This window comes from Agaribacillus sp. DX54, assembly GCF_056858335.1.
This window is the reverse complement of record NZ_JBXEQE010000019.1, coordinates 1-57,671: the sequence shown is the minus strand read 5'-3', so window position 1 is coordinate 57,671 and position 57,671 is coordinate 1. Positions and strand designations below refer to the sequence as shown.

Genomic DNA, 57,671 nt, shown 5'->3' with positions numbered 1-57,671 from the left:
GTGACTATTGAGGAGGAAGAAAAATATCGGGATTGGCTAAAATCAAATGTATTTGAGCAAAAACACAAAGGCTTTCATGGTATCCGGATCAAGTTAACAAACGGCAACATCGATGCGGAAAGAGCCAGAAAATTATCAGATATCGTCAGAAAACATGCCGCCGATGACCTGAGGATCACAGTTAATCAGGGCCTGTTATTGAAATATATACCAACCAGCGCATTACCTCAGGTATTTAATGAATTAAACGCCCTGGGCCTGGCGGAATTCGGTTTTGGCACCATTGCTGACATCACAGCCTGCCCCGGAACAGATACCTGTAACCTTGGTGTAAGTAACAGCACCGGCGTTGCAGAAGCCCTGGAAAAAATCATCAGGGAAGAATACAAGGATTTAATCTTTGATGCAGACATTCATATTAAAATCAGCGGATGCATGAATTCATGCGGACAACACATGGCAGCGAACATCGGTTTTCATGGAAGTTCAATTAAAAACGGACAACTGGTTGTACCGGCTTTGGTGGTATTACTTGGGGGTGGGGTCGACCCTGAAGGAAATGGGTTTGTCGCCGACAAAGTGGCCAAGCTACCATCAAAAAAGGCACCACAGGCGTTGAGAATTATTCTGGATGATTATAAGGAAAATGCGCTTCCGGGAGAGTACTTCAACAGTTACTATAAAAGATATGGTAAAATATATTTTTATGATCTGATAAAACACCTCATTGATCCGACTCAGCTAACGGAATCGGATTATATCGACTGGGGGGGAACTGATAATTTTGTGCCAGCAGTTGGTGTGGGTGAATGTGCCGGTGTCAGCTATGACGTTGTCGGAACGATCATCGAGGATGCCACTGAAAAACTGGCGAATGGTGAAAAAGATCTGGCTGCCGATGAGTATGACAGGACGATTTATAATGCTTACAATACGTTTGTAATCGGTGCAAAAGCATTACTGTTAAGTGAAGATATCAGATGTAATACACATATTGGTATTATCAGGGATTTTGACAAACATTTTGTTGAAGCCGGCAAATTAACGCTTAACGAAAACTTCGAAACCCTGGTCTTGCAAATCAATCAAAATACACCAAATGCAGATTTTGCAAAGCGATATCTGAAGCTGGCCCATGAATTTTTGCAGCAGGTTAAAACATACCGTGCCAATCAAATTGCCGGTGATGTTACACAGAAAGAAAAGCTGGTAGTAGATAATTTTTATAAAGCATAATCATGAACGGCAAATTAACATTGGTAGGTGCCGGTCCGGGAGACCCGGACCTGATTAGCATAAAAGGCATGAAGGCCATCAAAAAGGCTGATGTCATTTTATATGATGCACTGGCACATCCGGACTTACTGGAGTATGCCCGGCCCGGCACCGAAAAAATTTATGTAGGAAAAAGGGCCGGATACCACTCCTACAAGCAGGAAGAAATAAATCAACTGATTGTGGATCGTGCCCTGAGAGGAAATCATGTGGTAAGGCTAAAAGGTGGAGACCCTTTTGTATTTGCCCACGGAAAAGAAGAACTGGAATATGCAGAGACATTTTCTATTGAAACAGAGGCTATTCTTGGCATATCCAGTGTTAACCTTCCCGGCTTATATGGCATACCATTAACCAGAAGAGGAATCAACGAGAGTTTCTGGGTAATAACGGCCACAACCAAAGACGGAACACTTTCCAAAGATGTTTTTCAGGCTGCCCGGTCAACCGCCACGGTAGTACTGCTCATGGGCCTGAAGAAGCTGGACCAAATTACCGCCATCTATAAAAAGTCAGGAAGGGGTAATCTTCCGGCGGCATTGATCTCAAAAGGATCACTGGAGGACGGGAACATTATTTTTGGCACCGCAGCCACGCTTTTGTCAAAACAACAGGAACACCGGCTGCCAGGTCCTGCGATGATTGTAATCGGGGAAGCGGTAGGCACTCATGAATATTTCTATGAAAAAATAAAAAACGTGGAGCGATTCAATAACCATCCAAAATTTTAACGCTATGGAAAGGCTGTTTGACAACAACCATTATACATCGCTAACACCCCGGGAAAGGCTGGAAAAACTATTCTGTGAACATGATGAAGCCAAAATTCTTGTGACCTCTTCATTCGGAAGCACATCGGTTGTGTTATTGCACATGTTAAGCCAGGTGAAGCCGGGGCATCCTATTCACTTCGTTAACACTGGTTTTCTTTTTCAGGAAACCCTTGATTACAAAAAACAATTGATTGAAAAACTAGGGCTTAAGGTCATCAATGTCAAAGCCAGGGAAAACCGTCACAGATTCACCAGGGAAAACCAAAGCTGGCGGTTCAATCACGATTTATGTTGTTTTATCAACAAAGTGGAGCCGGTTAACGAACTGAGGGCCTCCTATGATGTTTGGATTTCAGGGCTACTCGCGTTCCAAAATGCGAACCGGAGCAAAACCCGCATCTTTGAACCTAAAAAGGATATCGTTAAATTCCATCCTATCATAGACATGACCGCCGCAGAGGTGAGTTTATATATGACGATTTACGAACTCCCCAGCCACCCTCTTGTGGCCGAGGGATACGAATCCATCGGATGTACCCATTGCACCAGGAAAGGAAAAGGAAGAGAAGGCCGGTGGTTTGACAAAACAAAAACCGAATGCGGCCTCCACGCATAAATGGAGTGTGGGTGTGAGTGTCAGTGTGGGTGTGAGTGTCAGTGTGGGTGTGAGTGATCGCCCCATAGGGGCAAAACATTGGTAGCGCAAGGTTTTAATCAACGGCAATCGCTTTTGAAGCCTTTAAACGAATTGCGTTTTCACAAAAAAATCCCAGACCACAATCCCGATGCTGACAGAAATGTTTAAAGAATGTTTGGTGCCAAACTGGGGAATTTCAAGACATATATCAGAAAGAGCTACGGCAGCATCATCCACACCAAAGGCTTCATTGCCAAATATAAAGGCATATTTTTTATTCTTTTCAGGTTGAAAATCCTGGAGCATCAGCCCATCTTGCACCTGCTCTATTGACACAATAATGTAATCCAGGGATTTAAGACGATTTATCAGGGTCATTGTGCTCTCCACGTGCTCCCAGTCAACAGATTCCGTGGCGCCAAGGGCGGTTTTGTGGATTTCACGATGAGGGGGACTGGCCGTAATACCACATAGAAAAATCTTTTCAACACAAAAAGCGTCCGAAGTACGAAATGCAGCACCTACGTTGTTCATACTTCTCACATTGTCAAGCACGACAACTAACGGAATTTTTTTCTTATTTTTGAATTCCTCGACAGAAATTCTGTTGAGTTCTTCGTTACTGAGTTTTCTCATGTCAATGATATGGGCAAGGGGCAAAGATAATTTATAAAAGCTGAACCAATAAATTTATAAATAAACCTGAATTAAATCTTTAATACAGTCAATGGCAAACACCAAAACCAAAGCGGAAAAGGAAACCCCTCTGATGAAACAATACAATGCGATTAAAGCACGGCATCCCGGTGCCTTATTGCTTTTCAGGGTAGGGGATTTTTATGAGACATTTGGCGAAGACGCGGTTAAGGCCAGTAAAGTATTGGAAATAGTCCTGACTAAAAGGGCGAATGGCGCCGCCTCTCACGTGGAGTTGGCAGGTTTTCCACACCACGCCCTGGATACATACCTGCCCAGGTTGGTAAGGGCTGGTAACCGGGTGGCAATCTGCGATCAGTTAGAGGACCCAAAAGCAGCTAAAGGTATTGTAAAAAGAGGGGTAACGGAACTGGTTACACCTGGTCTTTCATTGAACGACAATGTGCTGGAAAAAAACCAAAATAACTACCTCGCATCGATTTTTTTCAACAAGGAGGTATATGGCATTGCTTTTCTTGACCTTTCTACGGGCGAATTTCTGACCAGCAGGGGTACCGATAAATATATCGATAACCTATTACAAAGTTTCAAACCCATGGAGGTTATCTTCAGCAAAACGGACCGCCAGGCGTTTAACACACACTTTCAGGACAAATTTAATACTTACTGTCTCGATGAGTGGGTGTATAGTTATGATTACGCTTATGAAAAACTTACCAGCCATTTCTCTACCTCCTCGTTAAAAGGATTTGGGGTAGAAGGTGTAACGGAGGGAATAATTGCAGCCGGGGCCATACTGCACTACCTCAATGAAACCGAGCACAAAGAAGTTAAACACATCTCTTCCATTTCCAGGATCGAAGAAGAAAACTACGTGTGGCTCGATAAGTTTACCATCAGAAATCTGGAGCTGGTCTATCCTCAGCAGGAAGGTGGCATCCCCCTAATCGACATCCTGGACCAAACCCAGACACCCATGGGCTCCAGGTTGCTTAAAAAGTGGATGGTATTGCCTTTAAAAGAAAAAGTAGCCATTGAAGAAAGACATCAGGTGGTGGCAGCACTGGTAAAAGACCAGGATTTACAGCACGAGATCTCACAACTTTTCAAAAATATTGGCGACCTGGAAAGACTGGTGTCCAAAGTGGCGACGAGAAGAATCAACCCACGGGAAATGACCCAGTTAAAAAAGGCACTGGCGCATATTACCCCTGTAAAAAACCTGTTGACCAAATCCGGGGTTGCACCGCTGCTAAAGCTGGCCGACCAATTAAATCCTTGCGAATTTTTATTGCAAAAGATCGATACCGAACTAAAGGAAGACCCACCGATCCAGGCCAATCAGGGCAACCTTATCAAAGATGGTATCAACCGGGAACTGGATGAGCTTCGAAAAATTGCTTTTTCGGGCAAAGACTATCTGGTACAAATTCAGCAGAGGGAGAGTGAGGCTACCGGGATACCATCCTTAAAAATCGCATACAATAAGGTCTTTGGTTACTATCTCGAGGTCACCAATGCACATAAAGACAAAGTACCTGAAAACTGGATCAGAAAACAGACCCTCGTTAACGCCGAAAGGTATATCACCGAAGAATTAAAAGAATATGAAGAAAAGATTTTAAACGCCGAAGAAAAACTGGGGGTCATAGAGCAAAGGATTTATCATGAACTGGTCATACATGCCACCGATTTTATCAGCCAGATTCAGCAGAATGCTAAGATTATTGGAAAAACAGACTGTTTGGCTTCTTTCGCCCATATCGCTATAAAATATAAGTACTGTCAGCCCGAAATCAACGAGTCCGGAATATTGGATATTAAGGAGGGCAGGCACCCGGTTATTGAAAGGCAGTTGCCCGTGGGGGAGTCTTATGTTCCCAACGATATATTACTGGATCATGACACCCAACAAATCATGATTATCACAGGGCCTAATATGGCGGGCAAATCTGCGCTTCTGCGGCAAACAGCACTGATTGTACTGATGGCTCAGATGGGTTCCTTTGTGCCAGCTAAAAAAGCAGTCCTTGGTATCGTAGACAAGGTATTCACACGCGTCGGGGCGTCTGACAATCTTTCGAAAGGTGAGTCAACTTTTATGGTGGAAATGACTGAGACGGCCAGCATTCTCAATAATTTAAGCGAAAACAGTTTGGTATTGATGGATGAAATCGGCCGGGGTACCAGCACCTATGATGGCGTCTCTATTGCCTGGTCGATTGTCGAATATCTCCATAATCATCAAAAATTTAAAGTGAAGACTTTGTTCGCCACCCATTATCATGAATTGAATCAACTGACCAACGATCTGGACAGGGTCAAAAATTTTAATGTTTCTGTAAAAGAGGTAGGTGACAAAGTTATTTTTATGAGAAAGTTAAAAAAAGGTGGCAGCGAGCACAGTTTCGGCATTCATGTCGCCCAAATGGCCGGGATGCCCAACCCTGTGGTCATCAGGGCCAGCGAAATAATGCACCACCTGGAAAAAGATAAAATTCACACGCGGCATAAAAAGCAGTTTGAAGAATTACCAAAGAACAATTTTCAGCTAAGTTTATTTGAGGCCGATCCCAAATTTAAGGAGGTTCAAAAACTGGTTAACCTGCTGGATATCAATACAATCTCACCAGTAGAAGCACTACTGAAATTAAATGAAATAAAAAACATCCTCGGCAATTCCTGACCAGGCGTTAAAGCAATTCTTTAATGACATAAAACCAGAGACTCGGGCCTGAAATAGTATTTTTTCGTCTGTCCGTTTCTCGTGGCTATACACTCAACCAGGCCTCTTCCATAGACTGAGCTTATCTTCATTTTCTTGCTGCCAATAATCAGTTTTACTAAATCACCTTTTTTTAAATTTTCCATCTTCATGATTTTTTTACACAAGATTAAAAAACGTGCCAAAAGTTTAGCCTGAGAGAATTATTTTCGCTTTTTCTTAATGGCGACTCAGGTAAAAAGTAACCCCTGGTAGAATTTATGCAAAAACAAATTATGATTTGATGATTGTTACAACCGGCAGGCAATAAACCCTACCTCCCCCCATTTGAAGCTTGGTTTCTGGTACACACATAGGGTCTCTTATTCCTCCAACAGGTTTTCTATCTCATCCAGCTTGTCATCATTGTATGATCCGGAAGTCACAAAAACTATTTTACCTTGCTTATCGAGCACAAAAAAATAGGGTACATCTTTCTTCTCAAAGTCGAGGGCTTCTTTGTATTTTTTCAGCTCACCCTTATAAAACATGATGTGCGGGACCAATTTAGGGTCGGTTTTATCTTTCATTTTTTTCATTACCTTTCCGTAGGCTGCTTTTTTTACACCAGTGAACATAGGGACAAAATACACATTGACGTCATACTCTGTGTAAAACAGCCCCGGATTTTTAGGTTTATAAATAAATTTTTGATAGATGGGATTGAACCAGGTTTTAAGATCCTCTTCCGATTTTTTGGAATACGCCATCCCCAGCAATGTGAATTTTTCCTTGGTGTCTGACGGAATAACCACTTGCTTGTTCAACAACGTCTCCCCCTCCAAATTCGGAAATTGACCGCCGAGCTGCGCATGCACATTAGCAGACAAAAAGAATAGAAAAAACAGGTAATAATATATGTTTTTCATAGTCACAATTTTGAATATACTCAATAACGACCCTTTCAAACAAATGTTATTAAAAGGACAATACAAATAATCCTGACATACCTTTAACCCTTAAACGCCATGCCCTTCAAACTCTGGGCCATTTTCAGGTTCCTGTTGCTCAATTCCTGATCATTGATCTGGAATCTTAATTTACTGTCTTCACCCACATAAAAACTAATGCAGGCCCCTTTTTCATATAATCCCTTTTTCTCTCCAACCACCATAATAGGTCTTCCATTAGTCGTGGTCATGATCTCACCGATAGCACCACTTTTTCCCAGCGAGACGAAAAGCAAATCGGTTTCACCAATCTCACTCACATTCATAGCTTTTTTCACGGCAATACTGCGACCGTTGATTTTCTTTGAGGTACTGATCTTTTGCAACTCCTGATATACTCTTGAATTTCCAAAGACTGTTATCTTAAATTCACCGGTATTGCTATTTGGCCACTGTGAGTATTTGGCAAAGTTGTAAAGAAACAACGAATAAGCACTGTTAATGTCGGTTTGGGCTTGTACGGTCGGATTTCTTAAAACCAACAGGCACAAAAAAAGGAAAAGAATTTTAAAAAATTTAATGGCTTTCATGGTAAACATTACTATATACAAAATTCAAATACATATTTAACCTTATGTATCACCTTTTTAAATTGCTTTTATGCAATCCAGGCAAATGATAAACAAAGGATACACTGTCAAAGAATGGTAGTCCCAGGACCATCTTTAAGGTTTGGTTCACCCAAGATACCACCAGGTATTTCTGTTAATATTTTAACAGGCTTACCCCTGGTCTGATCCAGTATCTGTGGCATCAGCCCACTTTTACAAGCAGGCACAAACAGGATCTCCGGTGTACCGATCTGGTCCAAAGACTTGCATGTCTTTACCTGGACAGGTTTTCCTTTAATTTTTTTGTTCTTGCTAATTTGTTTTAGGTTAATAGCCAAACCGGCGTTTCCCAATATGGCGAAGGTAAATTGATCTCCTCCATGATCAAAGCCGGCGAATTTGCCGAAATTGTAGAGAAGTAATGCTTGAGGATCCGCTTTCTGCGCCTGTACCATAGCCAGATTTCCAAGGGCTGTCAAGATTAAAAAACCCATAAATATCCGTTTTAAAAAAATAGCATACGACGTCCTCATCGCTTCCCAATTCAAATTTCATACGTTAAAAACTGATTTCAAAAATACCAGCTTTACCACTAATTGTATTAGTCAAATAGCCTACAACCTTACCCTTGCAAAAAGATGGGGAAATAATTATTTAATTGACCTTTTTATTCGTATTATGCAATTTTATTCTGATAAAGTTAAATTAAAGGTCCTATTATTCAATGCTTGAGTGTATGTAAAAGCCGGTCGTATATTAATTATTTAGTTTTAAACTTTACATTACATTGCTTCCGAATAAAAAAGAAAGTTATGCGGATTGATTTAACAGGCAGGACAATTTTGATAACCGGGGCTTCCGGAGGTATCGGTAAAGCCGTTGCAGAACAACTGGCGAACGCAGGAGCCACCATTGCCCTCCACTACAATCAACAAAAACAGGCCGCAGAAAAGCTTGCAGCCGAAATAGGTAACAACTCCAGTGCTTTTAAAGCCGATCTGGCCGATGAAAAAGAGGTGATTAACTTGTTTGAAGCGGTGATAGATCATTATCAAAATGTTGATGGACTCATTAATAACGCCGGCATTGCCATTCCCTCATCACCTGGCAAGGATGACCGGCTTTGGTTAAAGGACTGGCATGCAACTTTGGCGGTAAACTTAAATGCCACTGCCTTGCTCTGTAAAAAGGCCATCGCGCATTTTTTACCCAAACAGGAAGGACGAATAGTGAATATTACCTCCAGGGCTGCTTTCAGGGGCGATACACCGGAATTCCTTGCCTACGCGGCCTCAAAGGGGGGATTGGTCTCACTTACGAGGTCCATCGCGCGCGGTTATGGCAAGTCTGGTATCAAGGCATTTAATATTGCCCCGGGATTTGCAAGAACAGACATGGCTCAGGGTTTTATGGATCTGTATGGTGAACAGATTGCCCTGGATGACATCGCCTTAAAAGAATTAACAGAGCCACGGGATATCGCTCCTATGATTGCATTACTTATCAGCGGGCTGGCCGATCACGCCACTGGTTGCACCATAGATATTAATGCGGGAAGTTATGTACATTAAAAAGCGAACCAATACAAAATGAACAGATGTGCCTGGGTAGACACAGCTAACCGGTTATACGTCGATTATCATGACAACGAATGGGGAGTCCCTGTATATGATGATAAGATACTTTTTGAGTTTTTGATTCTGGAAGGAGCACAGGCAGGGTTGAGCTGGATCACGGTTTTGCAAAAAAGACAAGGGTATCATAAGGCATTTTCCGGTTTTGATGTACAAAAGGTGGCGTCATTTAGCGAAACTAACATTCAAAAGTTAAGAAATGACACCTCTATCATAAGAAACGAGTTGAAAATCAGGGCTACAGTCACCAATGCCAGGGCATTCATCAAAATTCAGGAGGAGTTCGGTAGTTTCAATGCATTTTTATGGTCTTATGTGGATGGGGCACCCATCTTCAACCACTGGAATAACATCAGGGAAGTACCTGTTACCACCAACGAGTCGGACAGGATCAGTAAAGAATTAAAGAAAAGGGGATTTAAGTTTGTGGGAAGTACCATCATGTATGCCTATATGCAGGCGGTCGGACTTGTCAACGATCACACGACCGATTGTTTTAAACATCCGGCCCATAATCGGAATGAGCTGATTTAAAGGGATTTAATGATCTCTTTTTTGGAAAGCCTGATACTCCACATGCCACAAAAATAATCAGGCTGGCCTTGCAGACTGTCTGGCAGGATTCCTGTTTTCTTCTCCGGCCGGGCTAACAGGCAAATCCTGTTTTTTGAGGTGATAGGCCTTGTAAAAAGCAGGTAGTCTGTTCCTGATCTTTGCACATTATCTTCTGATGGAAGGTTGTTTTCCATATTATATCGATATGCCTCCAGTAATTGTTTTTCAATATCCAGTGTATCGGCCTTCAGGCCTTCCAACCCGGTGCTAAACAAACTCAGGAAATGACCACTACGACGACTTAGAGAATCCAGCACGGGGATTACTACCTGGCTTAAAGGAGGATTAATTATCCATTTACTTGAATTCCGGTTATCTGTTGGAATTGTGTCATGATAATCATCCAGTTTTTTTATCACTATATACTCGGCCGTATTAACCAATGCTGAACCGGTTTGAAAAGCTGCATCCATTAGCTCCGGCTCAGACACTCTTTTAATTTGGCGGTCTTTCATTTCCTGTTTAATCTTCTCTCTGTCCACAGTTTTGTTCCCCTCAGTCGCGCAGGCCGCTAAAACAATCATCATCAAACACATAGAAAATTTACACATAGCGATAACTGTATGGGGTTAAGCACTTAATTTACTGGCAAAGTTAAATCTACCACAGACAATTCAAAAAAAAAAAGCCCTGACTTTATGAGTCAGGGCGTATAGAATAAAATTTTGTCTTCTATTTTTTGTAACTCGAAAGATCAAAGGACAAGGCCAGTACTTTGGTAACCTCTCCATGAGCGTTTTTCACCGGCGAATAATTACTTCTGATCCAGATGCTAGAACCATCCCTTTTAACCCGTTCGAATTCACCTGATTTCGTCTGCCCCTCATTTAATTGTTCCCAAAATTCCATGGTTTCAGCAGCCTTTCTTTCATCCGGGGGAAGCAATACCGAATGGTTTTTGCCTCTGATCTCTTCCAGCGTAAATCCAAATATGTTCAGAAATTGTTGATTCGCATCGATAATCTCTCCATTGGGCTTGAACTCCACAGAGGCCAGGGAATTGTTGATGGCAGTCAAAATACCCTGGGTTTCGGATTGACTGCGCTGCATTTCTTCTTGTGTGGCTTGTAACTCCTCCATATTTTGTCTCATCTCTTCCTCCTGTGACCTCATTTGCTCGGTCATTTCGGTGGATTCTTCCAGTAATCGCTGAGTTTTTTCGTTGATCTTTACCGAAGATACCGTGGAGGCAATGCTCTCGGCAATTTTTTCAACAAACTCTATCTCATACTGCTTGAATTCATTAAAAGAGGCTATTTCCAACACACCGAATACATCATCGTTGATTTTTAAAGGCACAATCAGAATGCTGGTTGGGCTGGCTTCTCCCAGTCCGGAAGTAATGGTAATATAATCTTCCGGAACCTCAGTAAGATAGACCGTATCTTTTTCAAGCCAGGATTGTCCGGTCAGGCCTTCACCAATGTGTACCCTTTGCTCCAGGTACTTTTTCTTGTCCCAGGCATAACAGGCCTTTAGCTCCAGGTATGACTCGTCTTCATCGTCGTTCACAATGTATAACCCACCCTGATTGCAATTGAGATATTTGACCAGGTTGGATATGATGTCATCGGATAACTTTTCAATATTATCATTGTTTTGACGCAAAATCTCACCGAATGTGGCCAACCCGCTGGTGGACCAGTTTCTTCTTTTGTCTTCTTCAGCTACCGATTTAAGGTTATCACGCATTTCAATTAATGAGTTACCCAGTACATCTTCCTCACTCAATGGTGTAAATTCAGCATCATAGTTGCCCCTTCCGATATTTTCCGCAAAGCTGGAGGTGGATTTCAGTCCATTGACAAGGTTTTCCACAGCCCCTGCCATCTCCCCGATTTCATCGTTGTTGAACTTCCTGGATTGATCGTCCGGCAAATTCCCCTGACCGAGCTTAACAATCACATTCTTGATATAATTAATTGGTTTTGTAATCGATCTGGCCATCAAAATTCCACCGACCAAACCCAAAATAACCACGATCACCGCTGATACAACAGCCATTTTCGTTAAACTGTCGGACTCAGCCCTGATGGTTAACTGCTGCTCCCGGTCGGTTTGCACAATGATATCACTGATTTTTTCCAGACTTTCCATAATGGCAGCAGACTGTGGAAGCACCTCACTTTCAATGGTTTCTGCTGCAGTCAGCTTGATAAACGGATCTTCATAATGATCGAAAGTCACCAATTGACTCATCACATTATCCCGCTCGGTTTTAAGCAAAGCCTCAAAATCAAGAAAGATCGAATCCATTTGCTGCTGTAAAGTGTCGATTTCCCACGATGCTTTTAATTCGTTGATTTGTTCCTTTAGATTGGGATATCCTACATTATGCAGATCTTTCAGCGCTTTTTTATCTATATCATTACTTTGAAGATAAACCCAGTTGGTAACCAACATCTTCGATTGTGTCACCAAATGTTTAAATTCCTGCAGGGCATTTACCGAAGGTCTTATATTGGTGGAGGATTTTTCAATAAGTTGGTTATTTTTACTGTTGGTAACTACCACAATGGTTGCGATTACCGCAAATATGATTATCAGGGAGAAAAACCCTAACAATATCTTGTTTCCGATACTGAACCTCTTTTTTTTCATAATTACATTACACCTTAGACAAAAAAATTATATCAATATAGCGAGCTTCGCCAATTCGGTTGATACTTTCAGATTTCTTTCTTCAGCGGCAGATTTATTCAATTCAAATTTTGGCTTCCCGTCGACTATCAGAAAGTTGATGCCGCTGCCATCCTTTCCCAAGCCCGGTTTATCGGTTATTATCAGTGTAGCCGTGCCGGTAAGGTTAGCCTTGCATTCTTCCAGCATACTGCTTTGTTCAGTGGGAATGTAAAGGATATGACACCTTTGAATGTCGCCTGGATTTTTATAGCTTACTATAGAAAAACGCTGACTCCCCACCTTCTTGCTGGCGGCCATACTTTTCAGGTGCCGCGTTACAGGCGAATTACCTAAGACGCCAATAACAAAATCACCCTTTTTGTACGCTGCCGGCCACTGAATAAATTTGCTGAAGTTATAAATGAATATCGAGTGGAATTTGTGGATATCCTGTCCCCTGACTGTTATGTTAAAAGCCAATAATACAATCAATAGCCCCAAAATTCTCTTTAGCATATACCTGAAAACTTTTTATAGTTATGGTTATTACAACTTTAATCACTCATACAACAACAAATGTAATAAGTGACTTAATCGGAAAGTGTGCAATATTTACGGAAATACTACACTAATGCTTTACAAGAAAATACTTTAATAAATTATTGAATAATAGCTTGTTTATAACCCGTTTTTTAAAATTCAAGGGCGGGTAATTAGGAAGGTCTTAAATGGTTAGCTTTAATTAGCAAAAATTTACGTGTATAATTAAACACGCATTCATTAACTTTGGAGGTGCAACACCAGATTTATGACTGATAAATTAGAAGAATTAAAAGCCCGGTTTGAGGAAGTGGGACAGCTTCTTGTGCAGCCAGAAACTATGGCCGACATGAAGGCGTATTCAAAATTAAACAAGGAATACAAAGACCTTGAGAAAATCGTTGTTAAATACGATGATTACAAAAATGTATTAGAGAACATTGAAAGTGCAAAAGAGCTGCTCTCTACGGAAAAGGATCCTGAATTTCGTGAGCTGGCCAAAGCGGAATTAGAAGAGCTGGCAAAAAACAAGGAAGGGTTGGAAGAAGCGTTGAAACAGTTATTGATTCCCAAAGATCCCAATGACAGCAAAAATGCCATTCTGGAGATAAGGGCAGGGGCCGGAGGTGACGAGGCAGCTATCTTTGCCGGGGATCTGTTTCGTATGTACCAGCGTTTTGCTGAAAAACAGGGGTGGAAAATGGTTGTGAGTGATTTGACAGAAGGCACGGCCGGCGGTTATAATAAAATTGTGAGCACTGTCACCGGAGATGAAGTTTATGGAATACTTAAGTATGAGTCAGGCGTACATCGCGTTCAGCGGGTGCCAGCCACAGAAACCCAGGGTAGGGTACACACATCTGCCGCCAGTGTGGCCGTACTGCCAGAGATGGATGACGTAGAAGTGGAAATCGACATGAATGATGTCAGAAAAGACACGTATTGCTCCTCAGGTCCGGGTGGGCAATCGGTGAACACAACCTATTCTGCTGTAAGATTGACCCATGCCCCAACCGGAATAGCGGTGCAGTGTCAGGATCAAAAATCACAAATTAAAAATTTTGAAAAAGCCTTGAGGGAATTAAAATCAAGAATTTACAACATTGAACTTCAAAAGCATAACGAGGAAGTTGGCGCACAGAGGAGGTCTATGGTAGGAAGTGGTGACCGTTCAGACAAAATACGGACTTATAACTATCCCCAGGGCAGGGTCACCGATCACAGGATTGGCCATTCGGTTCACAATTTGCCGTCAATCATGGATGGCAACATTGATGATTTCATAGAAAAGTTGAGAATAGCGGATAATGCCGAAAAAATGAAAGAAGGAAACTAATCATTGACTCCTTTTGAAAAACATCATTCAAGCGCTGCTAACAGCATTTATTGTTTTTGTCTCCTGTACACCGGAGGAAGAAAAAATCAGTTCAGGCAGTATTCAACCCCTGGTGTTTTCGACAGATACTGTAATCTTCGATACTATTTTCACCCAGATAGGAAGTATCACCAAAAGATTAATTGTTGGCAACCCCAATGAAAATGCCGTAAGCATCGGCTCCATTGCCTTAGCCGGAGGCAGTAATTCACCTTACACCATCTTGGTTGACGGAATGGCCGGTGATCGGTTTGAAGACGAAATTATATTGGGAAATGATAGTTTGCTGGTACTGGTCAGTGTCCTTATTGATCCGCGACAGGAAAACCTGCCCTTTTTAGTCAAGGACTCTATCGTCTTTACAACAAACAACATTTTGCAGGATGTTAAACTAATAAGCTACGGACAGGACGCCAATTTCCTGAATGACTCTATACTGGTGTGTAACGCCGTGTGGGATTCTGAAAAACCTTATGTTCTCAGCAACTCCGTTCTGGTTGACGCTCTGTGCACGCTGACTGTAAAAAAAGGAGTAAAGGTATTGTCAGACAATGAGTCCTTCATCTTTGTCAAGGGCAAACTGATTGTGGAGGGTGATGTGGAAAGTCCGGTGTTGTTCAGCAATTCCCGGCTGGATGAAGATTTTGCCAATGCCCCGGGGCAATGGGGTGGAATTATTTTTCTGCCGGGCAGCAAAGAAAATAAAATCAACTTTACCGCTATCCGGAATGCCCGGGTAGGATTGAATCTCGATACTTTTGACAATGATACATTGCCGGAAGTCGTCGTGAGCAACACCGTCATTGAAAACATGTCGGCGAGTGGTATCCTCACCATTGGCGCCGATGTATACGCAATCAACGTGCTCATAAACAACTGTGCCGAATTCATGACCGGAAATTTTGGTGGAGGATATCATACTTACATACATTGTACCCTCTCCAATAGCCAAAGTGATTTTTTCAGACAGAATCCATCGTTCACCTTTACCGATAATTTCAGTCAAAATGACCGCACACTGGTTAGTGACCTGGTGATAAATATCAATAACTCTATCATTTGGGGTGATTTGGATGAAGAACTACTGTTTGATGTAAGCGGAGGTACCGGCAGTGTATTGCTAATTGCTAATTCTATTCTTAAAACCAATCTTGAACTGGATATCAACAACAATCTGTTGAATGAAAACCCCCGATTCCTGGATCCTGCCAACTTTGACTATCGACTCGACACACTTTCGCCTGCCAAAGATGCAGGAATACCGGGTGACATATTATTTGACTTAGACGCCAATCCCAGGGACGAAAACCCGGATTTGGGGGCTTATGAAAGAATTGAAAACAATTAAACAATGGAATATTATCAGCAGGAAATAGCACTGCCCCCCTTCAAAAGAGGCTTTCATTTGATCACCCCCATCATTGAAAAAAATTTCAGGGCATTGCAAAAGCTCGAGATAGGTATGCTTAACATTTTCATCAAACATACCTCCGCAAGCCTTACTATTAATGAAAATGCCGACCCTACCGTCAGAATGGACTTTGAAAGTCACTTTAATCACATGGTTCCTGAAAATGCCCCCTATTATCGACACACGTTTGAAGGGCCGGATGATATGCCTGCCCACCTTAAAGCCGCTATATTGGGTAATTCATTGCATATACCATTGAGCAGGGGAAAAATGAATCTTGGCACCTGGCAAGGCATCTATCTTTGTGAGCACAGGGATTACGGAGGACCAAGAAGAATAGTACTCACTGCTTACGGCAAAACCAATTGAGCCCCACCCGGAATAAAAGTATAAAAATATCATTTTACTTACATCAAAGCCGGTTTTCCGGTGTAGTGTGCTTACCAATTGATCCTTTAAGGTATACATGTGTACCAACTAGCCCTCCCGATAATCATTTTTATATGTATTAATTAACAACAAATTTCATTATGTTCAGTAATAAGAAAGAAGTTAAACAGACTCAGGAAAGGCACCAGGAAAGCAGCTTATTTGGAAAGGGAAGCACCTTTACCGGAACCATAGACACAGCAGAAAACGTGCGGGTTGATGGTAAGGTGATTGGTACTATTAACGCCAAAGCCAAAGTGGTAGCCGGCCAGGATTCCATCATTGAAGGAAATATTCATGCAGAGAGGGCTGAAATCAGTGGTGAAGTCAAAGGGGATATTGAGGTTACCGACATTTTAATTCTCAGGGCCAGTGCCAGAATTCATGGTGACATTTTTACCGATAAACTGATCATGGATGAAGGCGCCTCGTTTAACGGAAAATGCCAGGTGGGTGAGCAGATTAGAGAAGTAAAGCTTAGAAGAAATGACGAAGAAAACGACAGCGGAAAGAAGCTCAACGGGAATCACAATGGCACCAAAACTGACTATATATCAGTCGCAGGTTAAACCGGCAATGATCAAGGCATAACTTCAAATCTATCAATAATAAACCGGGGCTCAGGCCCCTTTTTTATTTCCGGCTGTAAGTTGCCAACCTCCTTTTTTTCGGTATACCTCCTGTATACCGGTTTTTTGCATTTGTCTACCGCTCGTACCCCACATAGGGGTCATCCAAATTAAATCTTATACGTTTAATAAGGTGACCATTAAGGTTAGAAACCATTAACTCGTGAGAACTCAAAACGAATAATTCAGTTATGCAAAAAGAGAGCGGGAAAATTACAATAGGTGGTATTATTTTTTATGTGGAGATCTCCGGCATTGAATTGCTATCGAAGTACATGGCATATCCTGAAATTATGCGGAAGAAAAAGGCATATGAAAATCATCTTGCCGAGGTATTTTTAAGGATACTGGAGAAAAACAGGGAGATCATCACCACCCGTGACATTGTCAAGATCTTAAATAACTGCGACAAGGTGGGACCGGATCATTGCCTGGAAGGAGAAAACAATTGATTTATGAAATCATCCCAGGTCACAGTATTTCTACGAGCTGATAGAAATCAAACATAGTTACCCTGAAAGCTTCCCGGTCTTGTTTGGATCGAAGCAAGGGTATTTTTTGACCTTGATTTAGCCAGTATAGGTTATGTTCTTTAAGAATATGTTCATATATGACGGCAGTAATGGTGAATTGTGTGTCCTTATTTCCTACACTAAATTCTTCGCTACCCTCAAAACCTTCCCCCTCCCAGACCAAAGTAATATTTTTAATATCTGCTAACTGATTGCCGGGTTCAAGAAGGATGTATGCCTCATCAAACCGCCAGTTTAGTACAATTGCCAGGTTTAACTGCGGCACATCGGTATCCCTGGAACGGGTTTTTATTCTGTAAACTTCCAGTTTGGACTCGGTCATTTCCTCCCTCTCGTAATATAGTGCCCTCACATTCTTAAAAAAAAGCTCTGATGGATCAGTGGTTTTATAGGAAGGTTTATCCTTATCGATTATTTTTTCATTGTCAACAATGCACTGAACAAATAACAGGCAAAACATCATTAACGCCGCAGGAAATTTATAATTTATCTTATCATTCATATATGCTTTAACAACCAAAAAACTGTCAATGTTTTAATTGCCGAACAACTCCAATGTCATTTTCATTTGATTTCCAAGAGAATTAGTTGGAGCAAAAAAACCAGCCAGGGACATTTAACCTTCAGTCACAAAGTGGATTTGATGCAGGTGGCATTGGCAGTCTCCTCACTGGTCTGGCAGGAAAGCCCAATAATGAATCGGCTTTTGATTTGACTGATGTGACCGGTATGGTCACAGGAAAAGGCGAGCAGCAAAATGATACGGGAGACATTGCCGGTAAAATTCCGGGCAAACTGTTTTAAAAGCCATACCGGGTCTGCTAATCAGATTCTATCGTACATCTATCCTGGTCTCAACTTCATCAACAGGCTATCAATCACAACTATGTGGGTATCTGTATGATCCTTTTTACCAGATATTTACCATTACCAGGTATCTAACTACAAAGGTTTTTTGTTGTTTCCGGACAATTTGAAGTTAAGCCTTATTTTTTTGCCTGATACCTCTTCCAGAAACGGTTTTAAAAATTGTCTGGCGCTGACCTGGGTTTGTGATGTAATACCCGAGTCCAAAGCCGCTTTTTTGATTTGCTTTTCAGCATTTCTGTATACTTCTTCCACAAATCTTCTTTCCTCTTCATCGGTAGCCAAATATCCGGTTTCGAGATCATAAATCCTGGAATTTTCCAGATCGATTTTATAATAGCACAATTCGGGTGGAGGTAGATGGATGACCAGGGAATCTTCAAAAACACCAATATCTTCGACCGATAATTTCGTGAGATCAACACAACCGACTGCTTCCCCTGTTGTGATCAGCGCTGCCTTCATATCCGGACTGTAACTACGCAAAAATATTTTCCACTGACTGGTATTTTTGACTTCTGTTATCTCCTTAAACCGATATCTGACCAACTCAAGTCTTCCTAAATCCTCGAGCTTTTGCAAAACGACATCATGTTGAATTTGGGTGTTTTCATCTTCACTCGGGGGATAAAAAGGCAACCTGCCAGTAATCAAAACCCAGACCGCCACTGTCAATAACAGCACCCAGGGCAGGTTTTTCAATATGATTCTCAGTAATATATTAATCATGGTTATTCGCTAAATCCATGGAGAATTTACTTAAAAATATGCAAGACCAATTACAAATAACGAATAAACAACAAAAATATATTAACAGGTCGATTGAGTTTCAACCTTGGGTGAAAAGCCTGTCAGGCCGCATCGGCCAGATAATTAGCGACAGCTTGTTTTTTAAACAGATTCCATTCGGAAAGGCTTAGTTTACCTTTACCAATCAATAACAATATGGTTCTGATTAGTTCCTTTTTAAATCCGTAATTGATGGTGACATGCTCGCACAACGCCATTTCGCTTTTCTCCAGAATGTTATCCACCAGCATCATCCTTACAAGATCGTAAATCTGGTCCAGGCGTTTATTCGGGTCTTCCGGCATTTCCAATGCCAGAGGTGTGTAATTTTCTATGATTTTTGCAATTTGCCAACCTTTCAACCCATACTTCTCACCCACGGTGTACAACAAACTTCTTTCGCTCGGATGAAGCTCCCCGTCAATGTAAGCCAAGGTTACCAGATTCCTTAAATGCTGTTTTTTGTATTTCACGTATTGATGTTCAAAAAAACCTATCATAATCTGTTAAATAAGGGTAGTTCAAAAATTTCTTAACCTTAAATATAGCCAAAAAGCCGGCTAAAAAGGAACTTTTTCAACATTTTTTTGCATTAAATTGAGAAAGCAAGAGTGTTGAGGCAATTAGCTGATTGACTGTCAAACAGGTAAATATAAATAGTTAAAGCAGGGGTTCAAGTGGTTATAACCCCTTTGTTTTAGTCGGCTGTTTTTACTTCCGTTTCTATCGACTCGTCTTTTGCCGGTTCGGCCGGTTGTTTCTGGTCTTCGGCAAAAAACCTCTTTTGCATGAGCAGGATAATGGCTACGCCAATAAAAATAGAAGCATCCGCAATATTGAAAATAGGCCATAAAAACAAGTGTTTACCTCCCCAGACCGGTACCCACTCGGCCACATAGCCCGACCATATATCGAGGTAAAACATATCGACAACTTTACCATGAAACCAAGGTGTGGTGGCATCGGCGGGAGCGTTGTTAAGAAGTACCCCATAGAACGTACTGTCGATAACATTGCCAATGGCACCCGCCAGGATCAGTGCAACACACCATATAAGCCCCTGGTGAACCTGTTTCCTGGCCAGGACAAGAACGTAGTAACCAATAGCAATCATGGCAAATAGCCTGAAAAAGGTAAGCAGAAACTTACCATACTCCCATTCAATCTGGATGCCGAAGGCCATGCCCGGGTTTTCGGTATAGTGAATCTTAAACCAGTCACCAAACACGACAATCTCCTCCCCCAGCTCCATATTAAAATGAACTATTAGTTTGACAACCTGGTCAAGAATTATAACCACTAAACTCAGCAAATAATATTTATAGTATTTCACTTTGACTCTATTTACCTAAAAATTAAACATCGATCTTCACCAGCAGTTTTAACTCATCCATTTCCAGAAGTTTTCCATCAACCAGGTCTTCTTTGATATCAAGACTAAGCGCCTGCGTTTCACGACAAATATATTCTTTATTAACGAGCAATGCATCATTAATCAATGCTTCGTTTTTCGCAATGCTTATCATTATTTTATCCTGAACTGCTAATCCCATATCTTTTCGCAAATTCTGTACCCTGTTAACCAAATCCCTGGCGATACCCTCTTTTTTTAAATCTTCGGTAATGTGGACATCCAGGGCCACTGTCAGCCCTCCGTCACTTGCAACAAGCCAGCCAGGAATATCTTCCGACATGATCTCTACATCATCGATGTCAACGTAGATCGTTTCATCATCCACATGAATTTCCAGCGGGCTACCTTTCTCCAGCACACCGATTTCTTCTTGCCCGAATTCTTTGATAGCGTCAGCAATATGTTTTACTCTGGCCCCGTATTTCTGGCCGAGTTCCCTGAAATTAGGTTTTATTTTCTTTACAATCACACCAGCGGTATCATCTATGTATTCAACCTTTTTCACATTGACTTCAGTCTTTATCAGATCCTCCACCTCATGGATCATTTCTTTTACCTCGGGATCCAGTACAGGAATCAAAACCTTGGCCAACGGTTGCCGCACTTTGATTTTTTCTTTTTTCCGCAAAGAATGAACCAGAGAGGATATGTTCTGGGACAATTTCATTTTTTCTTCCAGCGTAATGTCAATAAATGCACTCTCGGTTTGGGGAAAATAGCCTAAGTGCACTGATTCCAATTGTTCCTGGCCGCTGGTATTATTCAAATCCAAAAATAACCTTTCCATATAAAATGGTGCCATAGGGCTGCCGAGTTTTGCCACAGTTATGAGACAGGTATACAGCGTTTGATAAGCCGCCTGTTTATCCTCCGTGTAATCCCCCACCCAGAATCGTTTCCGGTTGAGCCTCACATACCAGTTGCTCAAATCATCGATGACAAAATCCTGAATAGCCCTGCAGGCCTTGGTAGGTTCGTAGGCCTCCAGGCAATCATCGACCATCAGTATCAGACTGTTGAGCCTGGAAATAATCCACCTGTCGCTTTCAGGCCTACGGGCCAATGGAATTTCCTCTTCTGCAAAAGTAAACTGGTCTAAATTTGCATACAAGGCAAAAAATGAATAGGTATTGTGCAGGGTTCCAAAAAACCTCCGCTGCACTTCTTTGATACCTTCCTTGTTAAACTTCAGGTTGTCCCAGGGGTTGGCATTGGCAATCATATACCATCGCGTGGCATCCGGACCAAATGCTTCCAAGGTTTTAAACGGGTCAACCGTGTTATTTAAACGTTTGGACATTTTGTTGCCATGTTTGTCCAGCACCAGGCCATTGGCTATGACATTTTTAAAAGCTACATTATCAAACAGCATCCCTGCGATGGCATGTAAGGTAAAAAACCAACCACGAGTCTGATCTACTCCTTCGGTTATATAGTCGGCAGGGAAGTTTTGTTGAAATATTTCTTCATTTTCAAAAGGATAATGCCATTGTGCGTAGGGCATGGCTCCGGAATCAAACCATACGTCAATCAGGGCCTCTTCACGATACATTTCCTGGCCTGATTCACTTACTAATACAATGTTATCGACATAAGGCCGGTGTAAATCAAAATCGTCACCGATTGGCTGATCCATAAATCCGGCACGGATGGACTTCTCCACCTCGGTTTTTAACGCTTTGATCGATCCGATACACTTTTCCTCTTTTTGATCTTTTGTCCGCCAGATAGGTAAAGGGGTACCCCAAAACCTTGAACGGCTCAGGTTCCAGTCCACCAGGTTTTCCAACCAATTACCAAACCTTCCGGTTCCTGTGGAGACCGGTTTCCAGTTGATAGTTTTGTTGAGGTTTACCAATCGATCCTTGTAAGCGGTGGTTTTGATAAACCAGGAATCCAACGGGTAGTAAAGCACTGGTTTATCTGTACGCCAGCAATGCGGATACGAGTGCTCATACTTCTCAACTTTAAAAGCCTTGTTCTCTTCTTTCAGCTTAATGGCGATTAATACATCGGTGGATTTGTATTCCGGATCCGATTCGTGCTTTCCTTCATAATTTTTGACATACATGCCGGCAAAATCAGTGATTTCTTTGACAAATCTGCCTTTTTTATCCACGATCGGCACATAATTACCCAGCTCATCCTTAACCATCACCCCGGGGATTCCGTGTTGCTCACAGGTTCGAAAATCATCCGCACCAAAAGTTTTGGAGATGTGCACGATACCTGTACCATCTTCGGTGGTAACATAATCACCGATTACCACCGTGAAGGCAGGATGTGGTAAAGGAACATAAGGCAACAGTTGCTCATAGACCATCCCTTCCAGATCAGCGCCAGTATAACTTTCCACTACCTTGTAGGGAATCAATTTATCGCCAGGCTGGTAATCTTCGATACTTAAACCTTTGGTTTTTTCGCTGAAATACGCCTTCATTCTCTCTTTGGCCAGAATTACGTTCACTGGTTTGTAGGTATACGGATTGAAGGTTTGAACCTTGACATACGCTATGTTCTTACCGATTGCCAGTGCGCTGTTGGCCGGAAGTGTCCAGGGCGTGGTGGTCCAGGCCAGAAAGTAATCATTTTCAGTATTTTTGATTTTAAACTGGGCAGTAATCGAGGTGTCCTTCACCATCTTGTAGCACCCGGGCTGATTCAACTCATGTGAGCTCAACCCGGTGCCCGCTGCCGGGGAATATGGCTGTATGGTATAGCCCTTGTAAAGCAGACCTTTGTCGTAAAATTTTTTCAGCAAATACCATAATGACTCCATATAGTCCTTGTCAAAGGTGAGATAAGGATTATCCAAATCCACCCAATAGCCAATTTTTTCCGTCAGGTCATCCCACTCGTCCTTGAACTTCATGACGGCTTCCCTGCACCTTTGATTGTATTCTTCGATCGTTATTTTTTTACCGATATCATCCTTGGTAATTCCCAGTTCCTTTTCTACCTTGATTTCAACCGGCAAGCCATGTGTGTCCCATCCGCCCTTCCTTTTTACCTGATATCCCTTGAGCGTTTTATATCGGCAAAATACATCCTTAAGGGTTCTCGCCATTACATGGTGAATGCCAGGTGTACCATTGGCCGATGGCGGACCTTCATAAAAGGTAAAAGTTTCACCGCCCTCCCTGCTTTCTATGGATTTATTGAAGATGTCCCTTTTCTTCCATTCCGAAAGCACCTCTTCTGCCATACCTGCCAGGTCGATAGCTTTATATTCTTTATATTTCACGATATTTGATGTTTTCCTTTTTGATACCAGCGTAATGATAAAGATTTTTTTTGACTGATCAGCGAGAATCAACCAAAAGACGAAGGCGCAAATTTACAGAAGAAATCACAAATAATTAGCCCGTTTCACCCATATTCTGTATACGTAAATTCCAAAATAGATTTAGGCTTCACCCTTTTCGGTATCTTGCAGTTGTTTTACAGAGGCACTTCCATTGCTGGCACCTACACGAATCAGTGATAAGTCAATTTCCTCATCCTCATCCTCCTGGTAAAACTTTTCATACTGTTCAATCAACGGATGAGTATCTTTTTTACGTTTTCCGTCATCGAAGGTTAAGAGTAATGCGGGAAGAACCGTGAGATTAGTAAACATGGCAATAAGCAAGGTGGTAGAGGTTAAAACTCCCAGCGCAATGGTGCCGCCGAAATCAGACCCTGAAAAAATAACAAAACCTGCAAAAAGTACGATAGAGGTATAAATCATGCTGGCACCGGTCTCCCGGATACTTTTGGTAATAGCGATGGGAACAAAAAAGTTGTTGGAAAACAGTTCCTGCCGGTATTTTGCCAGAAAATGGATAGAGTCATCCACAGAAATGCCGAAAGCTATGCAGAAAATTAAGGCAGTGCTCGGTTTAAGTGGAATATCAAAATAACCCATAAGTCCACCGGTTATAATTAATGGTATCATGTTCGGAATCAGCGAAATGATAATGATTCTGAAATTCCTGAATAATATACTCATGATCACAGCGATAATAAGGAACGCCAGAAATAAGCTCGCCCTGAGATTTTCTATTAAAAACCGGTTTCCCTTTATAAACAAAGGTGTAGTCCCGGTTACAGTTACTTGGGTCGTTGAGTCAGAAAAAATTTCATCAATTTTAGGTTGAATGACATGATCCACCAGCGAATCCATTTTCTGAGAGCCAATGTCTGCCACTTTTAAAGAAACCCGCATTTTTTGTCCGGTGGAATCCACAAAAGAATCCAGAAGGCCTGAATTATCGGTTTCATCATTTAAATACGAAAAGATAAAACTGCGCTCCTGATTATTGGGTAACTGATAAAATTTGGGATTGTTGTTGTAATATGCCTGTTTAGAAGCTTTCACAAAACTAACGATGGAAACCGGGTTGGAAATATCATCCAAATTGCCCAGAAACTCCTCTAATTCTGCTACTTTCCTCAAATTCTTTAATCGCATGACGCCCTTCTTTTTGCCGGTGTCTACTACCACCTCCATAGGCATAATCCCACTAAAATTTTCTTCAAAAAATACCAGGTCTTTCTTTATTTTACTTTCCTCGGGAATATCATCGACCAAATATGATACTGAATCGAGTTTATATAAACCATACAATGAAATGCCCACAATAATGGTAGTGACTATATATACAAGTGACCGGTAGTTATGTACAAGCCAGTCTAGCAAACTCAGGATTGAATCGAGGGGTTTAAAGCCCAGGTGTTTTAACTGACGTTTACTGGGAGGGGGTAAATATGAAAAAACCGCCGGTATTAAAATGATACTTACAAAGTAGGTCGCAAAGATGTTTATACCCGCCACAATTCCAAACTCCCTCAGTATTTTTATATCTGTAAAAGCCAGCACAATAAAGCCGATGGCTGTAGTAAAGTTTGTAATCAGCGTTACCAGCCCTATTTTTCTTACCACCCGGCTTAATGCTTTCATCTTGTTGCCATGAACACTGTACTCCTGGTGATATTTATTCAGTAAATAAATACTGTTTGGGATACCGATGACCACGATAATGGGTGGAATCAGTCCCGTCAACAGGGTGATCTTATAACCAAGAAGCGCAATGGTTCCCATCGAGCAAATCACCATTACCCCGATGATGATTAAAGGAAAAACCACCGCATCCCATGATCTGAAGAACAACAACATGATGCAGCCGGTCACCACTACAGACAAGACTAAAAACATATTTAGCTCCTGCCTGACCTTGCCGGCAACCGTGGATCGAACAAACGGAAGCCCGGCATAATGTAATTCGATTCCTGTAAACTCCGTAAAGGCATCTCCCAGGTCTACCACATCCTGTACAAGAACCTGCCTTTTCTCCGAATTAAGTACATCCCTGTTGATAGCAACCAGTATGATTGTAGCGCCGTTATCCTGGTTAACAATCTGTCCACTGTAATACTTCAGGTCGCTGGCCTTGTTGAGCAGGCTATCCAGGGACTCCTGGTCTTCAGGAAAAGGGTCAAAAAATGGCTGAATGTCAAATTTTCTCTCAGCCTTGTTTCTGGTTAAATATTGTATCCGTGGGAGTGACAAAACATTGTTAACGCCCGGTAAGGAAGCCAGCTCATCGTTCAGGTACTTAAAACGTTCAAAATTTTGCAGTCGATAGATCGCACTATCCAATATTCCGATGGCAAAAATATTTCCGTCTTCACCGAAGGTTTGCTTGAATTGCTCAAAGTAAACCATGTCGGGGTCGTGTTCGGGCACAGTTTTGGCAAAGTCAAAAGACCACTCTATTTCCCTGGATTTAATAGCCATAAAGGCCGTAACCAGCGCTAGAAGGATGAGAAGGTACAGCCTGTATTTAATGATGATATGCGCGATCTGAGTCCACATTTTCAAGCAAGGGCACAAATGTAATCATTTTTCATCTTTAAAGAAGGGCTATTTTTGTTAATTAATGTAAGTGTTAATACGTATGATATGAATCAACAATAATTTTGCCAGAAGTAACAATTCTATAACGACAAATGTTTTGTCAATGCTATTCCCATTGGAATTAAAGATAGCAAATACCCACAAATTATTTGCTACATCCTAAAAATTAGTTGGAAAACCAGATGGTAAAGTAATACCTTTTATTTTCCGGTAAAGACTTATCGCAAAAGAATCCGTCATTCCCGAAACAAAATCGATCATATTCATGATCAGGGTGTATTCCTGATTGTTTTGGTCCGGGGGCAATTGAAAGATCTCTTTGGGCAAAAGTCTGACAATACTTTTATCCCGGCTGGTACATTGCGATGGTTCAAACTGAAATCTGAAAGATGCGGGTAAAAATCTTTCCAGCAAACCGTTGATCACCTCGAAACCAGCGGCTTCAGTTTCCATAACGACTCTGGCCCGGTAAATACATCGGATGGATAAACGGGAGATTTCTTCCAGTGTTTTCCGGGCAGGTATCAGATCGGTTAATGCCTGGTCAAAGCTTCCTGACAACATGGTGGTTTCGTTGGCTTCAAAGATCTCGATACACTGATCGATAAGAATACCAATTGAAATGGCCCTTAACAGGCTGATCCGCTCATTGACATTATCGATGCGGTTAAGTTTTGCTTCATCGAACTTTGGACCCAGGATGCAGGCAAGGAGTTCTTTTGTCTCCTCATAGGTTACCAGGCCCAGGCGACACCCGTCCTCAAGGTCTATAATACTATAACATATATCATCGGCTGCCTCTACTAAAAAGGCCATGGGGTGCCTGCACCAGACCAGATCCTCCTGACTATCACGCACTAGTCCCACCTCATTGGCCAGTTGTTCAAAGAGGTGTTTCTCAGCCTGAAAAAATCCATACTTCTTATGGCTTTTCCGATATTTATCAGGCTTTTGAATAAGTGATTCCCTGGGGTATTTGGTGAAAGTGGCCAAAGTAGCCATAGTAAGGCTGAGTCCCTGATAAGATCCTTTGTTTAGAATTCTGAAACCTTGTGCATTTCCTTCGAAATTACAGAGGTCGGCCCATTGTTTTTCATCGACTTTAGCCCGGAACTGACCGGCCTGAGGATTATTTCTAAAAAAATCGCTGATGGCATCTTCACCGGAATGGCCAAAAGGGGGATTGCCCAAATCGTGGGCCAGTGAAGCCGCCGCCGCTATCGCCCCGAAATCAAACCGGCTTAGCGCATGTCCCGACAATTCCGGATGCCTGCCAAGGATTATTTCCCCCGCCTTTCGCCCCAGGCTTTTACCTACACTCGAAACCTCCAGGCTGTGGGTAAGCCGCGTATGAACAAAATCATGCTCAGGCAAAGGAAATACCTGGGTTTTGTCCTGCAACCTTCGAAAAGGATGCGAAAACAAAATCCTGTCAAAATCCTGTTCAAATGCACTTCTTAATTCATTTCCTTTACCCGATGCCTTACTTTTTTGGCCAAACCGGTGTGGGGAAAGTAACTCGAACCAATTCATTGGATAAATTAAAGTAAAAATGAAAATAAAAATGAAAATAAAATTTGCATTTTTATTTACCTAAGCCGCCACACTCATATACACCTCCAGCGGATCTTGTTGCAACAATCCCGCCATTGTATGATACAACCTCGGGTGATGTGCGAGAAACTCCTCCGGTTTCTCAAAAAAAGTTTCTACGGAAACTGCGAAAAACTCCTCTTCATTATGGCCGGCATATTTTCTGAAAAAATTGTCCTCTCCGTTTCTGATTTTTTCTATGATCTGATACGACAATCTCTTGTAGGCATCCAAAAGTTTTTCATTCAGAAAACTACGGTTCCTGTTAACAATTTTATCTTCCAAATGCAAGGCATGGGCCATCTCGTGCAATCCAAGGTTGATAGCACTCGTAGGTTGTTCGAAGCCCTCCAGAAAGTCTTTCCATGACAGGGCAATGGTTCCCCATCTTGGATTAACTTCTCCCTTGTGATAGCGGCGGTTGACAGTGGAGTAGTAGGAGTTGGGATAAATTAAAATCCTGTTGAAATGGGTAAGATAAATTTCGTGCAAGCCGAAGGTAAGCTGTACAGCCGATGCAGAAATCAATACCTTCATTTCATCCGAAACCTTTTCCAGATTTCTTGGGATGAAGTGCTTGAGACGTATGAAGCGATTGACCCTTTTCTCAAAATCAAGTTTCTTTTCAGGACTCAGCCTTTGATAATAAACAAAATAATCTTCCAGGATTTTGCGGTATTCACCGGGCATGGGGCGCATGAAATAAAAGATGTCTCTGGCAATGCTTACCGACAGCGCCAAAAGGATAAATATAGGGGCGATTACTGAAATATATGCTAACAAGTCTCAAACAGATATAATTAACCCGATAATATGTATACCTTTCAGGCCGAAAAGATAACCCCCTGAACCTCGATTTTTTTTTTGAATGTAGTATTAATGGAAAGATTAAATCATTAAGGGCCTGATTACACGTGTAATCGCTGAAATGTCTTACTGAAAGTTACCAGCCCGCCAATTTTGGCATGCAATGCTGCAATAGCCACCCTTTCCTGCTCCATAGAGTCACGATGCCTTAGCGTTACCGTATCGTCGACCATGGTTTGCGAATCTACGGTAACACAAAGCGGTGTACCTATGGCATCTTGTCTGCGGTATCTTCGGCCAATGGCATCTTTGAAATCGTATTGGCAATTGAAATCATACTTCAGGAGGTCCAGGATTTCCCTGGATTTTTCGGGTAGTCCGTCTTTATTGACCAGTGGCAGGATAGCCACTTTTACGGGAGCCAGTACGGGTGGAAGTTTAAGCACTGTTCTTTCGCTGCCATCTTCAAGCACCTCCTCCGTGTAGGTCGAAGAGAGCACCGCCAGAAACATACGATCCAAACCAATGGAGGTTTCAATCACATAGGGAACGTAACGTTTGTTTTCCTGGGGGTCAAAGAACTGTAACTTTTTCCCGGAGTATTCTTCGTGGGCTTTCAGGTCGAAATCGGTTCTGGAATGGATACCTTCCAGTTCTTTAAAACCCATGGGGAAATTAAATTCAATATCGCAGGCAGCATTGGCGTAATGAGCCAGATTAAGGTGGTCGTGGAATCGAAAATTCGCCGGATCGAGGCCCAGTGCGAGGTGCCATTCCAGCCTCTTTTCTTTCCAGGATTCGTACCAGGTCAGTTCTTCGCCCGGTTTAACAAAAAACTGCATTTCCATCTGCTCGAACTCCCGCATCCGGAAGATAAATTGCCTGGCGATAATTTCATTTCTGAAAGCCTTTCCTATCTGGGCAATGCCAAAAGGAATTTTCATCCGGCCGGTTTTTTGTACATTCAAAAAATTTACAAATATCCCCTGGGCCGTCTCTGGCCTGAGGTATATTTTGCTGGCTCCCTCTGCGACCGATCCGAGCTCAGTGGCAAACATCAGGTTAAACTGGCGTACATCCGTCCAGTTTTTTGACCCGGACACCGGGTCGGCAATACCCAATTCTTCAATCAATGCTTTAAGATCGGCAAAATCTTCATTACCCATGCCTGTCTTAAACCTCTGATTGATGGCATCGATGTTTTCCTGGTATTGCAACACCCTGGGATTGGTACTTCTGAATTGATTTTCATCAAAGCTGTCTCCGAAACGTTTGGCGGCCTTGGCTATTTCTTTTTTGATTTTCTGCTCGATTTTGGCGATATGCTCTTCAATCAACACATCTGCACGGTATCTTTTTTTTGAATCCTTATTATCGATGAGCGGGTCGTTGAAAGCATCTACGTGGCCTGATGCTTTCCAGGTGGTGGGATGCATAAAAATGGCAGCGTCTATGCCAACAATGTTTTCATGCAACTGTACCATCGATTTCCACCAGTATTCCTTGATATTGTTTTTCAGGCCCACACCATTTTGACCATAATCATACACAGCACCCAGGCCATCATAAATCTCACTGGAAGGAAAAACAAAACCATACTCCTTTGCATGGGAGATGATTTTTTTTAGCATGTTTTCTTTATCATTGTTTGCCATAGCCGCAAATATAACTTGTCTGTTTGAAAAAGAATATTATTTATCGAATCTAACGGTTACATTTTCCAGGCTTTCGTTGGAGCCGACCAGAGAAACAATGTCGCCCAACCGCAACCTGGTATAGCCATGAGAGATAATCATATGGCCGCCCCGGGTTACGGAAAGAATGATTACATCCGCTGGCAGGCGCAAATCGCGGAGTGCTACCCCATGCAGATCAGGATCCAGTACCTCCAGATCGATGGTTCCCTGGTCTTTTTCCATACCCAGTAGCAATGAGGTGGCCTGGGGTGACCTGACAAAGTCAAACAGCAGATTGACTATAGCAGTGGACGGGTCAACGACTTTGGCGCCTAATTCGTGAAAACGGTCAAAATTACCACGATCATTCAAACGTACCACCACATCCCTTGTTCCGATCTTTTCATATATCAGTTCACAAATCTCGTAGTTTTCCTCATCTGTCAGTAACAACACTATGGCTTCTGATAATTTTGCATCCAGCTCTTCCAGCGTATTCTCATCGACCTTGTCAGGAATATAATGAATATCCAGATCGGTGACTCCCAAATCATTCAGATCTTTTTTCTTGGTAGCAATTTTTACCTCCCATCCATGTTGTTTTAATTGTCTGGCAAGGGTAATGGATTTGTTTTCCAGCCCAAATATAATGGCATCCCTTATCCCGTCGAATTCCTGATTACCTGCCCGTCGATGCCCCTCTCCGATTTTGTCGATAGACCATTTAAACAACGGGGGGCCAACTATCTGGTTCAATACAATTACAGCAATCATAATAGTGGCAAATTCAGGGCCCCAGCCAGGATATTTGGATGAGATGATTGTAACCAATCCCAGACTCACTCCGGCCTGGGTGACATAAGGCATCCAGGCAATCCTGTTAAAGCTGAAGGGATCCCCGCCCAGGGTGCCCCCTACAAAAGAGGCTATCACCATAGCAATTAACCTGATGGCAAACAAAGCCAGGGCAATTTCCCATACATGAGCCAGTATATCCACAGACAGCGAAGCACCGGCGAGAATAAAAAATGCCGAATAGACAAGGTGGCTTATCCTGTTAAGAATTTTCGAAAACTCCAGGCGAAAGGCCGTAAAATTGGTTACAATGAAGCTCCCAATGATACAAATGACCAGCGGCTCAAGATATACTTCAAATGGCAAATATTGTGTGCTGATGTCTTTAACATAATGCGCTACCAGATATACGCCATATCCGGTAAACAATATCAAAATGGTTTTGGCAGCCGGCTCTGCCTGAAGCGACAAAATTGTTGTCAGCAGTCTTCCTATCAGGAAACCCATTCCAAATGAAACGGATAACTCCACTAACAAAAGCAGGATAAATCCAAGCTTCAGCTCTTCACCGGTAATGAAGGCATCGCCAAATGCAAAACAAATAGCAAATAACACAATCACCAAAACATCTTTTAAGACGGTTACACCCAGGGCGGTTTGTGTAAACGGCCCTTTCGCCCGCATTTCGTTGATGACAGCAATCGCAGATGATGGTGACCGGGCCACAAAGATAGTAGCAGCCAGGAGCGCTACAGCCATCTGGCTTTGTACCGGCATATCCTGCATAAACGGAATGTTTGACGCTAAAAAATAAACGCCGAGCCCCCCCAGGACAAAAGTCACCACCAATTGCCCAAAGGTCATCCAGATAATGCTTTTGAATCGGTGTCGTAATTCCTTCATATACAATTCCGAACCTGCGGCAAAAGCAATGTAGGCCAACGAAAAGTCATTAATAAATCCAAGATTTCTGACTGATTCTTTGGTAATCAGGTTCATAAAAAACGGTCCGCAGGCAATACCCATGAAAAGCATCCCGGTAATCAGGGGTAACCTGAATTTTAAAAAAATGCGGGACATCCTTAAGGAGGCTACGGTTACAACAAAAAATCCACCTACAAAAAATAAAAGTTGCCAGTAATTCTCCATACGCATACAGTAGTGCAAAAGAAACTTTATCAAAAACCTGGTAAGTTATTCATCTTTTTTCACATAATCAGACCTGTGAGATGATTTAATTTTTAATTTTCGCGCCATGCGCAGCTAACCCCTCATAATCCTTTTTTCGGCTTTTCTTCAAACTTCATAGGCCAAATGACACAGTCAATGTGCCCGATTAAAAAGACTCCCTATTGCACGTGGATAGTCAATATAAATATTTTTATTGACAAACCTTAAATAATTACATAATTAATAGGAAGGACACACCACAGATTTAAATATAAAATATTGAAAATCAATAATATGTAATCTATTTTTACATTTTAGTGACCGGAATGTTAAATAATATTATTTCCAGTTGAATCGTAAATCAGAATAAATTGAATTGAAAATATTGAACACAATCCCCGGCTTTATTGATACAAAGTTTTATGATTTTCACGCATAACCCGGAACTTATCAACACATTTTTTAATTAATTGAAAAAAACCTTTAAGTCTTTATAATGTCACAATGAACACGAAGATAAAATATTTCAGTATATCGATATTGTGTCTGTTTTCCATGAACGGTTGTAGTTCTTACAACCCCCCCGAATCAAAAAACACGGCCGCAGACCACAAATTATGGGACCAAATGCTTAAAAAGTATGTTTCCGATGAGGGGTGGGTCGATTACAAGGGATGGCAAAAAGACCGCGAAGGGTTAAAAACTTACCTGGAAATATTAAGTAACAATCCCCCTGACGATAGTCTCCGGACGGCTGAGGAGCAATTGGCTTATTGGATCAATGCCTATAATGCCTTCACCATAGCATTGATATTGGAAAATTATCCCCTGAAGAGTATTACAGACCTTCATCCTGCCTTTTATATTCCCGGTGTGAATACGGTTTGGCATAAAAAATTTTTTAAAATAGGCGGTGTAGAAACAAGCCTCGATGAAATTGAGCATAAAATCTTAAGGGTAAAATTTGAGGAGCCAAGAATTCATTTTGCCATTGTATGTGCTTCCTATTCATGCCCGAAATTAAGAAATGAGGCCTACCGGGCCTCCAGGCTGGAACAGCAATTACAGGAACAGGCGGTAGCATTTATCAATGATCCGATAAGAAATCAGCTCTCGGAAAATAAGATCAAAATCTCTAAAATATTCAAATGGTTTAAAGGTGACTTTACCAAAAAAGGAAACCTGATCGATTATTTGAATCAATATGCCAGCGTTAAAATCAGTCCGGATGCCAATATAAAACACCTGGATTACAACTGGGATCTCAACGGGCAGGATTAATGTTTCCTGCCTGAAATAGATCAGGCAGGACTCAGGGCTATGGGCCATTGGTTACCGTATGGCCTTGAATCATGCTGTAATCGAAGAAGTGTAATGTCAACTTTTTACAACAAATTATTCATTTTTTGAAACATCCTTGACTCATCCTTATGCAAGATTTTGTAGTTTTGCGCTGCATAAAATATACACATTCATGGCACAGGAAGTCAGAGTCCGGTTTGCACCCAGCCCTACAGGAGGTCTACATATCGGTGGTGTGAGAACCGCGTTGTTTAATTATTTGTTCGCCCGGAATCAGGGTGGAAAAATGATTCTGCGCATCGAGGATACAGACCAAAAGCGATATGTGGCAGGCGCTGAAAAATATATCACAGAAGCCCTCCACTGGTGTGGAATTGAAATTGACGAGGGGCCTGAGCAGGGTGGTGCATATGGCCCGTACAGGCAGTCTGAAAGAAAAAATATCTACAAAGATTACGCCCTGCAATTGGTCAATGAGGGAAAGGCTTATTATGCTTTTGATACAGATGAGGAGATCAATGCCATGCGGGAAAGGTTAAAAGCCGCAAAAGTAGCCAATCCTACCTACAATTCTATTACAAGAAGCAAAATGAAGAATTCCCTGACACTGTCTGACGACGAGGTACAGGCTAAAATGGCAGCAGGGGAGCCTTATGTAGTGCGGCTGAAAGTACCTAAAAAAGAAGAAATCCGTCTTAATGATATGATCCGGGGATGGGTCATGGTGCATTCCTCTACCATAGATGATAAAGTTATTCTGAAATCTGATGGTATGCCTACCTACCACCTGGCAAATATTGTGGATGACCATCTGATGAAAATTACCCATATCATCAGGGGTGAAGAGTGGCTGCCTTCCGCACCGTTGCATGTATTGTTGTATCAATATCTGGGGTGGAAAGATACAATGCCCGGATTTGCGCATTTGCCATTGATATTAAAACCTAATGGTAACGGAAAGCTATCCAAAAGAGATGCGAAACAGGGTGGTTTTCCAATATTTCCTTTGACCTGGCAGGAATCCGACACCGGAGAGGTGTCTGCGGGATTCAGAGAGCAGGGCTATTTACCGCCGGCCCTGGTCAACTTTCTGGCTCTTTTAGGTTGGAATCCGGGTACTGAACAAGAGTTGTTCTCAATGGAAGAGCTCATTAAAAATTTCAGTCTCGAAAGGGTAGGAAAGGCAGGTACTAAGTTTGATATCGACAAAGCCAAGTGGTACAATCAGCAATACCTCAAAATGCTGGATGACCATGAAATTGCAAAAATGATTGCCTCTGATTTGGAAAAATATGCGCCGGATTATTCAAAGTCTGTCAGTAAAATCGTGCAATTGATGAAAGAAAGGGTTACTTTTCCCCATGAAGTTGTTACCACTGCGACATATTTATTTGATTCACCACACACTTTTGACGCGAAAATCGTTAAAAAGAAGTGGACCCGGGAAGCAGTTGATGTTCTGATAGATTTTAAGTCAGCGCTCGAGGGTTTACAGGATTTTAACTCGGCACCTATCAGGCAACAATTTGAACAAATTGTTGCAAGGAATGAAATAGGTTTTGGCCGGGTGATGCCTGCCTTAAGGTTGGCAATAACCGGGGAGGGATCAGGACCGGATTTAATGGAGGTAATGGAGATCATTGGTAAAAATGAAACCATTAGCAGGATTGAATTCGCAATAAATCATTTAAATGATAAAATAAAGGTAAGCTGATGGCTAAAAGGAAAAAAAAGCAAAATAAGGAAAAACCGAGGGTGAACCCTGAATTGGAAGGCTTCGATATTAAAATCGATTCTTTTGGTGAAATAAAAAGCTCTTTTAACATTGACAAAATCAATGATTTTTTAAATAAAAGCGTTGATGATAAAAAGTTAAGGGACAGGGATGATCTGGGCTTTATTAAAGAAAAGAAGCAGTCATCAAAAGATGAGGACCAACCTGAAAACGGTGAATCTTAGATTAAATTAATTCATCTCTATACCGCTACACTAATGTTATGCAATCACATGAAATAGATTACCGCATTATCGGAGGCGATATACAGGTTGTAGAGGTGGAATTGGATCCGGGTGAAACAGTTATAGCAGAAGCCGGAGCCATGTTATACATGGATGAAGGTGTCGAATACCAAACCAAAATGGGAGATGGATCGGATCCCAACCAGGGATTTTTCGGTAAACTGGTTAAAGCCCTGGCACCCTATAGCGAAAATAGTAATAAAGGGGAAAGTTCTTTGCTAAGAGGATTCCTGGAAAAATAAAAAAGTCCGTATCCGCGGCAAGATAATTTTCAATATACCCCAAAATGAGTTAACGAAATGAAATTTTATGAAATCCCCCTTAAACATAATTAATCCTCTTTTCAATGGGCGAACACCTTATTTTATTTCATATTCTTGTCTTAAAAAATAACGAGGTTTGGGGGTTTTATCATAACTATGCTATATTGAACTTTGTATCGATTGTTTTGATTACCTTCCCAACCCTGAAAATTCGTCAAATAATAGAATCTTCTTCACATCTAAGGAATTTGGGAAGGTATTTTTTGTCCCATTTTTTAAATGTTACTTGATCTTTAAGAACAATTATGGTCAATTCTTTACCTGAAATTACCCTTTCATCACGCTTCATTCCCGCTTTTTCTTCCAATAAGCTCCGGAGGAAATCTCTTTCAGCCAGTTAAAAAAGAAAGCAGAGAACCTAAGCAGCAAATCCATAGCCCGGCCAAGTGAAATTGAAAATTCTTAGCCCTGGAAATTGTCCTGCCACAAGCCTGATCTTCCTGTACACCATTTACTGGCAAAGGCGGCTGTTGCACAACGTTTTCGGCAAAGTTCTTTGTGCCTGGGTGCCTACAATATAAGTAATTTGTAAATTATTGAATATCAAATATTTATGAATTAGTTATTTTTGTTAGATGTTTGGTCGATTGTCTGACCTTGGGGAACTTTGTGGTGTTCCTTTTTTAACCACAGAGGCACAAAGACACAAAGAGACACAGAGGTTTTCGCCGATAAAATAAACAGGCACATGTTTGAGTTGTGCGACGGCCACAAAGGCTTGTAAAATCTTTAGTAGCCAAACAACTACAGGCACCCCGGCCACTGGGAAGTTTTTCGCTCGACTAACGTATTTTGCCATTTTCTTGCGTTAGGGGCCGGCCACCATAGAGACTTTTATCTTTCATATCCCACAGCATTAAGGCAGATGGACTTTTTCCAAAGATGGCTGATTCCGGAACTTTTTTTAATGAATATAATATTTATATATTCAAACCAAATCGAGGCAAAGAGTAACGTATGACAAACCTTAAAACAGACTTCCAGCGGTTGTTTCCCGGAAAGGTTTTTCTGGAAAATGAAAAGGTAGCCCCTGTAGAAAGATATTTGAGGGAAAAAGGGTGGATCGGACCGGATGTTCAGGTATTAAAAATTGAAAGGCCGGGCGCAGGAAACATGAACTTGGTAATACGGGTTTTAACAGATAAGACGCCCGCATTGATACTTAAACAGTCAAGGCCCTGGGTGGAAAAATATCCACAGCTTGCTGCACCGGTGGCACGGATCATGGTAGAAAAAACTTACTATGAGACTATCGGCAAAAACGAAATCCTCGCCAGTTACTCGCCGGATCTGCTTCATTTTGACGAAGAAAATTTCATCATGGTCCTTGAAGACCTGGGTGAAGCTGCCGATTTTACTTGTGTTTATAAAAAAGGCATACACTTTAAGCCCACTGAAATCACCGAAGCAATCACCTATCTGAATATTCTGGGGGAGCTGAAGCCTGTTAATAATTATCCCGAAAACAAGGAGTTGAGAACATTGAATCACCAGCATATATTTCACCTGCCTTTTATTTCAAACAATGGGTTTGATCTGGATGATATACAGCATGGCCTCCGGGGTTTGTCGGAAAAAGCTAAATCTGATACGAAACTGAAGGCCAGGGTATCAGCCCTGGGTGAAACCTACCTTGGCAAAGGAACAACGTTGCTTCAGGGTGATTTTTATCCCGGAAGCCTTTTAAACGTCAAAAGCCGGATAAAAGTGATAGATCCTGAGTTCTCATTTTTGGGACCGGTGGAATGGGACATAGCAGTATTTATTGCACACCTGTTTATGTCTGGCGCGGAAGAAGCGTCCATCAGATCGGCTTTTGAACAATTTGAGAAAAAGGAAACCTTTGACTTTGGACGGTTTTCAGGTTTTGTAGGCGTAGAGATATTGAGAAGGTTAATCGGCCTGGCACAACTCCCCCTGGAAATGGACCTGGATGAGAAAGCCGGTTTAATTGACCGGTCGATCCTTTGGGTAAAACAGGCAAATATTGATATTTTATATGGATGAGATATTTTACAGCCCTACTTGATAATGGCTCCCGGCATAGGACTACTTATATGCGGGTAATCCTCAAAAAGCCTGCAAAGTAGCCCTTCACATAACCGGGGAAGCCGGAAGTATCGACACCTATGATCCAAAAGAACGCATTCTTCCGGTACCAAACGGTGATACCCTGCAGGTTATCAGGACACAAAAGGTCTATACATTTTCAGGCGAAAGAAATCAGGATGCACCCCCTCATGCACAGGAAATACTGCCGGTCACCCTGACCGGTATGCTATTTTCAGACTTGGACTCCACTCAATCCATCGGGTTTATTGCAAACTACGGCAGGGACCACGATACCTCCGGTGCGGTAGCCGGGGCGATCCCGGGGGCCTATCACGGTTTTGGCAAATTACCGCGATAAACTCAAAAATCAGGTGATTGAAACTAATAAAAAACATCCGGGCATTGACCCGGAAGCACCCGCTGTCCGCATGCATTTGCGTGGAACAATGGGGCCATCTGACAGAAGGCGTCCCGAAGGAGCTTGCGTGATTAACCATCATAAAAAGTTTTGCTGACTTTGTTTCAGGGAACCCCAAAATAATGGGGCATCAACCATAAAGATGAGGCCGCCGACCGGCAAAAACATGAGATGGAATATTACAAAAAAACTAATATTTAGATTAATCTAAAAATTAAATTTTGCAAAGCTAATTTCCATTTTTATATTTGGCAAAAATTTAATTTAATTAGTATGAAAAAATACCTTACTTTAGCTTATTTACTCCAACTGCTAAGTTTTAGCGCCTTTTGCCAGGAAAACGGAACAATTAAAGGAAAAATCATGGCAAATAACCAACCTCTACCTTACGCCTCTGTTCAGTTTGTAGGTACACATCTTGGTACTAGTGCTGATAAAGGAGGCCACTTCATACTGGAAAACGTTCCTGTAGGAAAAGGTGTATTAAAAATCCGGTTAATAGGCTACCAGACTTTCACCAAAAGTGTCGAGGTGATGGCTGGCGAAACACTTACCGTCAACGCGACACTATTGGAGGACAACCTTAACCTCAACGAGGTCGTTGTCAGCGCCACACGGTATGAACTCGACCGCTCCGAAGCCCCGTTGATAGTCAATGTGATTGGTCAAAAATTATTCAAAGCTACGCAATCCATGGCCCTGTCTGAAGGGTTAAATTATCAACCTGGCGTCAGGGTAGAAAACAATTGTCAGAATTGCGGTTTTACACAAGTACGCCTCAATGGACTTGAAGGTGCTTATTCGCAGATATTGATCAACAGCAGGCCGGTTTATAGCGCCTTGAGCAGCGTTTATGGTTTGGATCAAATACCTACCAACATTGTCGAACGAGTAGAAATTGTGCGCAGCGGCGGATCGGCACTGTACGGGTCGAACGCCATTGCCGGTACCGTTAATATCATTACCCGCGAGCCCGTCGAAAACACCTGGGAGGTTTCCAATAACTTCGCCCTCACAGACGGTTCAGCGCCGGACAATACCCTCAATTTTAATGGTTCATTGGTAAGCGAGAGCCTGAATAGTGGTGTGACCTTCTATGGAATGTTTCGTAACCGCGACAGCTTCGATGCCAATGGAGATGGGTTTACTGAAATCACCAAACTTGAAAACAACACGTTCGGTACCAAGGCCTTTTTCAAGCCCAACGACCTTAGCAAAATCACCCTGGATTTTAATGCCATCAGGGAATATCGCAGGGGCGGTGACCGCCTGGATCTTGCCCCTCACTTTACAGATATTAGCGAGGAGCTGGACCACAATACCATTATCACAGGGTTAAATTATGATCTAACCGGCAGGGACGGCAGAAATAAGTTTTCCGCCTATTTTTCCACACAGACCACTGACAGGGATAGTTTTTATGGAGGTTTGGGAGGCGGCCGTACCCCGGAAGACAGCCTTACTGCCTTCAATGCCTACGGTAATACGGCTGATCTTTCACTTGTGGGCGGATTGCAATTATCGCGTAACCTCTCCACGGGCGATATTATCACCATAGGCGTAGAGAACCAGTTAAGTGATATAAGAGATGAAATACCCGGTTACAATCGTTTGGTGGACCAAAGGGTAAATACCATTGGGTTATACGGACAATATGAATGGAAACCGGTTGAGCGGTTAACAGCACTGATTGGTGCAAGATATGATTATACCGACGTTGACGGAGAATATGACATTGGAAATATCGAACGTACTTCAGATGTCAGCGTCAATGTCTTTAGTCCCAGAATAACGGTATTGTACAAAGTGACAGAATCCTTGCAACTCAGGGGCGGCTATGCCAGGGGCTTCCGGGCACCTCAGGCATTTAATGAAGATATGCACATTTCTTCTGTTGGCGGAGAACCGCAATTTGTTATCCTGGGAGAAAATTTGGAAAAAGAGCTTTCAGATGCCTTTACAGCCTCTGCTAATCTCACAAGGAACTTTGGCAATACACAAGCCAATATTCTCGTAGAAGGGTTTTACACTAACCTGAAAAATCCATTCACCTTTGTAAGCACCGGTTCGGTGTTACCCAACGGCTCTATCCTTGAAGAGGTGCGCAATGGCGAAGGTGCGTATGTCAGTGGTGCAAATTTTGAATTTAATGTATCCCCTTTCTCCGACTTTATTTTTAAGCTGGGAGGAACTGCTCAACAAACAAGGTTCGAGGAAGATCAGGTGCTTTTTGAGCCCGAAGAAACCAATGAGGACGAACCGGTTGTGGTTACTGACGAGTTCGTACGCAATCCTGATTTATATGGTTACTTTACCACCAACTGGACAGCCACTGAACAGTTCGCTATCGATTTGACCGGAACTTACACCGGCTCCATGATTGTTCCCCGGGTGGTCAGCGAATCGGGTTTCCTGGATTTGGTGGATACGGATCCTTTTATGGATGTTAATCTAAGACTTTCATATCATATCGACCTGAAAGAAGATTTTCATATCGAGCTAAGCGGAGGGGTTCAAAACATTTTTAACAGCTATCAGGATGACTTTGATATAGGAGCTGAAAGGGATTCGGAATATGTCTATGGCCCGGCAAGACCGCGCACTTTTTTTCTGGGGATAAAAATCGGAAATTTTCATTGAGATGATCAAGGGTTACCTGTTAAAACACTATCTGGCAGTACTTATCATGGCATTTTGCACACAATTGGTAAGTGCACAGAGCAAATCTCAGGTTCAGTGGATCAGCTTCGAGCAATTGGAGGACTCTCTGAAGGCTCGACCAAAGAAAGTATTTATAGATTTTTTTACAGAGTGGTGCACCTATTGCCGTAAAATGGAAAAGGAAGTATTTACCAAACCGGCTGTCGCAGCGGTATTGAACAACGATTATTATGCCGTTAAAATGGATGCGGAATCGATGGATACCATCCGTTTTGACGGACAGCTTTTCATCAACAGAAACAGCACAAAAAGAAGAAAAGGCATACACGACCTGGCCCTTTTACTGGGCCAGCGTGATGGCCGGTTCGCCCCTCCTACCATGCTTGTATTGGACGCTGAATTCACCATCAAGCAGCGTTACTTTAGTTACATGCACAGCCAAAAACTTCTCAAAGCGCTTGAATAAATAAGATAGTATCAGTAGCGGCAAGACCCCTGTCAAAAGCAAGCACCCTAAGAGATAGTCACCATCTTGCGAAACAGCAAAGGGGTTACCCCTTCGTATTTCTTGAATAAACGGCTGAAATAAGATTGATCGTAAATACCGATTTCAGAAGCCCCCCTGGCCTGCCTGCCATTTGAAACGGGCTGGTAAACATGATTAATCTCACAAAGCAAGGCGATAAAATAGGATTGGATCAGGTCGATATTTTGAAGACCGTTTTTTGAATAGTCAGTAAAAATCCTTTTTAGAAGCTGCAAAACAAAGCCTGAAGATCGGGCACCGAATTTGATATTGGGATTACCCCACACATTCAGAAACTCAAATGTTTTAAGCAGACCATTTTTACCGAATTTTCCAACAATAAAGTCATCGTGGAACCCACAAATGTAGCCCTTGTCGATATCATAAAAGGTAGTGCTCTTCCCTGATTTTTTGAAACCGTGTGGGCCACTCCGGATTATATTCGGCTATTTCTATTTTCACTTGCTCAAAATTGCAGATAACCGATACGCAAATGAATACTTATGGTAAAACTAGTCGATATTTCCATAAAAACCAGCCTAAGCTGGTCTGGAGACAGAATAGAAAGGCTTTTTCCTTGAAATATGCCGGTTTTTCGTTGTAAATAGCTGAATACGGGGAACAAAAAATCTCATGATTAATAAATCATGAGATTTTTTGTTTTTCAAACATTAAGTATTGTCTTTAGCCGTATTTATTGTTCCGGGATGATGTTTTCTTCATTTTCGATCAAAGTACCCTCGAGGGTTCCGGTCAGTGCGATAAACTCAACTCTTCTGTTCAACGCTTTTCCCTCTTTAGTAACATTGCTGGCTATGGGCTTGGATTCACCCCATCCTTTGGATTCAAGCCTGGATTCACGGATACCAAATTTGATCAACGCGCGTTTAATAGCTTCTGACCTGTCCTCTGATAGTTTCTGATTAAAAGTATCTGAACCGTCTGAGTCCGTATGACCATCGATACGGAATGAAATGCCCGGATGTTCTTTCATGAAGGTAGCAATCCTGTTGATAGTGGTAAAGGATTCAGGCTTAATGGTGGATTTTGAGACGTCAAAGTTGATATCCCTGGTAGTAAATTTACCTTTGGATACCACTTGCTCATACAAGGTCATATTATCAGGGGTAGATACTATACAACCATTGGCATCGGTCACATTTACCGTATACACCCCTAAAACAAGGTTCTCAATATCCTGCGTTTTGGCACCATTGCTCCACTGGTAGTCATAAGGCGCTACACCACCATGCACGCTGATATAAATGGCACCACTGTTGTCGCCACAGCACTTTACATTTTTCACGGAGTCGATTCTAAGCTCCAATAAAGGTGGTTCGGAAACTTCAGCGTTGACCGTTTTAATACAACCATTGGCATCGGTAATCATGGCGGCATAACTGTCTGCACCAATATTACGCAGGTTTTGGGTCTCAGCGCCGTTACTCCAGGTAAATTGGTATGGCTCTATACCGCCTTTCACATCAATATCAATGGCACCTCTTTCATAGCCAAAACACGCTACATCTGTGACTTTGCCGACGGAGGCCAGGAATGGCGGAGGCTCTTCTATCACTGCTGAAAGGGTGCTTTCACAACCATTGCCTTCCTTAATTTTTAATGAATAAGCACCTGCAGCCACCTGGTGAATATCCCTGCTGGTGGCCCCATTGTTCCACTCAAATGAATAAGGCTGAACACCACCCATCACAGTAACATTGATCGAACCGGTCTCCTCACCATGGCAACGGACGTCGGTGATCGCATCGATCGACTTCACCAACTCATAAGGTTGTGTAATCTCTGCACTATAGTTCGTGATACATCCATTGGCATCCGTAAGGGTGGCCACATACCTGCCCGCTGCCAGGTTCTTGATGCCAGGTGTTTTTTGACCGTCATTCCAATAGTACTCATAAGGGGCAACACCGCCTTTTGCGGATATGCTAATCGAACCATTTTGTTTCCCCGAACATTCATTGTTCACAAGAGAATCCAATTCAACAATCAGTCTTTCAGGTTGTTTAATGGCTGTCGTAAATGTCTGTTCACATCCATTGGCGTCGTTTACCCTTACCTGATAACTGCCAGCCATCACGTTCACAATATCTTCACTAACAGCACCATTGCTCCATTTATATTCATAAGGATAAACACCACCTTTGACATTAATATCGACAAACCCTTTGCTGTCTCCGTAACAAATGATATTATGAACGGTGTCTTTAGATATCATCAAGGGACCGGGTTGTTCTATTACCGTATCCAGTGTAGTCTTACAATCATTTTTATCTGTTACGGCTAACTGATATTTCCCGGCAGGCACTTCGCTGATATCCTTGGTGGTTTGTCCTGAATTCCATATATACGAATAGGGTTTGATACCACCTTCAATACCTACTAACAATTTACCGGTCTTGTCGCCTGCACACTTAACATCATCTTTGTCCAACAAAGTCGCGATAAGTCCATTAGGTTCTGAAATATTTGCCGTGAGTATCTTTGAACATCCATTGGCATCTTTCACGTTTACCTCGTAATCTCCTTTGGGAAGGTTTGTGAGGTTTTGTGATGTGCTGCCATTATTCCATTCGAATGAGTACGGTGAAGTGCCGCCTTCAACCCCCAGGGATATAGCCCCTTTTTGTTCGCCGAAGCAGCGGTTATTTGTTACATTTTCCACAGATGCCAGTAACTCGGAAGGTTCTGTAATATTCACATGAAGTTCATTGGTACAACCGTTGGCATCCGTTATCGTGACCTCGTATTCACCGGCATGGACACCTGTAATATCTTTTGTTTTTTCTCCATTGCTCCAGTAATAACTGTATGGTGTAACCCCGCCATTTACATGTAGTTTTACCGCACCTTCATCAATACCCTTGCATTTCACATGGCTTGTTTCCGAAATTTCGGCTGTAAATAACGCCGGTTCCGTGATGATCTGATTGAATGTTTTCTGACACTGGTTGCCATCTGTGACAGTTAATGTATATTCTCCTGCTTTCAACCCGGAGATATCCTGTGTTTTAGCGCCAGTATTCCATTCATATTGATAAGGTTCGATACCACCGGTCACGGTTACATTTATGGAGCCCGTGTTATCCTGAAAACAATTGATGTTTTCGATGAAGTCTTTAGAGACTATGAGTGGTGTCGGTTCAGCCACAGTAGTACTCAGACGCTTTTCATTCCCATTTTGATCTTTTACCGTTACAGTATATTCACCGGCTTCGATACTGGAGATATTTTGTGTAGAAGCGCCATTGCTCCAACTGAACGCATAAGGAGGCGCACCGCCGGTCACAGAGATTTCTATGGCTCCCAGGGCATCGCCGTGACAAAGAATATCTTTCACATGATCCAATGAAATTACCAATGGTGGTGGTTGGTTGATAGTGGCAATTACTTTTTTCTCACAACCGTTGGCATCCATCACATTCGCGGAGTAATCCCCACCGGGTACTTTGCCGATATCTTCTGTGGTGGCTCCGTTACTCCAGCTATATTGGTAGGGAGTAACACCACCTTTAACGGAAATGTCGATCGCACCCGCTTTATCACCATTTATCAGTACGTGTTTTACATCAACTACTTCTACTTCCAATAAGGGTGGATGAGATATTTGCACAGCGGGTACCGAATCCCTACACCCATTGGCGTCGCTGATCCCAACGGCATAATTACCGTGTGGAATATCTGTCAAATCCTGCGTTGTCGCACCATTACTCCACTTGTATTGATAAGGCGCCACACCACCCTTCACAGCTATATTGACATAACCATCGGTGCCGTTAAAGCAAGATACATTTTTTGTATTAACCAATGAACTGATTAATTTCGATGGTTCATTGATCACGGCCTTCAAAGTTTGCGTACATCCATTGGCGTCTTCAATGTTGAGCGTATAGGTTCCGGCACCAACATCGAGCAGGTTTTGACTTGTATTTCCATTACTCCAGTTAAACTTGTATGGTTTCGAACCACCGGCCACTTCAACGCTAACGGCCCCATTTGTAGCCCCATTACACAAAATTTGTTTTGTTTTGGCTATGCGGGCCCGAAGCAACGGTGGTTGTTTTACTGCCGCCGTCAATGTTTGCACACAACCATTGGCATCCGTCACGGTAAGGGTATAGCTACCAGCCGGCAATTCCCCGATGTCTTCCGCGGTCGAGCCATTGCTCCAGCTATACGCATAAGGTTTTACACCTCCTGCAACTGTGACATCTATTTTTCCTTTTAAATCACCATGGCAAAGAATATGCTCTATGTTATCCAGCGTTAAGTTTAACAAATCCGGTTGAGTAATCTCAGCATCCAGTGTTTTGACACATCCATGGGCATCGCGTAGCTTTAATGAATACTTACCGGCAGGCACGGCTTCAAGGTCTTGTGTGGCTGCGCCATTATTCCATTTGTACTGGTAAGGCCCAACACCACCAATCACAGAAACATCAATGGCACCTTCTTCATTACCGTGACAAAGTACATTTGTCACCGACTTTACGGACTGTACAATGGCTGACGGTTCGGTGATAGTAGTTGTCACAGTCTGTAAACAACCCTTCGCATCGGTTGCCTTTAGTTCATAGAAACCTGCTTTAACATTACTCAGGTTCTGGGTAGATGCTCCGTTATTCCAAACAAACTTGTATGGTTTTGTTCCCCCGGAAACCCTGATATTTACATTTCCGGTGTTTTCGCTATTACACAATATATCATTATCGGACTCAAGGCTTGCTACAAATAAGGGGGGTTCCATGATCTGAGCATCTATTGTCTTGGAACAACCCTTGGCATCGGTTACCATAACTGAATAATTACCGGCAGGAAGTTTGGTGATGTCTTCGGTTTCCGCACCATTACTCCATGCGTACTTGTATGGCTTAACACCACCCTGAACCGTCAAATTTACAGCCCCCTGAAGAAGGCCATTGCAATTAATATTTGTAACATCTACTTTTGGTACCAACAATTCATTTTGTGCCACAACGGCCGATAATGTATCCCTGCATCCGTTGGCATCAAAAATTTCAACGTTGTATTCTCCGGCTTTTACACCGACAATATCCTGCGAAATGGCACCGTTGCTCCATTTGTACTGATAAGGCGTAACACCCCCATTTACATCAATGTTTATGGCACCCTTTGCATCTCCATAGCAAAGAATATTGGTTACTTCATGCAACGCTCGAACAAGCTTATCGGGCTGGGTAATCTTTTTTGACAGGCTTTTAGTACAACCATTCGCATCTGTCACAACAACATTGTATTCTCCGGCAACAAGATCTTCAATATCCTTGGTTGTCTGTCCGGAATTCCATTTATAGGCGTAAGGAGTAACGCCTCCGGATACATTCAAAGAAATAGCTCCCGTAGAATTACCAAAACAGTCGACATTATTGGATTTGTCTTCTTCCACCACAAGCAATTGGGGTTCCGTCACCTCTGCATTCGCCTGACGGAGGCATCCGTTGGCATCTGTTACTGTCACCATATAATTACCTGCCTTAACTCCTGCCAGGTCCTCTGTAGTGGCTTCGTTGCTCCAGTTAAAAATATAAGGCTCCTTGCCACCTGTAACCGCAATATCCACCGAGCCTGAATTCTCCCCGAAACAATTGATATTTTCGATTTTCAGGATATTTATTTGCAAGGGCTCCGGTTCGGTCACTGTAGCCTCAAGTATCTGTTCACACAAATTGGCATCTGTTATTTTTACCGAGTACTTACCTGCCGGCACATTTTTAAGATCCTGGTTATTATCACCATTACTCCAACGGTATTTGTAGGGAGGAACACCTCCTGCTACATCTATATCCACACCTCCCGAATACTCGCCGTGACAGTCGATATTTTTAGCGCTAATCAAAGATGCCTGAAATGCAGGAGGTTCCGTAAGAACGGTATCTGCTTGCTTTTTGTGACCATTTGCATCAGTCACAACAACGGAGTAGTTGCCGGCTTTTACTTGGGTCAAATCCTGAACCGTTTGTCCGCTGCTCCACTGATAAGAATAGGGTGACACACCCCCAATAACCGAGACACTTATCTCACCGGTATTGTCACCATGGCAAGCAATATTTTGGGTTTTATATATTCTGACCACCATTGGTTCGGGTTGTGAAAGGGTGACGTTCAGGATCTTCGCACAGCCAATTGCGTCTGTAATCCGGACTGAATATGAACCGGCTTTGAGGCCTCTTAAATTCTGTGTTTCTTTATCGTTGCTCCACTTGAATTTATACGGGGCTACACCCCCTGAAACTTCAATATCGATGCTACCGTCTTCACCTTGATAATGACGCACGTCTTGTGCCTTGATAAGCTTCGCCGTAAGTGGAAGAGGTTGGGTAAGGGTTGTTTCTATTGAATTCTCACACCCATTTTTATCTGTGACTTGTACTGAATAACTGCCTGCTGGTATCCCTGCAATATCTTGCATCGTTTTCCCGTTGCTCCACTGGTACTGGTAAGGTTGGGTACCTCCTGTTACATTGATATTGATGGCCCCTCCAAAGTCACCATTACACCTCAGGTTTCTTATTTCATCAAAGCCAATCTCCAGGGGTTTGGGCTCTGCTACGGTGGTTAAAGAAACTTCGGTACAGCCCACAGCATCTTTTACAGTCACCTGGTATTCACCCGCAGTCAATCCACTTAAATCTTTTTCGGTCGCTCCATGATCCCATTGGTAAGTGTATGGAGCTACCCCACCACTTACCGATAGGGTAATCTGACCGGTGCTGTCCCCCTGACAAAGAATATTGCTTTCGTCATCAAGTGTTCTTACAATGAGCGGTTTTTCCTGGACATCGGCTGTCAGAATTTCCTGGCATTGGTTAGCGTCGGTAATTAATACGGAGTACCGTCCCGAATTCACTCCGGTAAGATCTTCGGTGGTAGCTCCTGTATTCCAACTGTATTTGTAAGGTTCGACGCCTCCCTGAACTGAAATTTCCACGGCACCATTATCATAACCATAACAAAGAATGTCTTTGATGTTGTCAATGTCGGCTATTAAGGGCTTTGGCTCTTCGACCACCACCTCAAGTGTATCGCTACAACTGAAGTTGTCATATACCGCCACCTTGTAAACCCCTGCTTTTATTGCGGCAATATCTTGCGTTTTTTCCCCATTGGACCAATAGTACTTATAGGGAGGATATCCCCCGCTGGCAGATATATTGATGGCACCTTTGCTCTCTCCATTACATACGTTGTGGGCGACAGCTTCCAGCTTCACAATGATCTTCGGGGATTGTGTGACTATAATGTTAACTCCTGTTTGTTTTTGCGAAGTTGAGTCCTGCTGTGCAATACTTTCAAAAGACAGAAAGAAAATACAAAATAGTAAAAAATAAAGTGGTTTGATTCTTGTTAAAATCATCATTAGTAAAAACGGTTGAATACGTCACAAAAGTAGCACTGAACATCAGCTTAACTTGTTGGATATCGTCTGAAAATATACGTACGTAAGTTTTAGTCTATCAAACTTGTCTCGAATCTGAATAGTTTATGCCGGATAGGATACCTGTTTCACCTGGCATGGAAATGAAAACGATGATTACAATTGAACCCAAAATCCTCAAAAAAGGCCCAATCCATGAAGAATTTCAGAAAATGTTAAAAGAAAGGGTTTTTAATATGGTACCGGTTAATAAAAAATCAGGGATGGGTGTTGGTAAAGATGTCAAACCGGCAACCTCACTGACTTACAAGGGTGAAGGGATCGGTTTGAAAATCGAATGACAGTTTTTCTACATGATTTATGCTGATTGGCTGAATTCGAGCCTTCTTTTCAGTTAATGCTGAAGACATCATCGATGCCCATACAAGTATTTCAATTAACGCATACTTAATCTCTGACATTTTGTATTCTTGCTTTAGCTGGTTATATTCGAAGCTATGAAATCCATGCGGGCACGAGTAGCAAACCTCAATGCTTTACATTATTGCCTTGAAAAAAGGTGATGAAAACGCACTGGCATCGATATTTGATCTGTACAGCAGCAAGGTTTATGCTTTTTGTTATAAAAGGTTGAAGTCAAAAGATCTTTCTGACGATGTTGTTATGGAGGTTTTCACAAAATTATGGGACAAGCGAAACACCCTCGAGCTAGACACCTCTTTTGAAGCTTACCTTTTTACGATAGCCAAAAACCACCTTGCAAACGTACTCAAAAAGATTGCCAGGGATGAGCACCTGCAAGAGCAGTTAATTCATTCTTCCCAGTATTATCATCACCTTGAAGATGAAAATCCTTACGAGGAGTACCTGACGCTGGCAGAGCAGTTTGTGAACAAAATGCTTCCCCAGCAACAAAAGGTTTTTCGACTTCGCCTGGAAGAAGGGCTCAGTTACAAAGAAATCGGCCATAAATTAGGCCTTTCAAGAAACACAGTAAAATATCACCTTTCAGAAGCATCCAAAAAACTTCGGGAGGCATTTAAATCCTGCCCCAATATTTCTTTTCCGGCAATCATACAGCTTTTGTTAAACTGCAGGTAACTTATTCATAAAATACGCCCACCTACCCATTTCTGTTACTACAGTTGTATTGCTTATGTAATACTTCGAAATGTGGATCAAACTAAACGATTAAAAATACTATACCGCCGTTTCATTGAGGATCAATGCCATAAAGAAGAGGTGCTCGAACTACTATCGCTGCTGAGATCAGAAAAAAACATCAAAGCCATTGGTACCATCGATGAAGAGGCCTGGGCAAAACTTAAAAACCACCCCGAACTGGCTGCTCAACATCACCGCCAATTGAAAGGCAGGATATTGTCCGGTATCCGGAAACAAAAAACGACACCGCAACCTTGGATCAACCCCGTACGAATAGCGGCTTCCATATCACTGCTGCTGCTTGCGGGTGTTGCGGGTTACTATTTTTTCGGTACTAACCCCGTCTCTCATTTTGCCAAGCAAATCAGGGAAACAAAATCCGGGCAAAAAGCAACAGTGCTGCTATCAGACGGAACGGTAGTAAGACTCAATGCAGAAAGCCGGTTGGATTATCCTGAGGTTTTTAATGGAAGCACGCGGGAAGTGATACTGTCTGGTGAGGCTTTTTTTGAGGTAACCCATGATCCGTTAAAGCCATTTACTGTGATAACAGGTGATATCAAAACCACTGTCTTAGGAACCTCATTCAATATTCAGGCCTTTCAGGACACCAATATTGCCGTCACCCTGGCTACTGGTAAAGTGCGGGTGTCTTCTGCCAATACCGCCGTTGACCCACTGGAGCTAAACCCGGGATTCCAGGCAATTTACGCACCTTCACAAAAAAGGCTGACCCGCCATGCAGTACATACCGGTGATTATATCGCCTGGAAGGCTGGTGTCATTTTATTTAATAATGCTTCCGAGCGTGAAGTATTGGACCGCCTTTCACGATGGTATGGTGTATCCTTTAAAACAGAAGGGGAACAAAGTGCTCCCTGGGATATACAAGCGCGATATAAAGATAAAAGTCTCGAATTTATTCTGAATTCCCTGCAATACTCCCTCGGGTTCGACTACCGGATCGAAGGCAGGAAAGTGATTATTATTTATAAATGAAAAACCTGATAAACTGATGAAACCACCCGATACGAGTTAAAAAAGCAATGTTCGGTGTGAACATTACCCTTAAAGCTTTCTGACATTACTTCCGTCGCCAAACAATAAGTATGTGTCAGAAAACCGCATTACAATTGATTTATAACCAATCGAATTTTAACCAAATATATGAATTTTAAAATTGTACCAAGGCTTTGCAAGTCTTTAGTTATGATATCCGCCATTGGATTTTTTCTGCAAATGACCTGCCTGACAGCCCTCCTGGCCCACACCGTGCATTCCCAGGCCATTAGCGTCAAAGAAATGTCCATCTCGCTGGAAGTGCATGATCAAAACCTGGAGGAATTTCTGCACCGGATCGAGCAGCAAACCGGTTTGAATTTCGTTTATCAAAAATCCCTTGTCGCCAGTGAAAGGAGCCACTCGGGATCATACAGCGAAGTGCCCTTGTATGATGTGCTGCTTGAATTGTCTGCCATTTACAATTTAGCATTCAGAAGGGTAGACGACGTGGTAAACATAAAAAAACGTGCGTCATCGAAAATACCTGTCGAAGAAATCATCTCGGACAGGATGATTACCGGCAAAGTTACCGACGAAACCGCCACCCGCCTGACCGGCGCCACAGTCCAGGTAAAAGGGAACCTCCGCATAGGGACCGTCACTGATATTGATGGCCGTTACGCATTAAGCATCCCCGACGATGCCACCACCCTTGTCTTTTCTTATATCGGTTTTTTGCCACAGGAAATTGACGTTAGCAGCCTATCGGTTGTTGATGTGGTATTGCAGCCGGATTTAAGAGAGTTGAGTGAGATAACTGTTGTTTCTACGGGGTACTATGAGGTGGAGCAGCGGCTTAACCCAGGTAACATCGTCAAGCTAGACGCAGAAACTATTGAGCAGCAACCGATCTCAAACCCTTTGCAAGCGCTTCAGGGTAGGCTGACAGGTGTAAACATCATCCAGAACTCCGGTGTTCCGGGATCTTCATTCCAAATAGAAATCCGTGGGCAGAACTCGCTACGACCAGATGGTAATGAGCCTTTGTATTTAGTCAATGGTGTCCCTTATCCTGCCTCACCCTTATCTAATCAGGGTAGCCTGTAGCCTGTCGATACGTGGGGGTACTAACCCGCTGAATTTTATCAATCCGAATGATATAGAGCGTATTGAGATTTTGAAGGATGCAGATGCAACTGCCATTTACGGATCTCGAGGTGCAAATGGGGTGGTTCGAATAATTACCAAACAAGGAAGAACTGATAAGCTTCGCGTTGCCTACAATGGCTCGATGGGTGTAGGTACAGTTGAAAATAAGTTAGATCTGCTCAATACCGAACAGTATCTAACGATAAGACGTGAAGCTTTTGTCAATGATGGGGCCACTCCCGGACCTGGGGATGTTGCCGTAAATGGCACATGGAGTGACGATCGCGATACAGACTGGCAAGAAGAACTGTTAGGAGGCGAAGCTAATTTCAGCAATCATCAATTATTATTTTCAGGTGGATCGGGTAATACAAACTTTTTAGTTGGATTAAACTACACAAGACAATCCATCATTTATTCCGATGATCTTTTTGACCGTAAGATCTCGAAACTGCCCAAGAATTATTGCCTCAAGAATACCCTTCTGAAGAACGTATCCGGCCAAATCAGGCCGTCGCAACAACGCTTTTAGCACGTGTTCAGTTATATCGCCAGGAATGGGCAGAAGCGGAAGCCTTGGCAACAAGTATTATTGATGACGGTCGTTTCTTGATCGAGCCAAATTTGGATGATGTTTTTTCTAGAACAAGTCAGGAAGCCATTTGGCAACTACAGTCAATTGTGCCAAGCGTCGGCACCTATGAAGCCCGAAGATTTATTTTAACCAGAAGGCCGTTGATCTTTGGTGGAGTTTCATTTCGAGAGGATTTTATAAATGCGTTTGAGGCAGGGGATAACCGATATTCTCTTTGGGTAGGCTCTGTAACTTCCGGATCATCTGTATTTTATTTCCCATTTAAATATAAAGAGCGCCGTTTAGAGGCAGGTGAACTTCCTACCCAGTACTCTACTGTCCTAAGACTAACAGAAGTTCACCTCATACGCGCTGAAGCCAGAGCACAGCAAGGCAATATTTCCGGAGCGCAGGAAGATTTGAACGTCATTAGGACAAGAGCTGGCCTGCCAAATACACCTGCCAGCGATCAAACAAGCCTATTGCTGGCTGTGGAACAGGAAAGACGTTTCGAGCTATTCAGCGAGTATGGTCAGCGCTGGCTTGATTTGGTTCGAACCAATAGAGCAACAGCCGTGCTAGGCCCAATAAAGGAAAGATGGGATGAAACCGATCGCCTGTGGCCAGTCCCACAGCGGGAATTCCTGAGTAATCCGAATTTGGGTGATCAGAATCCCGGTTATTGATCAATGTAATAATCCCGGATTTCATTCCGGGATCACATAAGCAAAAGAAATTTTTTAAACAATAATACCAGATTTATATGTCAGACAAGAAAGCTGTTGTTTCCATCAATAGCTTATACCATAGATACGATACGGCAAAGATTGGGCCGTAAAAGACGTGAACTTTGAGGTCAGAGAAAAATGGAATCGTTGGTTTATTAGGCTCGAATGGAGCAGGTAAATCCACCACCATGAACAGTCTTTGCGGAATAATCTCTCCGACGCAAGGTGCGTTAAAGATCAATGATTTCAATATCCGGACACACTCGATTGAAGCGAAGAAAAATATCGGTTTTCTACCTCAAAATGCCCCATTGTACCTGGATCTGCCGGTTGATGAATACCTATACCATTGTGCTCGTCTCAGGAAAATTCTAAAATCAATCTTAAGGAATGCAGTAGCATATGCAAAAGAATACTGTGGAGTTACTGAATACAGCAAAAGATTAATAGGTAATTTATCGGGTGGCTACAGACAACGTATTGGTATAGCACAAGCAATAGTTCATCGTCCAAAGCTCGTGGTGCTCGATGAGCCAACAAACGGACTAGACCCCGTGCAAATCACAGAAGTAAGGAATTTGATCCGTCAAATCAGTGAAGATAGTGCAGTCCTTCTCTCAACGCATATGATGTCTGAAGTGCAAGCCGTATGCAAGGAGATCATTATGATCGAAAAAGGAGAAATGGTTTTTGAGGGATCAATCAATGAATTCAATGAACTGATCAAACCAGGTTCATTGGTTGTCGGAATGAGCCAAATTCCGGATGACAGTTCTTTCGAAAAAATTCAAGCGCTTGACGGAGTCAGTTCAATTTCAAAAGTCGACAGTCGTCACATCAAAATTGATATTGGAGACGAAGCAGAAAAATCATAATTCCCCTATCTCCTGAAGAGGGCACTCCGGTACTTTTTTCAATCAACAATATTTCCGTAAAGTGTCTGTATACCACCGCTAAGCCGGCGTTATAGATATTATCAATACTGCCATAAATTAATTCAATAAATATCTTCACAAATTTGCACTATCTTTAATAATAGCAAAAGCCAGGGAAATCAAGTGCAGCCCAAGGTTAAACCAGAGTTATAAATATTATCAATATTACCATAAATTAATTCAATAAACATCTTCACAAATTTACGCTATCTTAACGTCAAAAATTTCTCGCATCATGGAAAACAACAAAAATATGACCACATCAACTGGTTCTAATGGCAATGGCAGTATTGGTAAATGCCCGGTAATGCATGGAACGCTAAAGCAAAGTGCCGGTGGAGGCACGTCAAATCGTGACTGGTGGCCAAATCAGTTGAAATTGAACATCCTGCGTCAGCATTCCTCCCTGTCCAATCCGATGGGTGAGGACTTCAACTATGCGGAGGCGTTCAAGACACTGAATCTGGAAGCTGTAAAGAAAGATATTTTCGATCTGATGACGACATCACAAGACTGGTGGCCTGCTGACTATGGCCATTATGGTCCACTCTTCATTCGGATGGCCTGGCACAGTGCCGGTACTTACCGGATAGGTGATGGCCGCGGTGGGGGTGGAACCGGTACCCAGCGTTTTGCCCCGCTTAACAGTTGGCCTGACAACGCCAACCTGGATAAGGCACGCCTGCTGCTCTGGCCGGTAAAACAGAAATACGGCAAAAAAATCTCCTGGGCCGACCTGATGATTCTAGCCGGCAACTGCGCCCTGGAGTCGATGGGCTTTAAGACCTTAGGTTTCGCCGGTGGACGTGAGGACGTATGGGAGCCTGAAGAAGACATCTATTGGGGCTCTGAAGCTGAGTGGCTTGGCGACAAGCGTTATACGGGAGACCGGGAGCTCGAGAATCCTCTTGGGGCCGTGCAGATGGGCCTGATTTACGTAAACCCGCAAGGGCCAAACGGCAATCCGGATCCGGCGGCTGCGGCGAAAGACATCCGTGAGACTTTCGGTCGCATGGCGATGAACGACGAAGAGACGGTCGCCCTTATTGCCGGCGGTCACACTTTCGGCAAAACGCATGGAGCCGCTGAAGAAGACAAGTACGTTGGTCGGGAACCAGCAGGTGCCGGCATTGAAGAGCAAGGCCTTGGCTGGAAAAACACATTTGGCAGTGGCAAAGGCACTGATACGATTACCAGTGGCCTGGAAGGAACATGGACTACCACGCCAACAAAGTGGAGTAACAACTTCTTCGAAAACCTATTCGGTTACGAATGGGAACTGACAAAAAGCCCGGCCGGTGCCTATCAATGGAAGCCGAAAGATGGTGCCGGCGCCGGTACAGTGCCGGATGCGCACGACCCCTCCAAAAGTCACGCGCCATTCATGCTCACGACAGACCTGTCTTTGCGGATGGATCCTATCTACGAACCGATTTCAAGAAAATTCTATGAGAATCCGGATCAGTTTGCAGACGCTTTTGCTAAAGCCTGGTTTAAACTAACACACCGGGACATGGGGCCCAAAACACGATATCTCGGACCGGAAGTGCCTGCAGAAGACCTACTTTGGCAAGACCCTATTCCAGCCGTTACGCATGAACTGATTGGAGATCAGGATATCGATACACTGAAAAGTAAGATACTGGCCTCAGGACTGTCCGTATCGCAATTGGTATCCACCGCCTGGGCATCAGCATCAACGTTCCGTGGTTCCGATAAACGGGGCGGTGCAAATGGTGCACGTATTCGCCTTGCGCCACAAAAAGACTGGGAAGTCAATAATCCGGCCCAACTGGCATCTGCGCTTGAGACCCTGGAAGGTATTCAAAAAGAATTCAACAGCGCTCAGTCGGGTGGTAAAATGGTTTCAATGGCCGACCTGATAGTTCTGGGCGGATGCGCAGGTGTAGAGCAAGCTGCGAAGCATGCAGGTCATAATGTGAAGGTACCCTTCACACCAGGACGTGCCGATGCGTTGCAGGAGCATACTGACGTGGATTCCTTTGCTGTCCTCGAACCGGTTGCAGACGGATTTCGCAACTACCTGAAGAACCAACTCGCCATATCGACAGAAGAAATGCTGGTGGACCGGTCGCAATTACTGACCTTGACAGCCCCTGAAATGACAGTGCTCTTAGGCGGCATGCGTGTCCTCAACACGAACTTCGGAGGAGCCCAACATGGCGTATTCACAAAACGCCCTGAAACGCTCACCAATGACTTCTTCATTAATCTGCTCGACCTTGGCACGACATGGAAGGCGACTTCTGAGGAAGAAGAAGTATTTGAAGGTCGTGATCGCACTACTGGGGAAGTCAGGTGGACGGGTACCCGGGTCGATTTGATTTTTGGTTCTAATTCAGAACTCAGGGCCATAGCAGAAGTTTACGGAAGTGAAGACGCTGAAGCGCGATTCGTGCAGGACTTTGTAGTCGCATGGAACAAGGTGATGAACCTCGACCGTTTCGACCTGGCCTGAATTCCACACCGCCTGGCCGGAGGCCCCGGAGCAAGGCATTCGATGACATAGTAATTTAAAGTGAAGCGGTGGTCCCTGACAAGGCCACCTCTTTTAATTTTCAACCTCTTTATTTTCCAACGGGTAACGCTTTCCAAAAACAGCCGGCAGTCCACCAGGCAAAGCCATGGTTTATGTATTGCCCGGATGGGCTAGAGCGCCTATGCCAACCATGGCCAAATAGAGATCGAAAAAAATGTTCAAGAAAGCAGAAAAGCTTGGATGCTACTATGGATATTCAAATCAACTGGTATAAAGAATACTAATAACAAGACTTATCCGTTTAGGCAACAGGACAATCGACCCACTCAGTTATCGACCAATGAGGTGATTGATCAACGCTTGGCATACATTCACAATAACCCGGTGGAAGGTGGGCCAGTAGCTGAACCGGAGCATTATCTGTATTCAAGTACCGCTAATTATTCCGGTCGGCAAGGGGCACTAAAAGTGGAAGTAATAAGGTGAAAACTTAAAATGG

The 57,671-nt window shown here is 42.8% G+C and carries 47 protein-coding genes and 1 pseudogene (1 of these 48 running past the window's edge); 28 read left to right on the top strand and 20 right to left on the bottom strand.

The features are described 5' to 3' along the window. The 3 genes in view from AC04NP_RS19020 to AC04NP_RS19010 are tightly spaced (at most 4 nt apart) and all read left to right on the top strand, a layout consistent with a single transcriptional unit that may run on beyond the window. Nucleotides 1-1,236: the 3' portion of a nitrite reductase gene (locus tag AC04NP_RS19020; RefSeq protein WP_482861516.1), read on the top strand. 924 nt of this gene lie to the left of the window's left edge; 1,236 of the gene's 2,160 nt are visible here — the last part of the coding sequence; the start codon falls outside the window, past its left edge; the stop codon is at nucleotides 1,234-1,236. A 2-nt stretch (nucleotides 1,237-1,238) separates the two neighbouring features. Next, nucleotides 1,239-2,006: a uroporphyrinogen-III C-methyltransferase gene (gene cobA / locus AC04NP_RS19015; RefSeq protein WP_482861515.1), complete on the top strand. Its 768-nt coding sequence runs from the start codon at nucleotides 1,239-1,241 to the stop codon at nucleotides 2,004-2,006. Between the two features lie 4 nt (nucleotides 2,007-2,010). After that, nucleotides 2,011-2,664, top strand: a complete 654-nt coding sequence (locus tag AC04NP_RS19010) for a phosphoadenylyl-sulfate reductase (RefSeq protein WP_482861514.1) — start codon at nucleotides 2,011-2,013, stop codon at nucleotides 2,662-2,664. Nucleotides 2,665-2,787: 123 nt separating this feature from the next. Here AC04NP_RS19010 and AC04NP_RS19005 read toward each other — a convergent pair whose 3' ends face one another. Then, a complete protein-coding gene (locus AC04NP_RS19005) occupies nucleotides 2,788-3,321 on the bottom strand; it encodes a TrmH family RNA methyltransferase (RefSeq protein ID WP_482861513.1) in 534 nt (177 codons plus the stop codon). A gap of 91 nt (nucleotides 3,322-3,412) precedes the next feature. On the opposite strand from AC04NP_RS19005, the gene mutS reads away from it, so the two are divergent. Beyond that, complete coding sequence (gene mutS, locus AC04NP_RS19000; protein WP_482861512.1) at nucleotides 3,413-6,028, top strand: DNA mismatch repair protein MutS; 2,616 nt, start codon at nucleotides 3,413-3,415, stop codon at nucleotides 6,026-6,028. 20 nt (nucleotides 6,029-6,048) lie between these two features. Here mutS and AC04NP_RS18995 read toward each other — a convergent pair whose 3' ends face one another. From AC04NP_RS18995 to AC04NP_RS18980, 4 genes are all read right to left on the bottom strand, one after another. Further along, entirely contained in the window at nucleotides 6,049-6,213 is a 165-nt protein-coding gene (locus AC04NP_RS18995) for a hypothetical protein (protein WP_482861511.1), read from the bottom strand. 216 nt (nucleotides 6,214-6,429) lie between these two features. After that, entirely contained in the window at nucleotides 6,430-6,975 is a 546-nt protein-coding gene (locus tag AC04NP_RS18990) for a hypothetical protein (RefSeq protein ID WP_482861510.1), read from the bottom strand. Between the two features lie 83 nt (nucleotides 6,976-7,058). After that, the gene (locus tag AC04NP_RS18985; protein WP_482861509.1) at nucleotides 7,059-7,586 is read right to left on the bottom strand and encodes a YfiR family protein; all 528 of its coding nucleotides are present in this window, start codon (nucleotides 7,584-7,586) and stop codon (nucleotides 7,059-7,061) included. 107 nt (nucleotides 7,587-7,693) lie between these two features. Continuing rightward, on the bottom strand, nucleotides 7,694-8,101 hold the full coding sequence (locus AC04NP_RS18980) for a YfiR family protein (RefSeq protein ID WP_482861508.1): 408 nt from the start codon (nucleotides 8,099-8,101) through the stop codon (nucleotides 7,694-7,696). A 318-nt stretch (nucleotides 8,102-8,419) separates the two neighbouring features. On the opposite strand from AC04NP_RS18980, the gene AC04NP_RS18975 reads away from it, so the two are divergent. Both AC04NP_RS18975 and AC04NP_RS18970 read left to right on the top strand, forming a co-directional pair. Then, nucleotides 8,420-9,178, top strand: a complete 759-nt coding sequence (locus AC04NP_RS18975) for an SDR family NAD(P)-dependent oxidoreductase (RefSeq protein WP_482861507.1) — start codon at nucleotides 8,420-8,422, stop codon at nucleotides 9,176-9,178. Between the two features lie 18 nt (nucleotides 9,179-9,196). Continuing rightward, nucleotides 9,197-9,775: a DNA-3-methyladenine glycosylase I gene (locus AC04NP_RS18970; RefSeq protein ID WP_482861506.1), complete on the top strand. Its 579-nt coding sequence runs from the start codon at nucleotides 9,197-9,199 to the stop codon at nucleotides 9,773-9,775. Here the strand turns inward: AC04NP_RS18970 and AC04NP_RS18965 are convergent. The 3 genes from AC04NP_RS18965 to AC04NP_RS18955 form a co-directional block, all read right to left on the bottom strand. Then, a complete protein-coding gene (locus AC04NP_RS18965) occupies nucleotides 9,772-10,383 on the bottom strand; it encodes a hypothetical protein (protein ID WP_482861505.1) in 612 nt (203 codons plus the stop codon). The two genes, AC04NP_RS18970 and AC04NP_RS18965, sit on opposite strands and share 4 nt — an antisense overlap. A 145-nt stretch (nucleotides 10,384-10,528) precedes the next feature. Then, nucleotides 10,529-12,457, bottom strand: coding sequence for a PAS domain S-box protein (locus AC04NP_RS18960; RefSeq protein ID WP_482861504.1), 1,929 nt, complete (start codon nucleotides 12,455-12,457; stop codon nucleotides 10,529-10,531). A gap of 27 nt (nucleotides 12,458-12,484) precedes the next feature. Next, nucleotides 12,485-12,994: a YfiR family protein gene (locus AC04NP_RS18955; protein ID WP_482861503.1), complete on the bottom strand. Its 510-nt coding sequence runs from the start codon at nucleotides 12,992-12,994 to the stop codon at nucleotides 12,485-12,487. 292 nt (nucleotides 12,995-13,286) lie between these two features. On the opposite strand from AC04NP_RS18955, the gene prfA reads away from it, so the two are divergent. The 5 genes from prfA to AC04NP_RS18930 all read left to right on the top strand — a co-directional run bounded on the left by prfA (nucleotide 13,287) and on the right by AC04NP_RS18930 (nucleotide 17,314). After that, nucleotides 13,287-14,354, top strand: coding sequence for a peptide chain release factor 1 (gene prfA / locus AC04NP_RS18950; RefSeq protein ID WP_482861502.1), 1,068 nt, complete (start codon nucleotides 13,287-13,289; stop codon nucleotides 14,352-14,354). Nucleotides 14,355-14,367: 13 nt separating this feature from the next. Then, nucleotides 14,368-15,741: a right-handed parallel beta-helix repeat-containing protein gene (locus AC04NP_RS18945; RefSeq protein WP_482861501.1), complete on the top strand. Its 1,374-nt coding sequence runs from the start codon at nucleotides 14,368-14,370 to the stop codon at nucleotides 15,739-15,741. Nucleotides 15,742-15,744: 3 nt separating this feature from the next. Then, complete coding sequence (locus AC04NP_RS18940; RefSeq protein WP_482861500.1) at nucleotides 15,745-16,173, top strand: secondary thiamine-phosphate synthase enzyme YjbQ; 429 nt, start codon at nucleotides 15,745-15,747, stop codon at nucleotides 16,171-16,173. Nucleotides 16,174-16,334: 161 nt separating this feature from the next. Next, on the top strand, nucleotides 16,335-16,802 hold the full coding sequence (locus tag AC04NP_RS18935; RefSeq protein ID WP_482861499.1) for a bactofilin family protein: 468 nt from the start codon (nucleotides 16,335-16,337) through the stop codon (nucleotides 16,800-16,802). Between the two features lie 251 nt (nucleotides 16,803-17,053). After that, nucleotides 17,054-17,314 (top strand): hypothetical protein, encoded by a 261-nt coding sequence (locus AC04NP_RS18930; protein WP_482861498.1) that lies wholly within the window; start codon nucleotides 17,054-17,056, stop codon nucleotides 17,312-17,314. 19 nt (nucleotides 17,315-17,333) lie between these two features. Here the strand turns inward: AC04NP_RS18930 and AC04NP_RS18925 are convergent, their stop codons facing one another. Beyond that, nucleotides 17,334-17,897 carry a hypothetical protein gene (locus tag AC04NP_RS18925; protein ID WP_482861497.1) on the bottom strand — a complete coding sequence of 188 codons (564 nt, stop codon included), beginning with the start codon at nucleotides 17,895-17,897 and terminating at the stop codon, nucleotides 17,334-17,336. A gap of 86 nt (nucleotides 17,898-17,983) precedes the next feature. Between AC04NP_RS18925 and AC04NP_RS18920 the strand changes: the two genes are divergently transcribed. Further along, entirely contained in the window at nucleotides 17,984-18,199 is a 216-nt protein-coding gene (locus tag AC04NP_RS18920) for a hypothetical protein (protein ID WP_482861496.1), read from the top strand. 138 nt (nucleotides 18,200-18,337) lie between these two features. Here the strand turns inward: AC04NP_RS18920 and AC04NP_RS18915 are convergent, their stop codons facing one another. The 9 genes from AC04NP_RS18915 to AC04NP_RS18875 form a co-directional block, all read right to left on the bottom strand. Then, nucleotides 18,338-18,991, bottom strand: coding sequence for a DUF4230 domain-containing protein (locus AC04NP_RS18915; RefSeq protein ID WP_482861495.1), 654 nt, complete (start codon nucleotides 18,989-18,991; stop codon nucleotides 18,338-18,340). 122 nt (nucleotides 18,992-19,113) lie between these two features. Further along, on the bottom strand, nucleotides 19,114-19,524 hold the full coding sequence (locus AC04NP_RS18910) for a hypothetical protein (RefSeq protein ID WP_482861494.1): 411 nt from the start codon (nucleotides 19,522-19,524) through the stop codon (nucleotides 19,114-19,116). Between the two features lie 224 nt (nucleotides 19,525-19,748). Beyond that, nucleotides 19,749-20,384 carry a lipoprotein signal peptidase gene (locus AC04NP_RS18905; RefSeq protein ID WP_482861493.1) on the bottom strand — a complete coding sequence of 212 codons (636 nt, stop codon included), beginning with the start codon at nucleotides 20,382-20,384 and terminating at the stop codon, nucleotides 19,749-19,751. Nucleotides 20,385-20,406: 22 nt separating this feature from the next. Then, on the bottom strand, nucleotides 20,407-23,709 hold the full coding sequence (gene ileS, locus AC04NP_RS18900) for an isoleucine--tRNA ligase (RefSeq protein WP_482861492.1): 3,303 nt from the start codon (nucleotides 23,707-23,709) through the stop codon (nucleotides 20,407-20,409). 162 nt (nucleotides 23,710-23,871) lie between these two features. Beyond that, on the bottom strand, nucleotides 23,872-26,322 hold the full coding sequence (locus tag AC04NP_RS18895; protein WP_482861491.1) for an efflux RND transporter permease subunit: 2,451 nt from the start codon (nucleotides 26,320-26,322) through the stop codon (nucleotides 23,872-23,874). Nucleotides 26,323-26,523: 201 nt separating this feature from the next. Beyond that, nucleotides 26,524-27,897: a dGTP triphosphohydrolase gene (dgt, locus tag AC04NP_RS18890; RefSeq protein WP_482861490.1), complete on the bottom strand. Its 1,374-nt coding sequence runs from the start codon at nucleotides 27,895-27,897 to the stop codon at nucleotides 26,524-26,526. A gap of 60 nt (nucleotides 27,898-27,957) precedes the next feature. Beyond that, complete coding sequence (locus tag AC04NP_RS18885; RefSeq protein ID WP_482861489.1) at nucleotides 27,958-28,740, bottom strand: zinc-dependent peptidase; 783 nt, start codon at nucleotides 28,738-28,740, stop codon at nucleotides 27,958-27,960. A 125-nt stretch (nucleotides 28,741-28,865) separates the two neighbouring features. After that, the gene (locus AC04NP_RS18880) at nucleotides 28,866-30,419 is read right to left on the bottom strand and encodes a glycine--tRNA ligase (RefSeq protein ID WP_482861488.1); all 1,554 of its coding nucleotides are present in this window, start codon (nucleotides 30,417-30,419) and stop codon (nucleotides 28,866-28,868) included. Nucleotides 30,420-30,455: 36 nt separating this feature from the next. Continuing rightward, nucleotides 30,456-32,384 (bottom strand): monovalent cation:proton antiporter family protein, encoded by a 1,929-nt coding sequence (locus tag AC04NP_RS18875; RefSeq protein ID WP_482861487.1) that lies wholly within the window; start codon nucleotides 32,382-32,384, stop codon nucleotides 30,456-30,458. 648 nt (nucleotides 32,385-33,032) lie between these two features. Between AC04NP_RS18875 and AC04NP_RS18870 the strand changes: the two genes are divergently transcribed. The 8 genes and pseudogenes from AC04NP_RS18870 to AC04NP_RS18835 all read left to right on the top strand — a co-directional run bounded on the left by AC04NP_RS18870 (nucleotide 33,033) and on the right by AC04NP_RS18835 (nucleotide 41,646). Continuing rightward, on the top strand, nucleotides 33,033-33,686 hold the full coding sequence (locus AC04NP_RS18870; protein ID WP_482861486.1) for a DUF547 domain-containing protein: 654 nt from the start codon (nucleotides 33,033-33,035) through the stop codon (nucleotides 33,684-33,686). Between the two features lie 193 nt (nucleotides 33,687-33,879). Next, on the top strand, nucleotides 33,880-35,421 hold the full coding sequence (gene gltX, locus AC04NP_RS18865) for a glutamate--tRNA ligase (protein ID WP_482861485.1): 1,542 nt from the start codon (nucleotides 33,880-33,882) through the stop codon (nucleotides 35,419-35,421). Beyond that, nucleotides 35,421-35,666 (top strand): hypothetical protein, encoded by a 246-nt coding sequence (locus AC04NP_RS18860; RefSeq protein ID WP_482861484.1) that lies wholly within the window; start codon nucleotides 35,421-35,423, stop codon nucleotides 35,664-35,666. The genes gltX and AC04NP_RS18860 overlap by 1 nt, the downstream gene beginning before the upstream one ends. Nucleotides 35,667-35,704: 38 nt before the next feature. Continuing rightward, nucleotides 35,705-35,899 (top strand): annotated as a pseudogene (locus tag AC04NP_RS18855) (AIM24 family protein); the annotation flags it as partial. Nucleotides 35,900-37,006: 1,107 nt separating this feature from the next. Next, entirely contained in the window at nucleotides 37,007-38,056 is a 1,050-nt protein-coding gene (locus AC04NP_RS18850; RefSeq protein WP_482861483.1) for a phosphotransferase, read from the top strand. Between the two features lie 91 nt (nucleotides 38,057-38,147). Further along, nucleotides 38,148-38,459, top strand: coding sequence for an ADP-ribosylglycohydrolase family protein (locus AC04NP_RS18845; RefSeq protein WP_482861583.1), 312 nt, complete (start codon nucleotides 38,148-38,150; stop codon nucleotides 38,457-38,459). A 333-nt stretch (nucleotides 38,460-38,792) separates the two neighbouring features. Further along, nucleotides 38,793-41,159 carry a TonB-dependent receptor gene (locus AC04NP_RS18840; RefSeq protein ID WP_482861482.1) on the top strand — a complete coding sequence of 789 codons (2,367 nt, stop codon included), beginning with the start codon at nucleotides 38,793-38,795 and terminating at the stop codon, nucleotides 41,157-41,159. Between the two features lies 1 nt (nucleotide 41,160). After that, the gene (locus AC04NP_RS18835) at nucleotides 41,161-41,646 is read left to right on the top strand and encodes a thioredoxin family protein (RefSeq protein WP_482861481.1); all 486 of its coding nucleotides are present in this window, start codon (nucleotides 41,161-41,163) and stop codon (nucleotides 41,644-41,646) included. Between the two features lie 47 nt (nucleotides 41,647-41,693). Here the strand turns inward: AC04NP_RS18835 and AC04NP_RS18830 are convergent, their stop codons facing one another. Together AC04NP_RS18830 and AC04NP_RS18825 are read right to left on the bottom strand one after the other, a co-directional pair. Next, on the bottom strand, nucleotides 41,694-41,942 hold the full coding sequence (locus AC04NP_RS18830) for an AraC family transcriptional regulator (protein ID WP_482861480.1): 249 nt from the start codon (nucleotides 41,940-41,942) through the stop codon (nucleotides 41,694-41,696). Between the two features lie 458 nt (nucleotides 41,943-42,400). Continuing rightward, entirely contained in the window at nucleotides 42,401-49,102 is a 6,702-nt protein-coding gene (locus tag AC04NP_RS18825) for an OmpA family protein (RefSeq protein ID WP_482861479.1), read from the bottom strand. A gap of 125 nt (nucleotides 49,103-49,227) precedes the next feature. Between AC04NP_RS18825 and AC04NP_RS18820 the strand changes: the two genes are divergently transcribed. From AC04NP_RS18820 to katG, 8 genes are all read left to right on the top strand, one after another. Beyond that, entirely contained in the window at nucleotides 49,228-49,461 is a 234-nt protein-coding gene (locus tag AC04NP_RS18820) for a hypothetical protein (protein ID WP_482861478.1), read from the top strand. A gap of 190 nt (nucleotides 49,462-49,651) precedes the next feature. Then, nucleotides 49,652-50,221 carry an RNA polymerase sigma factor gene (locus AC04NP_RS18815; protein WP_482861477.1) on the top strand — a complete coding sequence of 190 codons (570 nt, stop codon included), beginning with the start codon at nucleotides 49,652-49,654 and terminating at the stop codon, nucleotides 50,219-50,221. A gap of 72 nt (nucleotides 50,222-50,293) precedes the next feature. Then, a complete protein-coding gene (locus tag AC04NP_RS18810) occupies nucleotides 50,294-51,283 on the top strand; it encodes a FecR family protein (RefSeq protein WP_482861476.1) in 990 nt (329 codons plus the stop codon). Between the two features lie 210 nt (nucleotides 51,284-51,493). After that, nucleotides 51,494-52,393 (top strand): carboxypeptidase-like regulatory domain-containing protein, encoded by a 900-nt coding sequence (locus AC04NP_RS18805; protein WP_482861475.1) that lies wholly within the window; start codon nucleotides 51,494-51,496, stop codon nucleotides 52,391-52,393. Further along, complete coding sequence (locus AC04NP_RS18800) at nucleotides 52,344-52,967, top strand: TonB-dependent receptor plug domain-containing protein (protein ID WP_482861474.1); 624 nt, start codon at nucleotides 52,344-52,346, stop codon at nucleotides 52,965-52,967. The genes AC04NP_RS18805 and AC04NP_RS18800 overlap by 50 nt, the downstream gene beginning before the upstream one ends. Then, nucleotides 52,901-53,695 (top strand): RagB/SusD family nutrient uptake outer membrane protein, encoded by a 795-nt coding sequence (locus AC04NP_RS18795; RefSeq protein ID WP_482861473.1) that lies wholly within the window; start codon nucleotides 52,901-52,903, stop codon nucleotides 53,693-53,695. Before AC04NP_RS18800 ends, AC04NP_RS18795 begins: the two co-directional genes overlap by 67 nt. Before the next feature lie 164 nt (nucleotides 53,696-53,859). Further along, nucleotides 53,860-54,612, top strand: coding sequence for an ABC transporter ATP-binding protein (locus tag AC04NP_RS18790; protein WP_482861472.1), 753 nt, complete (start codon nucleotides 53,860-53,862; stop codon nucleotides 54,610-54,612). A 295-nt stretch (nucleotides 54,613-54,907) separates the two neighbouring features. Then, nucleotides 54,908-57,151 (top strand): catalase/peroxidase HPI, encoded by a 2,244-nt coding sequence (gene katG, locus AC04NP_RS18785; RefSeq protein ID WP_482861471.1) that lies wholly within the window; start codon nucleotides 54,908-54,910, stop codon nucleotides 57,149-57,151. Nucleotides 57,152-57,671: the final 520 nt, after the last annotated feature.

Excerpts from the sequence above, each read along its gene's own strand:
- AC04NP_RS18815 (WP_482861477.1), top strand. The coding sequence starts at position 49,652 with ATGCTTTACATTATTGCCTTGAAAAAAGGTGATGAAAACGCACTGGCA.
- AC04NP_RS19010 (WP_482861514.1), top strand. The coding sequence starts at position 2,011 with ATGGAAAGGCTGTTTGACAACAACCATTATACATCGCTAACACCCCGG.
- AC04NP_RS18880 (WP_482861488.1), bottom strand. The coding sequence starts at position 30,419 with ATGGCAAACAATGATAAAGAAAACATGCTAAAAAAAATCATCTCCCAT.
- mutS (WP_482861512.1), top strand. The coding sequence starts at position 3,413 with ATGGCAAACACCAAAACCAAAGCGGAAAAGGAAACCCCTCTGATGAAA.
- AC04NP_RS18850 (WP_482861483.1), top strand. The coding sequence starts at position 37,007 with ATGACAAACCTTAAAACAGACTTCCAGCGGTTGTTTCCCGGAAAGGTT.
- AC04NP_RS18960 (WP_482861504.1), bottom strand. The coding sequence starts at position 12,457 with ATGAAAAAAAAGAGGTTCAGTATCGGAAACAAGATATTGTTAGGGTTT.
- AC04NP_RS18825 (WP_482861479.1), bottom strand. The coding sequence starts at position 49,102 with ATGATGATTTTAACAAGAATCAAACCACTTTATTTTTTACTATTTTGT.
- AC04NP_RS18870 (WP_482861486.1), top strand. The coding sequence starts at position 33,033 with ATGCTTAAAAAGTATGTTTCCGATGAGGGGTGGGTCGATTACAAGGGA.
- dgt (WP_482861490.1), bottom strand. The coding sequence starts at position 27,897 with ATGAATTGGTTCGAGTTACTTTCCCCACACCGGTTTGGCCAAAAAAGT.
- AC04NP_RS18925 (WP_482861497.1), bottom strand. The coding sequence starts at position 17,897 with ATGAATGATAAGATAAATTATAAATTTCCTGCGGCGTTAATGATGTTT.
- AC04NP_RS18955 (WP_482861503.1), bottom strand. The coding sequence starts at position 12,994 with ATGCTAAAGAGAATTTTGGGGCTATTGATTGTATTATTGGCTTTTAAC.
- AC04NP_RS18970 (WP_482861506.1), top strand. The coding sequence starts at position 9,197 with ATGAACAGATGTGCCTGGGTAGACACAGCTAACCGGTTATACGTCGAT.
- AC04NP_RS18980 (WP_482861508.1), bottom strand. The coding sequence starts at position 8,101 with ATGGGTTTTTTAATCTTGACAGCCCTTGGAAATCTGGCTATGGTACAG.
- AC04NP_RS18800 (WP_482861474.1), top strand. The coding sequence starts at position 52,344 with ATGGTGTCCCTTATCCTGCCTCACCCTTATCTAATCAGGGTAGCCTGT.
- AC04NP_RS19005 (WP_482861513.1), bottom strand. The coding sequence starts at position 3,321 with ATGAGAAAACTCAGTAACGAAGAACTCAACAGAATTTCTGTCGAGGAA.
- AC04NP_RS18805 (WP_482861475.1), top strand. The coding sequence starts at position 51,494 with ATGATATCCGCCATTGGATTTTTTCTGCAAATGACCTGCCTGACAGCC.
- AC04NP_RS18895 (WP_482861491.1), bottom strand. The coding sequence starts at position 26,322 with ATGTGGACTCAGATCGCGCATATCATCATTAAATACAGGCTGTACCTT.
- AC04NP_RS18995 (WP_482861511.1), bottom strand. The coding sequence starts at position 6,213 with ATGGAAAATTTAAAAAAAGGTGATTTAGTAAAACTGATTATTGGCAGC.
- AC04NP_RS18990 (WP_482861510.1), bottom strand. The coding sequence starts at position 6,975 with ATGAAAAACATATATTATTACCTGTTTTTTCTATTCTTTTTGTCTGCT.
- AC04NP_RS18835 (WP_482861481.1), top strand. The coding sequence starts at position 41,161 with ATGATCAAGGGTTACCTGTTAAAACACTATCTGGCAGTACTTATCATG.
- AC04NP_RS18820 (WP_482861478.1), top strand. The coding sequence starts at position 49,228 with ATGCCGGATAGGATACCTGTTTCACCTGGCATGGAAATGAAAACGATG.
- AC04NP_RS18915 (WP_482861495.1), bottom strand. The coding sequence starts at position 18,991 with ATGATTAATATATTACTGAGAATCATATTGAAAAACCTGCCCTGGGTG.
- AC04NP_RS18975 (WP_482861507.1), top strand. The coding sequence starts at position 8,420 with ATGCGGATTGATTTAACAGGCAGGACAATTTTGATAACCGGGGCTTCC.
- AC04NP_RS18875 (WP_482861487.1), bottom strand. The coding sequence starts at position 32,384 with ATGGAGAATTACTGGCAACTTTTATTTTTTGTAGGTGGATTTTTTGTT.
- prfA (WP_482861502.1), top strand. The coding sequence starts at position 13,287 with ATGACTGATAAATTAGAAGAATTAAAAGCCCGGTTTGAGGAAGTGGGA.
- AC04NP_RS18840 (WP_482861482.1), top strand. The coding sequence starts at position 38,793 with ATGAAAAAATACCTTACTTTAGCTTATTTACTCCAACTGCTAAGTTTT.
- AC04NP_RS18985 (WP_482861509.1), bottom strand. The coding sequence starts at position 7,586 with ATGAAAGCCATTAAATTTTTTAAAATTCTTTTCCTTTTTTTGTGCCTG.
- cobA (WP_482861515.1), top strand. The coding sequence starts at position 1,239 with ATGAACGGCAAATTAACATTGGTAGGTGCCGGTCCGGGAGACCCGGAC.
- AC04NP_RS18860 (WP_482861484.1), top strand. The coding sequence starts at position 35,421 with ATGGCTAAAAGGAAAAAAAAGCAAAATAAGGAAAAACCGAGGGTGAAC.
- AC04NP_RS18965 (WP_482861505.1), bottom strand. The coding sequence starts at position 10,383 with ATGATGATTGTTTTAGCGGCCTGCGCGACTGAGGGGAACAAAACTGTG.
- gltX (WP_482861485.1), top strand. The coding sequence starts at position 33,880 with ATGGCACAGGAAGTCAGAGTCCGGTTTGCACCCAGCCCTACAGGAGGT.
- AC04NP_RS18935 (WP_482861499.1), top strand. The coding sequence starts at position 16,335 with ATGTTCAGTAATAAGAAAGAAGTTAAACAGACTCAGGAAAGGCACCAG.
- AC04NP_RS18930 (WP_482861498.1), top strand. The coding sequence starts at position 17,054 with ATGCAAAAAGAGAGCGGGAAAATTACAATAGGTGGTATTATTTTTTAT.
- katG (WP_482861471.1), top strand. The coding sequence starts at position 54,908 with ATGGAAAACAACAAAAATATGACCACATCAACTGGTTCTAATGGCAAT.
- AC04NP_RS18940 (WP_482861500.1), top strand. The coding sequence starts at position 15,745 with ATGGAATATTATCAGCAGGAAATAGCACTGCCCCCCTTCAAAAGAGGC.